Below are 57,671 nucleotides of genomic sequence, written 5' to 3' on the forward strand. Positions count from 1 at the left end.
AAATCAAAAATTTTTTCTGAAGATCTGGCAGGTCAAAGTTCATAAGTCAGGAAAGCTTTACTAGTCCTTACAGGCTTAGTAAAGCAGGTCTTCCACTTCTTCCGACTTCGGACTTTTCGTGTCTCACAATAGCCCCGGTGTCTGAACGGTTCAAAACCGTCTGACACCTAAAAAATAGCGCTCGCTGAGCTTAAACCTCCGTTGCTGCCAAAACAGCAAATCAAAAATATTTTCTGAAGATCTGGCAGGTCAAAATTCATAGTCAGGAAAGCTTTACTAGTCCTTACAGGCTTAGTAAAGCAGGCTTCCACTTCTTCCGACTTCGGACTTCTGACTTCTCAAATCTATATTCTAAACACAACGGACCAGCAACAATATTTACTAAAAATATTAGTATTAGCTATTAAATTTAGTACACGATAGCTATATTTGTAGTGTGGGTAATCGTAAAAATGGCTGAGCGTTCAATCTTACATATGGACCTGGATACTTTTTTTGTATCATGCGAGCGGCTGACCGACAGACGACTGGAGGGGAAGCCTATTTTAATAGGAGGAGTTAGCGATAGGGGAGTAGTGGCTTCCTGCAGCTATGAAGCCAGGAAGTTTGGCATCCATTCGGCTATGCCTATGAAGCTGGCGCGGCAACTTTGTCCTGAAGCCATTGTGATCAAGGGCAATGCTTCCACTTACTCTAAAAAATCAGAAGAAGTAACCGAAATCATAAGGGAGTGGGTGCCCCTGTTTGAAAAGACCTCCATTGACGAATTCTACATCGATCTTTCGGGGATGGACCGTTTTTTTAATGGCTTTAAGCTGGCTTCGGAGTTGCGCGAAAAGATCATAGATGGTACCGGGTTGCCAATTTCCTTTGGGCTGTCAGAAAATAAGACAGTTTCCAAAGTAGCCACGGGAGAGGCCAAGCCAAACAATAAACTGAAAGTCGACCATGGCTTTGAAAAGATCTTTTTAAGTCCTCTGGCGGTGAATAAGATACCTATGGTAGGGGAAAAGACCTATCAGTCGTTGCGTGATCTTGGGATTCGGAAAATAATGACCATTCAGCAGATGCCGGTAGAGTTGATGGAGAAGGTTTTTGGTAAAAACGGGGTAACTATCTGGGAAAAGGCCAATGGTATCGACCGTTCCCCGGTGGTACCCTATTCAGAGCGAAAATCCATATCCACAGAGCGGACTTTTGACCGCGACACCATAGACGTCATCAAACTGAAAGGTATTCTGCTGGCCATGACAGAGAACCTGGCTTTTCAGCTTCGCAGGGGGCAGAAGCTTACATCATGTGTTACTGTAAAGGTGCGGTATTCTGACTTCAACACCCATACATTACAATCCCGCATTCCTTACACCTCTGCAGACCATATGCTCATTCCTACGGTATTGAACCTTTTTAACAGGCTGTATAACAAGCGTCTTTTGGTACGCCTGATTGGTGTCAGGTTCAGTCACCTGGTGAATGGCGGCTATCAGATCAATCTTTTTGAAGACGCAACGGAAATGATCAACCTGTATCAGGCAATGGACAAAGTGAGGGATAAATATGGCGACAGAACGGTCATGCGGGCAGCCGGCATAGAGGCAAAAACGATAAGCAGGTTTAATCCTTTTAAGGGAGAACCTCCGCCACTTTTACCAAACAGGAGAATGTGAAGGCGGAGCGCGTAGAGCAGAGCACCATGCGCCACGAGCTTAGTTAGTGTCTCTAAGAAAACGTCAATGTCTGCGTTACGCTTGTCCCAAAATGCTCACCCCGACAACTGTAACAACTGTACGGGACTCCGCTTTTTGGGACTTCATTTCTTAAAGCCACTTAGAGTTTTCTAACAAGCGCTAGTTAGCTGAGGTGGTTTTACAGTTTTCGATATGGGGCTATGAGGCTCGAGGAACCTGGTGTAAAGGGAGGGATGTGATATCAGGGTATTGCTACTAGCGCATGTGCGAAGTGTGAATTGGAATACCATATATTTAGGATGAGTCACAATATTTATAAAAATTTAGACGCTCAGCGCTCAGCGCCTGGCACTACGCTCAATAATGTATTTAAACACGCACACATATTACAGCTTTAAGTATGGCGCCATTAGTCCGGAGGAACTGCTGGTGGAGGGACAGAAGTGTGATGTGAAGGTGCTGCCCTTGACGGACATCAACTCTACAGCCGGATGTCTGAATTTCGTGAGGCTTTCGGAAAAGTATAATATACGGCCAGTATTGGGCATTGACTTCAGGAATGGAGTAAAACAGCAGTACGTGGGCCTGGCCAGAAACAATGAAGGGTTTAAAGAACTTAACGATCACCTGTCTGCACACCTTCATAGTAAAGCTGATTTTGCAGATCAGGCTCCGGATTTTGACCATGCATATGTGATCTATCCTTTTGCCAGCTACGGGGGTAAAGCACTAAAAACCAATGAATTTTTGGGTGTAACTCCCGCAGACCTGCTGAAGCTGCGTTTTTCATATTCAAAGTACGATCCTGAAAAATTGGTAATCCTTCAAACTGTTACTTTCAGAGGAAAAAGAGATTTCAATGCCCATCGCTTACTCAGAGCTATAGATAATAATACGTTGCTTAGTAAGCTGCCTAAATCTGAAGAAGGGGAGCAACACCATAGCATGATGTTGGTGGGAGAGCTTAAAGAACGTTATAAAGAATTTCCCAGGGTGATAGAAAATACGTGTATGCTGCTAGATGAATGCAGTATATCATTTGAATTTGGGGAAACGGCTCACCTCAACCTGAGTACATACACAGGCTCCGAAGAATGTGATTATCAGCTTGTAAAAAGGCTCTGTCAACGGGGTTTGAAGTATCGCTATGATAATCCCGGGCCGCAGATTTTCGAGAGGATAGAGAAGGAGTTGGAAATGATCCGTAAAAAGGGTTTTCTGGCTTATTTTCTTATTAATTGCAAAATCATCAACTACGCCCGCAAGAAGGGGTATTTTTATGTCGGCAGGGGTAGCGGAGCCAATAGTATTGTAGCCTACCTGCTGCGGATCACCGATGTAGATCCCGTAGAGCTGGATCTCTACTTTGAACGGTTTATTAACCTGTACCGGAAAAATCCTCCCGATTTCGATATAGATTTTTCGTGGCGCGACCGGGAAGATATTACCCGTTTTATTTTTGAATATTTTAATAAAAGAGTGCCCGGAGGAGTGGCATTACTCGCTACTTACAGCACTTTTCAATACCGGGCTACTGTGCGGGAGCTGGGTAAAGTATTTGGTTTGCCGCCTCATGAGATCAACCGGCTGGCTGATGGCGGTGAGGCTACTGACGACATATCACGTTTAGTGCTAAAATATGGGTCTTTGATCGCTGATCTTCCCAGTCACCTCAGCATTCATGCAGGAGGCATTTTGATTGCTGAAAAGTCGATCCACTATTATACTGCTACCAGCCTGCCACCAAAAGGTTTCCCCGTTACGCACTTCGATATGCTCATTGCAGAGGATATCGGTCTGTATAAGTTTGACATACTGGCACAACGTGGATTAGGTAAGATCAAAGATGCTTTACAAATAATAAAGGACAACCGCCCTGATGCTGATGAGATCGACATTCATGATATCAAACGGTTCAAAGAAGATGAAAGAGTAAAGGAAATACTGAGAGAGGGACAGGCTATAGGTTGTTTTTATGTGGAGTCACCGGCTATGCGGATGCTATTAAAAAAGCTGAGGGTGGATCATTACCTGGCGTTGGTTGCTGCCAGTTCGATTATCCGGCCTGGGGTGGCAAAATCAGGGATGATGCGTGAATATATCCTGAGATTTCGTGATCCTGAGCGGGTAAAAGACGCTCATCCTGTACTGTTGGAGATCATGCCCGATACCTTTGGGGTGATGGTGTACCAGGAAGATGTAATTAAAGTGGCATATCATTTTGCTGGCCTCGACCTGGGAGAAGCGGATGTGTTGCGCAGGGGTATGTCGGGTAAGTTTCGTTCCAGGGAGGAGTTTCAGCAGGTGCGGGAAAAATATTTCGCCAGTTGCAGGGAGTTGGGGCGGCCGGTTGAGTTGGCCGTAGATGTGTGGAGGCAGATAGAAAGCTTTGCCGGTTACGCTTTTGCTAAAGGGCATTCTGCTTCTTATGCTGTGGAAAGTTATCAAAGTTTGTATCTGAAAGCTCATTACCCAATAGAGTTTATGGTAAGCGTGCTGAATAACGGAGGAGGATTTTATCGGAGTGAGCTTTACATCCACGAAGCGCGAATGCATGGAGCGAAAGTGGTACCTCCCTGTGTTAACAAAAGCGAAGCGTATTCCGTCATTGAAGGCGCTAGAATTTATCTTGGGTTCGAACTGATCAAAGACCTGGAGTCGCGGGTGATTGATAATATTTTACAGGTTAGGAAAAAGCGCCCCTTTCTTAACCTGGGTGATTTTCTGAAACGGGTATTCATTTCGTTGGAACAATTGAGTTTGCTAATACGTGCCGGAGGGTTTCGGTTTACGGGAAAATCAAAAAAAGAACTGCTGTGGCAGGCTCATATGATGCTAGGGCAAACCAAAAGGTCGAATCCCGTTTCTTCTTTGTTTGATGCCCCGGTCAAAGAAATCACCCTTCCTAAATTGTATACTTACCAGTTTGAAGATGCTTTTGAAGAAATGGAATTGTTTGGATTTCCGCTTTGTGACCCTTTTCTACTCTTGAAAGAAAAAGTGATACCAGCCATAGAGACATTCCGACCGGCTACTGTTGAAAGGGTTGCTGATCTGAAAAATCACCTCAATGAGGAAGTCGTTATTTACGGTTATTTGGTGGCTATCAAGAATACCAGTACTTCAAAAGGAGACCGAATGTATTTCGGTACTTTTCTGGATCGTGCCGGGCACTTTATTGATACGGTCCATTTCCCTCCGGTAGCTGCCAAGTATCATTTCAGAGGGAAGGGGATCTATAAAATTACAGGTAAAGTGGTAGTGGAATTTGGTTTTTATACCATTGAGGTGACAGCTATGGAAAAGCTACCTTACATCGATGACCCGCGATATACCAATGATGTTGAAAGTCTCGAAATTATCAAAAGTTAACTTGTTTTGAAATACGAGAGCATTTTTGGGGCAAGGCGTAATGCAGACATTGGTATTTTTTACAGACACTATGTAGTGTCTATAAGAAAATTCTTGTCGTTATCGCGCCTGCCCCGGGCTTGCATACCTTTAATCAGTTTTGTTATATCGAACTCACGTTAATGTACGGGCTTATAGCCTGAGGCTAATGTTGGCTACTGCCTATGCCGATTGCCTGCTAAACCCTATCTTGATCCGTGAATCTTCATCCGGGACTTATAGACCTGGCAATATATCTACCTGCTCCTCAGTGGGCTCATTATGTGTTTGACCTGTTTTAAATGCCACTATATGCTTTAAAAAGAATCCCAGAAAACCCAGGAATATAGTGATAAATGCAAGTACAAATAACCGGTTAATTATTAAAATGGCTATCCTTCCTGATGTTCTTTTTGTAGTTTTTGCAATGATGCCAGCTTTTATAAATTGGCTAATGCTAAAAAACAAAACCGTAGCAATGATACCAGCCAAACCCAATGGAGTAGACACATTAGATGCTATCTCAAAAATCATTTCCATATTACCTCCTAACACTTTTCCTATCAATTATCGCCAATGAGCAGCGATTCTCAGGCAATGGATTAATCCGAAAAAACTGCTGTCAGACTAGGGTATGATAAGCATGTTAATGTTGTTCTTTTATTATTAAACAACGAATAGCCGAATAAGGATGCAAGCGCACTGATATTGCGCTCTGGAAATGTGTATTTTTTCCACAGAAAACGTCACTTTCTATTCTTAAGGTTACCTTTTTACATTCTACGGGATTAATAGAATTTACATGGTTAAACATGTAATATTTTGTAGATGAAATTCCTCATTATTGATAAATGCTTTAAAGTCAATGTTTTACAATTAGTTTGTTTAAGGAGAATGAACGAATAAACTAAAAGAGAGTTTGTTTTTTCACACCTATCTCTTACATCAGAGACTCAAAACCTCATTTTAATTAAAGATTTTTGCTTCTGGCATCGAAGTTGTGGCTGTCGCCAAAGGTATTTCCGGTATATTTTCAATGCTTTTAACACGAAAATTTCTCGGGTACCGCATATAATTCCTGCATCTGTTTGATCAGTATCTTTTTAGGAGTCATCCTGATGCCTGCTTTAATCAATGGCTGGAGAAGTGGGTTGTGTGATAACTGACCAAACCGCCATGAATTGTTGACTACCAGGTCTACTTTTTTCCTCCTGTGGTTTTCAAAGCATGCAAAAGCTTTTGCCGGATCAGCTACCTTGGATAAGATATTGCTGATATAGTAGGCATCTTCCACCCCTTGAGCTGCACCTTGCCCCATATTAGGGGTCATGGCATGAGCAGCGTCTCCCAGGAGGCATACATTTCCTGTATGCCATCGGTCCAGTCTTTTAAGATCATACAGATCGTGACGTATTATTTTGTCGGGCGGAGTGCGATTAATAATGGACGATACCGGCTCTGCAAAATCGCTGAAGGTGTCCAGGAGCTTTTCTTTTAATGTTGCGCTGTCGTTATTGCCATGGGGAGCCATGCTTTTTACGGCAAACCAATATACCTCACTGTCTCCAATCACTGAAAAGCCAAAGCGTTTTCTTCTTCCCCAGCTTTCTATACATGAACTTCTAAAGTGGTCGTCAAGCCGGATTTTGGCCACCCCTCGCCAACAGGTTTGCCCGGAGTAGCGGAGCTTTGCATCAGGGAATAGGTGATTTCGTACTATTGAATGTAAACCATCGGCACCAAGCAGTATATCCCCTGTAACTTCCGTGTTTCCGAATGTTACTTTTACCTGATTTCCTGTTTGCTCATGGTTTACATATGCCTTGTTGAGAGATATTTTCTTAGCGGAGAGGTTATGGTAAAGCACCTCTTGCAGTCTGGCGCGGTGAATAGAGGTGATGCTGTAACCACCATCAATAGCCAAATTCACTGCTGGGTTCAGGGGCTTGAGATCTCTACCCGCAATTTGCACCCGGTCCAGTTGTACTCCAGCCTGTTTAACCTCTCTGGCTATGTCCAGCCATTCAAATACTTTCATCGCATTTGGGGCTACCCAGATACCGGCACCTACTGGCTCCATCCGGGGTGCCTTTTCATAAATATGAAAAGGGATGCCCATTTTTTGTAAGGAAAGCGCAGTGGTGAGTCCTGTTATTCCTGCTCCTGCAATGATTACTTTCATGCGCATATCTTTTAGTATAGGTGTAAGATAGGAGTATTGAGACTAAAGTATCTCATTTTACGTTGGTATTACCATTCTTGACCAGCTACTTAGTGTTTCTAAGAAAACATCAATGTTTGCGTTATGCTTGTCCCAAAAATGCTCACATACCCCAGTACGCTCCGCTTTTGGGACTTCACAAGCCCTTGCTCTGCCGAAGCGGCTATGCAAAGGCGAGCTTGACCTTGACGTTTTCTTAAAGCCACTTAGAGTTTTCTTACAGACACTACTTATGACTCTTCTTTCATTTCAGATACTGAAAAATAAAAAAACATTTTGCTTTAAGGTGCCCTTAAAATGAATATTTTAAATATACGTTCAATGCCGGTACTGTTTGATCAAAGGCTCTTCCATAGCCTGGTATCGCATAGGTATCAATGGGTGAAAACTTCTCTTTATTGTTGAGGATGCGCAAACTGATATTTCCACCCAGATACCAATGGCTCTGCTTAAACCTTTTTTCAGTTCCAAATACCACCTCAAACCAGTCTGCCTGTAAGTCTTTTCTGGTATATTTCTCAATGCGACTGGGCCAGATTTTACTGGATATTTGATAACTTCCAGTTTCCTCGAACTGGCTTCGCGCATAGCGCACGCCTATATAAAAAGAATTAGTGGCATCAAATGGTAGCAGGTAATTAACGCCTGCCCGTGCGTACATTCCTTCCGAGGTGTAGGAGCCATTTTCAAAAGCCCCTCCGGGTTCCAGTCGTGCCCAGCCGAGTTGAACGTGAGGTGCAAACCTGTTTTTTAGCTGGAAGGATATGCCCGCCTCTCCTTTGAGTTCGAAATCGGTCGGAATAGTCAATAACTTGCCGTAGTCAATATAAATAGAAAGCCCGGTGTTTGTACTTGCAACAGCATTCTGACTTTGTGCAAAGGCCCTGAGTGCGAAAAATGTGAATATGGTACTAAAAATAAGCAGTAACCTTAGCTTCATTGCTTGAGAAATTTGTAGAATCCTTTTGTGAAATTTTGATAGAATTGAAACTGTACTCAGTAATGTCAAAGTTGTTCGCCAAAATAGTGACAGTACGCTCTTTGACCGCAGTTTCACGAGAATAGGTGGCTTCCAGTGTATAGGTTTCCCCGTTGATGGTGATATAATACCTGCTAATATCAGCGTTGCTATTCAAAGGGAATTTATAGCTGGTGAGGCTATCCTCATAAGTGACTTCACTTTCACCGGCATCTCCGGTAAGCCGGTCTAGCTGTACCTTACCCGATTTTATCACTTTAATATTGTTATTGACAGTTGTTTGTTCTTTGGTAAGAGCAGCTTTTTGATCTTTCAAAGAAGATAAATTTCCGGAATAATCAGTCTCATCGCCATTTGCGATAAGCCCGGTAATGACAGAGACACTGTCATCGATATCCTTTATTGCTGCTTTGATCTCTTTTTGGCGAACGGTTAGCCGGTCCATGCTGTCCTGGTTAATGAACACAACCTTAAAGAAGGGTTCAGCTCCAGACAAATTAAGCTCATTATCATCACAGCTTATGGCAATCAACACAAGACAACCAAAAAAGAACAGTAGTAATGTTCGGGTAGTGTATTTCATAGTGTACAACAAAAATAAAAAACAGTTAGCAGTTCTCGCTTCCCATTTCCTGTTTTTTAATATAAACAGAAAAACAAACCGAGAACTAAGAACTGAGAACCGAGAACTAAGAACTGAGAACTGAGAACTGAGAACTGAGAACTGTGAACTGAGAATAGTGAAGTAGGCAGAAGCAACAGGCAAGTATAAGCTGAAAGCCGGAAGACCGAAGTTAGAAGCAACCGCATGACTACGAGCAGCGAGCAAACAAGCTTTAAGCCTCAAGCTGTAAGCAAGATATATCAAACATCAGTTTTTTACCCACCTCTGTTTCTCCTCCCAGGAGGAGAGTAGTTTGCGTATAAGAAACCATTCACGTTTGCCGACCTATTTAGCTGCAAGCTTTAAGCTTCAAGCTGTAAGCAAAATATCAACCGTCACAACCAGTAAAAGCAACAGGCAAGAAACTGAGAACTAAAAACTGTGAAACTAAAAACTGTGAAACTAAGAACTGTGAACTGAGAACTGAGAACTGAGAACTGAGAACTGAGAACTGAGAACCGAGAACTGTGAACTGAGAACTGAGAATAGTGAAGTAGGCAGAAGCAGCAGGCAAGTATAAGCTGAAAGCCGGAAGACCGAAGTTAGAAGCAACCGCATGACTACGAGCAGCGAGCAAACAAGCTTTAAGCCTCAAGCTGTAAGCAAGATATATCAAACATCAGTTTTTTACCCACCTCTGTTTCTCCTCCCAGGAGGAGAGTAGTTTGCGTATAAGAAACCATTCACGTTTGCCGACCTATTTAGCTGCAAGCTTTAAGCTTCAAGCTGTAAGCAAAATATCAACCGTCACAACCAGTAAAAGCAACAGGCAAGAAACTGAGAACTGAGAACTGTGAACTGAGAACTGAGAACTGTGAACTGAGAACTGAGAACTGTGAACTGAGAACTGAGAACTGAGAACTGTGAACTGTGAACTGTGAACTGCCCATCAATACGGATCCACGTCAAATATTATTTTGGAAGATCGTAGTTCTTTTTCCTGAAGCACCTCCAGCATCGATTCATATAGCAGGCTTTTTACTTTTCCGAGGTTGATCTGAGACCTCTCCAGCTTAACGACCAGTTCCATCAGATACTCATTTCTTATTTTCGAAATGATAGGTTCTTCCGGCCCCAATACACGATTTGTGCCAATTTTTTCCCTGACCAGGTTGCCCATCTTCATAGCGGTTATCTTCGCAGTTTTCGGGTCTTTGTTTTTTATTGTGACACCAATGATCCGGGTAAAGGGAGGGTATAGGTGCGCTTTTCTTTCATTGATCTCAGTTTCATAAAAGTCCTGATAACCATTTGAAATAATCTGATGTAGAATGCGCTGGCTGGTATTACGTGTCTGGATCACCACCTTTCCTTTTTTACCACGCCTGCCCGCCCTGCCGCTGACCTGTGTAGACAGTTGGAATGTTCTTTCGAAGGAGCGGAAGTCCGGAAAGTGAAGCATTCTGTCAATGTCAAATATTCCTACCAGGCTTACATTGTCGAAATCAAGGCCTTTACTCACCATCTGTGTTCCCACTAGTATGTCGATATGCCCCTGTTCAAAATCTTTAATGATGGTATCGTAGCTGTTTTTTCTGCGTGTAGTATCCAGGTCCATCCTTTGCACTTTCGCCTGGGGAAATAGCAGTGCAATTTCTTCTTCCAGCTTTTCAGTTCCGAAGCCAATGGTTTTCAGATGAGTGGAACCACATGCCTCGCAAGTGGTGGGCATAGGCTCTTTGTACCCACAATAGTGGCATCTGAGCTCCGCTCTGTACTGGTGGTAGGTGAGGCTCACCGCACAATTAGTACATTTTGGTATCCATCCGCATTCATGACAGGTGATATATGGCGAATAACCTCTTCTGTTTTGGAATATGATCACCTGCTCTTTGTTATCAAGCGCTTCATTAATAGCCTCTATCAGCAGGGAGGAAAATTCGCCTTTCGATAATTTTTTATTTCGCTCCCGGATCATATCCGCAACCGCAAATTCAGGAAGTACTGCCATGCCGTAGCGACTCGTAAGCTTCACTAACCCGTATTTTCCCTGCCGCGCCTGGTATTGCGACTCCATGGAAGGGGTGGCGGACCCCAGCAGCACTTTAGCGTGATGATGAGCTGCTATTACAATCGCAACATCGCGCGCACTATATCGGGGCGCGGGATCATATTGTTTGTAGGACGATTCGTGTTCTTCATCTACAATGATCAACCCCAGGTTGTCAAAAGGCAGGAAAATTGATGACCGCACACCCACCACAAATTGATATTTGCCGTTTAGTACTCCTTTCCACACCTCTACCCGTTCATTATCGGAAAACCTGGAGTGATAAACACCCATTTGATCTCCAAACACCTTTCTTAGTCGGGTTACTATCTGTGTAGTTAATGCAATTTCCGGAAGGAGGTATAGCACCTGACTGCCTCCTTCGAGCGCGTCCTGGATCAGGCTGATGTATATTTCAGTTTTGCCACTGCCTGTGATGCCATGCAGTAACGTGGTGTCTTTCGTTTTAAAACTTTCCAGGATGTTGGCTTTGGCTTTTTCCTGCTCAGCGGTGAGCGTAATATCGGTGAGTTGCTGATCGTATGATCCAAATCTTGAAATGATTATTTCAAACTCTTCGAACACACCATTTTTAACTAAGGTTTTTAAAGAGGATTCAGAGAGACCGCCATTACCGAACGTGTTTTTAGCCAGGCCCTGCCTGTTTAATTCGGGCTGATTGAATACAGGCACATGCTGGAGATAATGGAGAAGTATGGCCTCTTGTTTGGGTTTTGATGCCAGTAGATCGAAAAGGGCCTCTAACTGATGGTCGATTAGAAGATGAGGGGCAATCCTTACCCTGGTTTCCTTTTTCGGCTTATACTTTTCTTTGACCTCCTCAAAAATGATAACCGCTTCTTTATATACCAGCGACTTTATGATCGTATAGATCGTTTTTTGATGGAGGAGTTTGCTGATCTCGCTATAGGAAAGGCTATCATTTTTTAGCAGTGTTTCCAGTAAAAGGGTCTCCTTATCGCTGAATTCGAGGCTCGATCCATAATAGTCGAAGTGCGGATGTAGCTGTATCCTTGATTCGCTGCTAAGCTTAAGGCCGGAGGGCAGTGCAATATTGAGCACCTCACCCAGTGTACACATGTAGTAGTCAGCCATCCATTGAAAGAGGGTGATCTGCAGCTTGTGGATTACCGGCTCTTCATCCAGAAGCTCAAGGATGGTTTTAGCTTCATATTTTTCCGGTGGTATTTCATGTATTCTTCCGATTACCCCTGTCAGAATTTTTCTTGAACCAAACTGTACGATCACACGGCACCCTACCTGTACAATTTCATTGAGTTCATAGGGCACCCGGTAGGTAAACATTTTTGGGATAGGCACAGGCAACATCACATCCACAAAATAAGTTTTGCGAGCGGTTGCGGACGTGGTATTTAATTCGAGCTGGCTCATGCAGTACTTTAACTTCGACTTCTCTCTGGTTCTATTCCTGCTAATGTAAGTGTTAATTGGGAATTCTGCTTGGTTGCTGTTGTGTACGTCTCGATCCGTTGGCTGCTGTTTGAGGAGAGTAATTATTGAAAGAATAATTTTCTTTTAGGTATTTTTTAATCTGTAAATGAAATTATTTTATTTTTAAAGTTATATTTGAAACTCATTTTTAACTTTATATTATTAACTTAATAAACCATCTATTGCAATGAAAAAGTACATTTTTGTGCTGGTAATGATCGCAATTACCGGAAACCTTTTAGCGCAGTCTGAAAGGAAAGGTTATATCGGTATTTCTTTAGGTCCGTCTATGCCTATGGGCGACTATGGAGATAATGGCTTTTCAAACCGTGATGCCGGATATGCAAAAACAGGCTTAAATTTTAATCTCATCAATTTCGGATACAAATTCGGAGAGTGATTTGGTATTGTGGCCAGTTGGTATGGCGCTGCACATGGTGTAGACATTGAGGGAATTGATGGCACCTGGGCTTACGGAGGGCTTATGGGAGGGCCGATGCTGTCATGGCCTATCAGTGATAAGGTTGATGTTGATGCAAAGCTTATGGTCGGATACGTAGTTGCCATGCTTGATATAGATGGTGAAGACGACACTGGCGATATCGGTGCAGCATTTGACATTGGCGCTACTTTGCGATATAATTTTGCTGCGAGATGGGCGCTGTTGGTAAACCTGGATTATTTTAATGGCAATTCTAAAGTTTTTGATAGGAAAAGAAGTATCTCTACGATCAACCCTACTTTCGGTATTGGTTTCAGGTTGTAACAAATATCATATTTTGAGGCTGTCTCGGAAGTCTCCTTCTGACGTCATCCTGAACTTAATTCAGTATCCTGTGGTTAGTTTCTGCTCATTTCCAGTAGATCCCAAATCAAGTTTGGAATAACTGACTTTTTAGACAGCCTCAGTCCCACTTTTACGTTAACTCCCCAAGAGTTTAAAATCTGGTCGTTGTAGACCTTATGTAGCCCCTTAAAATTTCATTTTCGCCTTATATTCCCTCATTTTTGGATCAATAATCATCAAAAAACTAACTACCAATGAAAAAAGAAAAAATGAAACTACGAGAGCTTCATGTGCAAAGCTTCATTACAAAAATGGACTATCGAAACGTTAATACCATACATGGAGGAGGGGACCCTGTGCCAACTATCGCGACTATTCCGGTAAGAGATTGCAAGCCGGTGCCAACAACTGACATTGTGTATACGGGTAATCGTTATTGCTAAGTAGTGTCTCTAAGAAAACGCCAATGTCTGCGTTATGCTCGTCCCAAAAATGCTCATCCCGACAACTGTAACAACTGTACGGGACTACCGCTTTTTGGCACTTCATTTCTTAAAGCCACTTAGAGTTTTCTTACAAACACTAAGTAGTTTTCGATTATAACCGCAGAAGTACCTGAGGTTTGTAGGAGAGGCACAGAGGGGTACCCCCCGGGTCTCCATTTCTCCTCCGTTTTTTTGCGGTTATCATTTAATATTGAGGTACCTCATTTTATTGTTCAATAGCCATTGATCTGGGCCATTCCGTTTTTAAGGTCATACTGCACCTGACGAGCCTGGGAATTCACTTCTTCTACCTGCTCCAGTTTTAAAAAGAAGTCATTGAAATCCTCTTCGGAGCGCATATCTAACTTTTTGCGGAGACGGTGACGAGCCATCTTCACGCTTTGCGGAGAGATGCCTAAAATATTGGCCATTTCTTTAATGGACATGTTGAGCCGGACCAATGCGCACAAGCGCAATTCGTTGTTAGTGAGTTGCGGGTAGCTCTTTTTAAGTATTTTGAAGAAGTCTCTGTGTACCTGTTCAAAGTAAAGTTTAAATTGTTCCCAGTCATTATCTACATTTATGCTGTAGTTGAGCTTCGTTTTCAGCTTTTGAAGGTCTTTTGAAATGCCATTGGTGTCTATTTTTCCGCATATAGTATTTACATCTTCTTTTATTTCCTGCATGAGGTTGTTTTTCTGAACTACACTGAGCGTATAGGTGGTCAGGCGCTTCTTTTTGAAGCTTAACTCTTCCTGGAGATGAATTTTCTTGAGCCGAAGATTTTCGAGTTCCCTTTCCTGCAGTTTTTTTGCCATATTGCTAAGCTTGATCTTTATTTTTTGCTTTCGTATAAATGCAAATGATGTAGTCAAAACCAATAGCAGGCAACCTGTGGCCAGGTAGGTAGTGACCTTCTGCTTTTTCAACTCCGCGCTCTTCAGTAGCAGATCCTTCTCCTTTATCACTAATTCTTTTTCCAGCATGTCGAGGTCAAACTGTGATCTCATGGAGGCTAACTCTGCGATCTTTTTCTCGTTGAGCAGGCTATCTTTTACGGAAGCATATCCTTTGTAATAGGTCAGCGCCTCATTTTTTTGATGGAGGGAATCATAGCATTTGTGGAGGTAAAGCAGAAAGTCCCGTTCGCGCGATTTAATATTTGTTTCTTTCGCCAGCAGAAGCCCCTCTTGTGCATATCCGATGGCCCTGTTAAATTCCATATCTTCAAGGCAGGCCTGAGTAAGTGCAACATAAGTGGTGATCAGGCGATTTTTGTTGCCTGCCGTTGTAAACAGCTCTGCCGCTTCGCGCAGATTTGCCAGGGCTTGAGATCTCTCCCCATTGGCAAGAAGAATGCGGCTCATATTCATTAATACTCCCGCTTTTCCTTCAGGGTTTTGACGCTCTGTTTCATATAGCAGCGCCTTATTGTACCATTCCAGCGAGGTCGCCAGGTCGTTCTTTTGGAAATGATGCCACGCCAGATTTTTCATGGCTTCGGCTTCCAGATCCGGTAAGCCTGCAGTTTGAGCTGTCTGCAGCATCTCCGTAAACAGTGTTTCGGCTTGCTTATATTCACCATGTTCTGTGTAAGCAACGGCAAGCACATTTAAACCCTTAGCTTTTTCCTTTTGAGATATATTTTTTGTGATATCGTAAGCATCATGCAGGTAGCGAAGGGCCTGTTCATAATCACCCTCATGTTTATAGATGAGTGCAACGTTGGTTAGAGAAGAAGCCATGGCTGCCGTATCCTTCATTTTTTCCTTATGCCGGTACGACTCCAGAAAATACGATAAGGCTTTGTCATAGTTATTCTGAATACCATAAACCACACCTATGTCATTACACAGGTAGGCTAAGCCTTTGTCGTAATTGAGCTTTTTTGCCTCTTCGAGGCCAAGAAGTCCATATTCCAGCGCCTTTTTGGCATTCTTGCGGCTATATTGCACACAAAGGTCATCCAGTAATAATACACGAACGGTATCTTCAGCGCTGAGCAGTTCTGCTTCCAGTTGGTCTATACTCTTCTTCTGAGCCAACAAGGGGTATAGAGCACACAAAAAAATAAGGTATGACATGAGGGCTTTCATGACTGTTGAGGTTTTGGTTAATAAAAAGATATATAACCGAAACTATCTTCTTTCTACTATAAAAGTAGATACTTAGGGCCTACAATAGGTCTACATGTGTTAAAAAACCGGGAAAATCCGGGGTGTTTTGAGGGGCGAGAAATTATCACGGTGTATTGATATTAATTTTTCAAGAAGCAATCTGTTCTATGTGACAACTGTTCAAATCAATTACAACTTTTTTGGTTGCATAAAGAAAATGCCATATAATTGACTATCGACAAGTAGTTATTGCTATGAGAGAAAAATTTAAAGAAACTACAGGAATACCACGGTTTATTGTGGTTGTTTTCATAGTACAGTTTGTGCTGTTTCTCACCTATTGGTTCAATAACAGGGAGAACAACTCACTGATATATATTTCAGGCGGCATACTATTGTTGGGAATTTTCCTTGCCTTCACACGACTAAAAATCGAGATCAATGGAAATGCCATCGAATACAAGTTTTTGCCCTTCAGTAAAAACAGGATATTGTGGAAGGATGTGAGTAAGGTGGAGATAGTGAATATATCAGCAGTAACCGATTTTCTCGGTTGGGGTATCCGTTGGTCTCCCAGGTTTGGATGGGGTTACATAACCAACGCTGACCACGGTATTTTTATAACTAAAAACAACGGGAAGAAAGTCACTATATCTATCAAGGACAATACAGGGTTGGCTCATTTTCTGGAAGAAAATAATCTTGTAGGGGCTTCTTGATATGATACAAAACTAACGGTGGCCCGGGTATCCTTGAGCGGCTAAACGTTGAGGCCGCCTGGCGATTGTAGGTTGCGCCATTATTACCTTTGATCAATCGTAATCCAGGTATTTAAAAACTGAGCATCAGTTCTCATCAATACTTTCAGAAAGGTACTTTCTACATCCGGGAGCTTGAATTGTGAGATTCCATTGCGAATCTCGCTCTCTCCCAGTTCGAAGTATTGGTCTTCACCTCCTTCTTTGAACCGGTTAGTGGTAGATATGAAAAAATGGGCCGTTCCTTTCTCTGCGTAGGGCTTCCACTTCAATGTCAATGTACCATTGGTAACATCTGCCTGCAGTGCCTTCGCCTTAATATCGCCTACAAATGAAGTGCCGTCTATTTCACGTGCAGTATGTTCAGGAATTTGAATTTCCATATGTGACAAAATGGAAGGCATAATATCTACCATGCCCGGCATTTGATAAAAACTATCGTTTAGATCATCATTATTAGTCACAATCCATATTGTACGCTCTCTTTCTGATTGTCCTCCGTGCCCCTTACCTGTCTCTGCATCACGGCCGTGGTCGGTTGTAATGACGATCATCCAATCCTCTTTAAAATGCTCTTTCCGGTATTTGATGGCGTCCCAAACTCTTTTCACCTGGATGTCGGCCTTTTTTACAGCCTCATACATTATATGACTGTCACCGTATTTATGCCCAATATCATCGGTATATTCAAGATAAACCCATGAAAGGTCGGGGCTATTTTCCATTATATATCTTCCTGCTTCCTTAGAAACATGTTCATCAATATCGAAAATGAATTTCCGGTCATCTGTGTGGGGAAACTGCTTTTGGTCGTGTTCAAAACCGTCAAAAGCATAATCAAGTTTAATATCTCCCGCTTCTGAACGACCTTCGCCTACAAGCTTTGTTCGGTTATCAAGCCAGGTAGAGAAAATGGCCGTTTTGAGAGCAGGACTTTGACTTTTTGCCACACGGTAAATACTCCAGTAGTGGTAGTTGGGCGCTTTAATGTCGTTTCCCCATACATTATGTTTATTCGCCCATGTACTTGTAAGTAAACTGTTATAGCCTACTGCAGATATGGTGGGGGTTTCCGAGTAGCCACCGGCTATTCCTCCGGTATATGCTCTGGCATATCCTCCCTCTTTAGCTATTTCGTCTAAAGTTGGTGTTTGCACCGACTCCACCACATCGGCCGGTATGCCATCAAGAATAATAAATACGGCCTTTTTCTGTGCTTGCAGAGACCATGAGCAGATGAGTAGTGCAATAATGGTTAGTAACTTGTCTTTTTTCATATTCATTTGAATCCTTACCTAAGTTTACATAATTAGTGCTTTAAGAAAACGCCAATGTCTGCGTTACGCCTTGACCTTGTCGTTTTCTTAAAGCCACTTGGAGTTTTCTTACAAACGCTAATTATGGTGTCTATAAGAAAACTCTGGCCGTCATCGGGAGGAATCGAATCGATCCCCTCTTAATGCACGCCAATTTCAATGCCTGCGATGATAAATCATAAACTCACCCCGTGAAAAAACAGGGCTCAAACAGTGTGATTTATAACATGTACGTGTGGCATTGAAATTCTTAACGCCATTTTCTCAAAGCCGTTCTGAAGCTATGTCATTGTCTACAAAATCTAATTATTCAATTTATAATGCCGTCATTCCGGCAGTAACGCAGTGAAGATCCAGGATCTCCTCGCTACTGGCTGTGACTGAACTTCAGCCTCTGCCAACGGATCAGGGGGATCCTGAATATTTTCTCCGTTGCTCTAAGAAAACTCCAGGATGACGTGGTGTTTATGATTTCTGTTGCTCCTCTGCTTCCTCTGTGGTTAATAATGATAATACGTCATCATTAATCACGAAATCAACTCAGCCAGTCCCTGGCACCGTTCAGTGTATAAAACGGCTTGACTGACATAAAGGAGCATTCTGCATCAACCAGAATGGGAAATATTACCTGATTGGGCCTTTGCATAATGAGTGCAATTTTGGTTCCCGAAAATATACGTTTATTTTGTTTGTAAAATTGAGCTATCTTCCTGGCTGTTTCTGGACCGGAGACATAATTGGCTTTCGAGTAGTCCAGAAGGAATTTCCTCGTTTTCTGCGGTATAAGTCCATTTTCAATAATCTCATTCCAGCTATATACAATGTCATCGAACTCAACATTCCCGGAATAGTATTTGTAAAAGATACCTGTTTCGGTGTCGTATTGGCAATTCAATATCTCAGATGTATATAAGGTCTGATTCATCCTGATTTTAAAAATTTTGATGCAGTATTAATTCAGCAAAATAAGAAAAATATTTGAGACTATTGCTATTGCAAAATGACTAATTGACCATAAAGATCATCCTTTTTTGCTGAATCTCTTCTCCCGGTTGTGTGCTGAATTCTGCGATTACCAGGTATTTCCATGAGAAAGTCAGATCGCCAAGGGCTATCCATAAAGTACTGCTATTCGGCATTTGGTATGTCAAGTCTGAAATTAAGGTCCCGGTGAAGCTGAGTATTTTAATCGACAGGTAACCAGCCCTTGGGGTAGTCACTTCCAGTTGCGGGGTTGGACTTGATATCAGGTAAAGTGAAAATTCCTCCCGAAGTTCAGGCATTGATACCACAGGACTATAACTAAATACCTGATCAAAATCAACCTGCTTTAATCTGAAATAACGGACCTCTGTTGGGCTGTCAGTGTATACAAACCTGTAGTCGGTTGACGTGACACTCGTTCCAACTTTCGAGGCGACTTTCCCGATTTTAACAAAATGATCCTTATCCGGTGTTTTCATTTCTATATCAAAGTGAGAATTATTATCTTCGGAAGCCGTAGTCCATTTCAGCGCCACTTTTTTTCCTTCTCTTTCTGCATGGAATGATACCAGGCGTACCGGCATGATGGTAGCATTTCCATCGACTGTAAGGCTTTGAGTAGATGCGGCTTCGCTGGTGTGGTCTATCTCAGCGGTATGACTGCCTTTATCGGAAGGCTCAAATTTCACCCAGATCATAGCTTCAAAGTAGCCGTCAAATATCTCTGTGATCTGAATGCTTGTGCCGAAACCGGATGAACTGGATGTTGATATTGAAAACGCTGAAGAGCCGGTAATGGCAATGTCGACCGGTGGACTGTCGACCGGAAACCCACTGCCATACACCATGTAGGAATCAGTCTCTGATGAACCTACATCCGCAGTGAATATATCCATATAACTATCTATCGTAATGGTGCCCTGGGCTCGCAGCGTGCCATGCCCACAAATTAGAAAGGCAAAAGCCATCAGCCATATCCAAATCTTTGCTGAAAGGTGCTTCTCCTTCTTACCATATCCGATCATTTTCCGTTTTATCAAATCGCCAATGTCGCTTATTTTTAAAGCAACTACCTTACTATTACTTTAAAAGAATATACTTCATTTGTCGTTGTTATGCGGCATACATATATGTCTCCGTGTTTATTATCTACATCAAATGAAAACACCTGATTGGCACGAGTGGGACCTTGATACAACTGCTTTATTATTCTGCCAGACAACGCTATTATGTCCACTGTTACTTCATCGGCTTCTTTAAATGCCACGGTCAAAGGCGAAGCCTCAGTCATAGGGTTTGGATAAATCATTACACCAGCAATAGTGGTTTCATCTTCAAAGCCATGTGCCACCATACTTTTTGCATTCGTTCCCTGACCTTTTCCGTTGCCTTTACCTTTTCCGTTGCCATTACCGTTACCGTTGCTATTTCCATTTCCGTTACCATTTCCGGGGCTACCACCGTCTGTATAAACTACTATATCGTCTGAGCTGTGACACCCATTAATGTCGCTTACCACTAATGTATATGTAGTGGTATCTATTGGACATACTTCAATAGTTTGGCTGCTTTCACCGGTGCTCCATGTATATGTAAACGGTGCGACTCCGCCTGTTGATCCACCGGTTAAGGTGGTGCAACTGTTTACCCCCTTTCCCGGGTAAACTACTGCATCACTCCCGGTATCTGCCACCGGAGCTTCATTTACAGTAATAGTTCGCGAAATGGTATTGCTGCACCCGTTTGTATCGGTATACGAGTAGAATAATGTATGCACACCCAACCCAGCTTGCTCAGGATAGAAATATCCATTTTCAACACCTGCCCCGCTGTACATTCCACCTGTGGGGCTACCCCCGGTCAACTCGAGGGCTACGGCATTTTCGCAAATATCAGACGGTAATACTAATGAAAGCTGAGGTAGCGGTATTTCTTCAAGGAAAATATCGATAGGAGCGCTCACGCAATTAATAGCATCCATTACTATCGCTGAATAACTACCAGGCCCCAGGCTTCCAAATTCCGGGAGGGCCTGAAATGTACTGCCTCCATCAAGAGAATAGCTAAGCGGTGCTATGCCTCCGTTAGCAGAAAGCCTGACCTGTCCATTGTCAGATCCTTCGCAGGGTCTTGCCACTATGTCATAGCCGACCGAATATTCTGTGCACTCGGCAACAGTTATGCTAATATTTACCTGTGAGGAGAGCGGGGTGGAATGATCATCTGTAGCAGCAAACTGCACCTGATAAGTACCTGTTTCATTCTCAGTCGGGCTCCAGGTAAAGCTTCCGGTTGCCATGCTTCCATATACGGTCTGGTTAAAAACCGCTCCTTTATCAAAGGGAGAACCATAAGCCGTCATAATGACATTCTGCCCCTCGCTATCGGAAGCCTCAACCTCGAACGTCAAAGTCTCTCCGGCTCTGACAGCTTTCGAATGCAAATGGTGAAAAGCGGGAGCGCTATTATCACCAGACGATACCACATCAATGATAAACTCTCGTTCTATATATGCTCCGGTGTAGTATCCATCTATTTGCTCCCTTAACCTTACGTTGACCAACCACTTGCCCACCAGAGGATCTGCCCATGTAATAGTGCCATTGGAAGTTAATTGGAATCCGGTCTCAATCATTTGGTCATAGACATCAGCAGATAAGCCGTAGGGAATTTCAAGTGTATAATCCTGCTTATGACCATCGGGGTCTTCCATATTAATATTATAGGTTATTGGCTCCCCTTCCACGAAGTTGAACACTGGGATATCGTAAAACTGTGGTGAAGAGCTGGGAATGTCGGGATTGTAGCTGACAGCGGCAAAAAGTCCATTGGGATTATTGCTGAAATTGGAACCTACGGAACGGCAACAGCTTTTCCAGTAAACGGCATATACCCCTGGTTGTAGCCATGTGACAGGCTGCATTTGTATGTGTTCTACAGTTTTTCCATCGGGAAGCAATGTTTTGGACACAGTCAGAGGTGAATCGTGAATAATGGGAGATCCATCATATCGCGGAAAGATCGTACCGACTGCGTCTTTATGCCAATACCCTTTGATCCATATTTCGTACATTCCATCGCTAACATACTTGTAAGTGATCTGGCCACCCTTAAAATGAGACGCTTCGGCCTGGTGTGAAAGAGAAAGGAGAGTTAGAACAGCAAAAAAGACAATGCCATTAATAAATAACCTGGTTAAACTTCCTGATATAATCTCCCCGGCCCATTGGGCTAACGAAGATGTAGTGAAAATCTGCTTCATGCCAACTAAATTTATATTTCCAAACCTGAAAGATAAGTGGCTGACCATGAACTAAAAAGCACGAATTGTAGCTAATCGTACATGTGTAACACGATTCTTAAGAAAGTGGCAACGAACCTGATGAGAGCTTATAAATTCTTCTATTCTATCCAAATAGAAGGATGCCTGTTAAATCAGGGCCTTGAAAACTAATCTGAAAAGCGTTGCTGATAGTGAACTGTGAATTCACTGGTATTTGATACTACAAAAATTCAGGGGCTAAAAACAAAAAGAAGGTACCTGATGAGATCTTATATGATTGATGGATAGTCATGCAAGTAAGGGATACCTATGAGGCTACTGAATAAAATCTTGCCGCTAAGCGTTGCTGTGAAATGTGTGCCGCTCTCTAAAGTGCGCAATAAACTTTTCGAATGATGAACGGTAGCCCTTTCCTGAAACCCATTCAACAATCTTTTTGTGTTCTGCAATGGGCATATCCGGCAAATCCTCACCTATTTCGAAGATCATCACCTTTGAAACACTGCGTAAAACAATCAGGTGGCCGGACATTTTTTGATATTCCTTTAATATTGATTGGGAATATTTCTCAATCGCTCTGGCATGCTTTCTGGTATCACCTTTAACAATATTTCTTTATTAATGGAATATCGCTGATCATCTCGTTTGAACCGGCCTTTAAATTCCAGAACAAAAATTGTGAGGTAAAGGATTACAAAAGCCCTAACGTTGTACATGGTATCTGCATTTACCGCGCGTCCATTAATTCGTACCGGAATTACTGTGGACGGGTGTAGTTGTCTATTAACTTATTAACTGCCAACTATTTTTAACCCGAGTTATGCAATAGACTTCGTGATGAGCGACAAAAGTGGCTGTGAGATGAGTGCTCACGCAGAATTTTGCAACGGAGGTATAGCACCGCTATGGTGAGTAGCAAAATTTGAGTAATGCCTGTCCCGGCGAATGACGGGATGCTTAGATTACTGTCAGTTTTGACGCGGAATAGATTTCTATTGCATAACTCGGGTTTAATCAGTAATGTGAACCTGATAATTTTAATGCCGCCTGAGGTCAAACCTGCTGATGCTCCGAAAAGCATAGGGAGTAATAAGATGAAGGTGGTGTAGTCGGCAGTTGGAGAATGAAGCCACAAGTGACAAGCCTTAAGCCGCCAGCAAACGCAATCGTTCCAAAGCCAATCAGCAGCGGGCAAGGAGAGTCAATGAGCACTAAGTCGTGCTGCAGCAATGCATTTCGTACTTCCGAATTTGCTATCTCAATACTCAAATACTAATAAATACTAATATCTTAATACTATAAAATTCAGCTACTGTAGTTGCTCTAACGCCTTCTCTACCGAGGTGACGGGTAGTTTACATGTTTTGTTGTAACAAACATAGATCGCGGTAGCGCCTCCGATAGTTGTTTTGCCTTTGATCAAAGGCAAGTCACTTGCATCGATGGCGCCCATCATTATTTTGTTGGGGTGATATCTGTCGGTCAGGTGGCGCCTCATGAGTTCGGCCTCTTTTCCCACTATCACGATTTCTGCTGTTGGCGTGGCCATGTCGGCGTACAATATGGCCCAGTTGGAAAGATAAGCTGTTTCCTGTTCCATTAATGCTGTCATCTTGCCAATCATCATGCTACTTTTATTCAGGTATTCCTCATGGTCATAGATCTTGCCTAGCCGGTAAAGATTAAGGGCCATTTGTGAATTAGATGCAGGGATAACATTGTCAAAAACCTCTTTTTTACGGGCTATCAGCTTTTCAGAACGGTCATCGGTGAAGAAAAAGAGCTTTTCACTGTTGTCATAAAAATGCTCGATGGTGTAGTCCATTAACCCTTTTGCTTTTTTTAGCCACTGTTCGTCAAAAGTAGCTTCGTAAAGGGCGGTATATGCATCTATCACAAATGCATAATCTTCCAGGTAACCATCGATACTTGCTTTTCCTGACTTAAAACTTCTATTTAACCGGAAGTCATGAATCATGTGCTGATCGAGAAAATGAGCATTTCGGAGTGCCAGGTCCAGAAATTTAGGTTCACCGAAGGCCACATATGCATCTACAAGTCCTTTTTGCATCAGCCCATTCCAACCCGCAAGCACTTTATCATCAAGACCCGGACGTACACGTTTACTTCGTTCTTCCAGCAAAAGCTCATCAGCCTTCCATACTTTCTCTTTCAATTCAGCCACTCCCAGATCATGCCTTTTGGCAAACTCCTCATCCGAAACATGCATATGCAGGATATTTTTGCCCTCCTCCCAATTGCCTTCTTTTTCTATATTATAGTAGCTCATGATCAAATTCGCCTCAGCTCCCAATACGTGCTCTACCTCATCTTTTGTCCACACGTAAAATTTCCCCTCTTCCCCCTCGCTATCGGCATCCAGGGCCGAGTAAAACCCTCCTTCTTTGCTGGTCATCTCTCTTTCCAGCCAGTCTATGGTTTGGTACACCACTTCTTTATACAGTTCGAGCTTGGTAGCAGTGTAGGCTTCTGCATACAGACTTACCAACTGACCATTGTCATAAAGCATCTTCTCGAAATGTGGCACCAGCCAGTCGGCATCAACAGAGTAGCGGGCAAATCCCCCACCAATTTGATCGTAGATGCCACCACGGGCTATTTCGCTGAGTGTTACTTCCAATTGCCTAAGCGCTTCCTGATCGTTGGTGGCATTGTAATACCTTAGGAGAAAAAGCCAGTTGCCGGGCATAGGAAATTTTGGGGCGCCTTTAAAACCTCCCTTGTTGCCGTCAAACTTCATGGACAGTTTTTCGTACATTTTTTCGAGCGTGGTAGTGGTGTATTCCGTGCCATTGTCTTTTAACCGAAATTTGATCACCTCACTTGTAGCTATAGCATTCGTTAACTGGTCGGCAGACTCCTCTACTTCACTACGCTTTTCGTTATAGACCCGGGCAACCTGTTTTAGTAGCTGCGCCCATGATTCCGGAGGAAAATACGTGCCTCCATAAAATGGTTTTTGGTCAGAAGTAAGGAATACATTCAACGGCCAGCCACCTGATTGACCCATAGCCTGTACGGCATCCATATAGATCTGATCCACATCAGGGCGTTCTTCACGATCAATTTTTATGGAAATAAAATGTTCATTCATGATAGCGGCAATGCTGTCATTTTCAAAGGATTCGCGCTCCATAACATGGCACCAGTGACATGACGAGTAGCCAATACTGACCAGTATAGGCTTATCTTCTTTTTTTGCTTTTTCGAGCGCTTCTTCGCCCCATGGATACCAGTTTACAGGGTTGTAAGCATGCTGAAGCAGATAGGGGCTTGTGGCATTGATCAGCCGGTTGGCTTCTCCTTTTTTTGGTTCTGTGGTATGGCTCATGACAGTTTCTTTTTCGTTGGTTGAATTACAAGTGGCCAACAAGCCCAGTAGTAGAAGATAGCCTATGCCTCTGTATAATTTCATTTAGAGATCAGTTGGTCCTGCAACTGAGCCAGCTCTTCATGTATGTCTACTTTCTTTTCTAACCGTTTGAGGTGCTTGATGGTTTCCTTAATAAACTTTTGATGCGCTTCTGATGCGGGGTTGAAAGGCCTGTGCTGAATGGCTTTCATGATTTTATCCCACTCTTCAATAAAGCGGTGTGTTTCCTGGTTGAAATAGGCCTCTGAGAACTTATGCCATATGTAATCCTCGGCATCTCTGGTAGGGTGGATCATATCTGTGCGATAAAACCTGTAATCCCGAAGGTCATCCATCATGATCTCATAGCTTGGAAAGTACCGGATGTTTTTTTGTTCTTTCTCCAAAGTATCGCAGGTTACCCGCAAAATAGACTTGCTTACGCTGTTTTGCTCAAGGGTATCTTTAGTATGCCTTACAGGGGAAACAGTCATAATGATCTTGATGTTTGGCTGCAACGACAGCAACAGCTCATAAGTTTTTTCGAAAGCCTCAATGATCTGCTTCTGTGTAAGCAATTCTTTGGTAAACCTTCCTGCCGGCACCTTATGGCAATTGGCAACGATATCTTTATTGTCCTTTCTTCGGTAAACGAACGCTGTCCCTAACGTAATGATCATCCACTCACATTTTTTTAAATGTTCATGGGTATGTTCGATAGCATTTTGGATGTCCTTTTTTATTTTTTCAGTTTTTTCTGCGGAAAAGCTCGAATGAAAATCAAAATTTGAGATTAACCCCTGGGTCTCAACATAGCTGGAGTCCTTCGGATAATTCCGGTTGACAGCGTACTCCAACAGCTTAAATATGGAAACAGGATTGTATACCGTACCAAAAGGATTGGCCACTACGTCAAATTTATGAGTGGCAAAACGCTGACCCATGCAGTCTGAAAAGCATGATCCTATTGACAGGATAGGTGAGGAAACGGTGATTTTTTCCTCAGATGGTGGTGCTGTGATCTCCGTTCTGAACATAGAGTAAAGTTAAATGAAGATCGGAAATACTGCCAGTAATCCTCAACTATTTATCATTCTCATCAACGGTCATTCCGGAGGTGTATTTCCAATAAGAAAAATAGTCACCATCCCTGATATCTTTCATATAAGCTTCGGAGGGCAAAGTATTGTAAACATCATCAAAAGAGAAATATCCAAGAAGTTTGGTTAGCCCGGTTACCGTTTCTTCGGAAGAAATAAACAGACCAATGGCATAAGGTTTTTTACCTGTAACTTCTCCATTACTATTAAAATAAACCTTCCATGATAACGACACGATAGACGCAGACCGCCCTGTGTATATGACCCTGGAAATGGTTTCATACCCCGAGTCATCCTCCCAGTTGCCGCTATGTGAAATAGCTTCTTCACTGGCGTTATCCTGCCATTCTGCCAACGACATGCGGGTAGTTAAGGAATCGTTGGTATAAATATTTGAGAGTTCTCCACTTTCAACCCTATTCATTATAAAAGTGGACATTTCTTGTTCATCCTGGTAGAATTTGGCATTTTCAGGAAGGTTTAAATGAATATCTTCTGCGAGGGTTACTACAAATGCATCTTTCAGTTTGCGGGTTTTTATGCGTCCTGTTGCCTCAGGTATGGTGGTATTTAGTTTCTCTTCGCTATCATGGATGTACAGTCTATCGTTCAGGGCCTGGCTCATCAATCTGATCTCACCACCGTTGGAGTTGAAGTTTGAGAACGGCTCTTCCGTAAGCAGTTGGTGCTGATTGTCGAATAACAGGAATTTTTCATACATGCCGTTTTGGCTTTTGACCGGATGCAGGTAAGAGGCATGCCCTTGCTGGCGCCATTCGTATATAATATCGGAGATATAATCTCCATCCGTATGAAGGACCTGGCCCATCCAAACCAGCGGGCTGGCATTCTTCACCCAAAGTGCATTTTGCCGGTCGAGATATTGCGCCAGGTCGTCAAATGACACCGAAAAATAGTATTTGATCAGCCCTGTCTTGTAGTCTTCCGCGTTGAAGTGGATGTAGTTGATCTTTCCCTGCTTCCCGCTTTTTCTTGATATATCCAGTTTCAGCTTGTTGAGGTCTCCGGGTAGCATTGGGAAGGTGTCGGCCTCACCATATCCATAGTCTGATATTTCAACCATGAGCCTCTTTTTGTAATCTGAAATAGTGAGGGGTATTATTTTATTTGAAGTATAATCTATCGAATATGCGGTAATGTTGCCTGAGAAGATTCCCTTAGCGACATACACTGGCAGGGAGTGAGTCCTGGAATAAAACGGGCGGTTTTCCGGCTTTGTCAGGTCAACGGTTTGCATATAACGCACCGTTTGAGCTTGTGAACTGATTGCAAAAACACAGAAGAAGAATACTCTAAACATGGGTGAATGTATTTTTGTTCAATACCCAATATATAAAATGTTATGGAAGGAACAGTACCCGGTCAACTGATTTTTAATCCTTTCCCAGTAAAAAACGGAAAGTTTCCTTGCCTTCCACGGATCTTTTGAGGTTCTCTATCAGCATAATAGCTCTGTCAAGGCGAAGTTGTGGGTTTTTGACCCCTGAAACATAGTAAATAATATACCTTTGCATACCTGGTGTCAGTTTATCAAAGCGTCTTTTACCCTCAAGATCCTGCTTAAGCAGCTCTTCGAGTTCCTCGGGTACAGGCATGCCGTATTTACTTTCATCTTTCTCGAGCGCCACCGTTACCTGGTCATATAACTTCACACCGAGCTGTTTCATGCGCTTCGCATTAATACTTATGTAGGCTTTTCCTTCCCCCAGCGCCATAAGGCCACACTGAAAGGTAAGAGAGTTGTTGACGGTGCATAGTAATCTTATTTTCATAGTACCCAACTCATCTACAACCTCTTTGGGTACCTCGAGGTACTTCGTGTTGAGGTAATCAAGTTGTTCTATGGTAGTTTTGAATTTGATCATGTTGGTATAGTTACGCTGTTAAATTAAAGCGATTTTTTACTTTTGATAAAATATCTGTGGTGGAAAAAGGATAGAATTAGCCATCGATACTAACCATTGCTTAATGGGGAATTGCTTAAAAAAACACATTAAACCCCATATTCCTTTCCATTGCCTCTTATATTCCCTAGCTTTGTAGCTATAACATGGAGGGAAAAAAGAACTACTCAAAACCTATCATCGTTATCAAGTATGGCGGTAATGCCATGGTCTCGGAGGATCTCCAATACAAGGTCCTGAAAAATATCTGCACACTTAAATCTCAGGGTTATGCTGTTGTAATAGTGCATGGGGGAGGTCCCTTTATCCAGGAAATTCTTGATCAGGTTGATATCGAAAGTGAATTTATACACGGGCACCGTAAAACCACTCCCGAAGCCTTACGCTATGTGGAAATGGCTCTCAAGGGACGGGTCAATGGTCAGGTGGTGAACATCATTAATAAACTCGGTCACACAGCCGTGGGCCTCTCAGGGCGCGATGGAAAAATTGTTACCGCCAGGCGCTTATATCATGAGCAGCAAGTGAATGGGGTGGTCACCCGCACGGACTTGGGGCAGGTGGGCATTGTTGACAAGATTGACCCTGATCTGATCTATTTGCTGTTAGACAAGGGCTACGTGCCGGTTATTACCTGTATAGCGAATGATGAAGCAGGAAACAGCTATAATATCAATGCCGACTTGTTTGCCGGCAGCCTGGCCGGGCACCTGCAGGCGCATATATTTGGCGTGCTTACCGATGTGGATGGCCTTCTAAGAGATATTAATAACCCTGACAGTCTTCTGCAGGAAATAGCTGTGGATGACATAGAACAATTTGTGGAAGAGGGGGTTATTAAAGGTGGAATGATACCAAAAACAGATGCCTGCCGCCTGGCAGTAGAAAATGGAGCTGCCCGTTCAGTGATCATCAACGGGAAAAGACCAGAGCAGATACTGTCTCTCACGGATGAAAAACAATCCTTAGGAACTACAATAAAATAATCACGAAATATTTATTTATGGAAGCGTTAACAAACGCAACACTCAACAAAATTGATAAGGAATATTATTTACAAACTTTTAGACGCTACCCCGTAGCCCTCGAAAGGGGGCAGGGCGCCAGGGTATGGGATGTAGAAGGTAATGAATACATCGATGCCCTTGCGGGAATTGCTGTATGTAACCTTGGACACTGCCATCCGAAAGTGACTGAAGCTATTTGTGAGCAGGCCCGGAAGCTGGTGCATATCTCCAATTTTTTCGTGAGCGAGCCTCAGGCCATGCTTTCCAAGCTTCTTTTCGAGCTGTCCGGCCTGGATAGAGTATTTTTATCCAACAGCGGAGCTGAATCAGTGGAGGGTGCTATCAAACTCGCTCGTAAGTATGCCAACAGCAAAAAAAGAGGGGGAAATATCATCGCCATGCATGGCTCGTTTCATGGCAGAACACTGGCTACCATAGCCATGGGAAAGAAGGCCATGCAAAATGGCTTTGAACCCATACCTCAGGGATTTCAGCAGGTACCTTTTAATGACATTAAAGCTGTCGAAAATACTGTTGACGACTCCACTGCAGCCATCATATTGGAGCCGGTACAGGGGGAAGGAGGAATAAATGTGGCTGACAGAGAATACCTGCACCAACTAAGGAAGCTTTGTAACGAAAAGGACATTGTACTCATATTTGATGAAATACAGTGTGGGGTTGGTCGAACTGGAAAAATGTTTGCCAAGGAACACTTTGGTGTCGAGCCCGATATCATGACGCTGGCAAAAGGCTTGGGTGGCGGTATGCCCATAGGCGCTATACTCTGCAACGAAAAAGTAGGGTCAGCAATCGATTTTGGTGACCACGGTACTACTTTCGGAGGCAATCCACTGGCCTGTGCCGCATCGCTGGCCACTTTAAATATCATCAGAGAGCCCGAATTTTTAAAAGAAGTAACAGATAAAGGTGAATTCTTAAAAAAAGAAATACATTCAAGAGACCTGGATGGCCTGAAGGAAGTGCGCGGACTCGGGCTGATGCTGGGCGCAGAGTTTGAATATGAAACTAAACCCGTGGTGCTAAAGATGCTCGAATACAAAGTTATTGCTAATGCTACTGCTGAACGTGTGTTGCGGCTTGTTCCACCCCTGATCATCGCTGAGGAAGAAATAAGGCAAGTAGTAGAGGTAATGGATAGGTCAGTAAAAGAAGTAAATACAAAATGAGCAAGAAGAAAATAGGAATTATAGGCGCCACAGGGTATACGGGTTCTGAATTGGCGAGAATATTGTTGCACCACCCTGAGGTAGAGATTGCCGCTATTACTTCGGAAAGCCGGAAAGGAGAAAGATTTTCAGAAGTACATCCATTCTTCAGGGGGTTGATCGATCAGGAGTTGATCTCCATTAATGAAATTGAAAACATGGATCTGGACCTGGTGTTTCTGGCTTTGCCCCACGGTGTATCCATGGATTTTGTGAAGGAGCACGCGGCCGACCCGTATCCCATCATCGACCTATCCGGAGATTTTAGGCTGGACACCCCCGAGATTTACGAAGCGTGGTATAACAAAGAGCACGTATATAAAGAGGGCTTTGAGAATGCCGCTTATGGTATTCCTGAATTATTTCGAAAAGATATTCGCAGAAAGAAGCTCATTGCCAACCCGGGTTGTTACCCCACAAGCGCCATTTTAGGGCTCGCCCCTTTAGCGAAAGAAGGCTTGATAGAACCAAATGTGGTTGTAGACTCAAAATCGGGAACCACGGGAGCTGGCGTAAAGGCAAAAGCGGCTACACATTTTCCCAATGTGAATGATAACTTCAGAGCCTATGGCGTGAAATCGCACCGGCATACCATTGAGATTGAAGATACACTCAATAAGATCGGTGATGCACCACTGACAGTGCAGTTTACACCGCATTTGCTACCGGTTGATCGGGGTATAGTTTCAACGATCTATTCCAGGCCAAGACCAGGAGTTGATGTCAGCCAGATTGGAGATATCTATGAGGCATATTACAAAGATGAACCCTTTGTGCGCCTTACCGACCAACCACCTGCCATCAAGGATGTGAGAGGTACTAACTACTGTGATATTTATAGTACCTATGACGAGCGGACCAATAATTTTATCACTATTAGTGCAATTGACAACTTGGTAAAGGGCGCTGCCGGGCAGGCCGTACAAAATATGAACCTGATATTTGGATGGGACGAGATCCTGGGTCTGCAGCAGGTGCCGATGAATCCATAAATTAAATTTTCAAAATATAAGAAGATGATTAAGAATTTAACCAATGTAAGAGGTATTACATGTTGGGGAGCGCATACGGGCGTGAAGTCTATGCGCAGAGATCTTGCACTGATCTATTCAGAAGTGCCGGCCAGCGCTGCTGCCACATTTACGAAAAATCAAGTAGTAGCTGAACCAATCAAGCTATCGAGGAAAAATATTGCCAATGGTAAGGCACAGGCTATAGTGATCAATGCAGGAAATGCCAATGCCTGCACCGGGGAGCAAGGCAGGCAGGGAGCTGAAGCGATGGTGAAGACCACTGCTGAAGAACTGGGGATTGACGAAGGCCTGGTGCTGGTAGCATCAACCGGATTGATCGGTGAGCCTTTCCCGACTGATGATGTTGTGGATGGTATTAAAGAAAATATCGGAAAGCTGTCGAATAAATCCAATGCAGGGTCTTTTGCTGCCAATGCCATACTTACTACCGACACTTTTGCCAAGGAAGGTTTTCTGGAGTTTGATGTGGATGGTATTGAAGTGAATATGGCCGGTATTGCTAAGGGCTCGGGCATGATCCACCCCAATATGGGTACCATGTTGGCCTTTATTGTCTGCGATGTGGCTATTTCTCCTAAGCTGTTAGATAAAACAGTAAAAGCTGCTGTAGATAAGTCTTTTAACATGATCACGGTAGATGGTGATACTTCTACTAATGATATGGTAGCGGTGCTATGCAACGGGATGGCTAAAAATCCGGAGCTGACTTCAACGAAAGATCCCGGATACAACACCTTTAAGGCAAAGCTGGAGGAGATTATGATCCATCTGGCACAAACCATTGTGTCCGATGGTGAAGGGTGCTCTAAGTTCGTGAGGTATGAGGTGGTAAATGCCCCTGATGAAGTAATGGGCCGGAAGCTGATCAGGGAAATATCAAGTTCTACACTGGTAAAAACTGCTATGTTCGGCAGGGACCCCAACTGGGGAAGAATCATGTGTGCTGCCGGAAACGCAGGAGTGCCTTTTGATTTTGAAAAAACAGACCTCTATTTGGGTAGCGATAAGGAGTTGGTAAAAATGCTTGAAAAAGGTAAGCCACAGGATTTTGACAGGAATAACATGAAGCGAATCCTTCGGCAGTCGCAGTTACATATAAAAATGGACCTGAACAGCGGTAAGCATAGAGCCGAAGGCTGGGGGTCTGATCTTACCACTGATTATGTGATGTTTAATTCTGTATATACTACCTGAAGAAGTAAATAAGGGTAAGTTGTCATTCCAAACTTGATTTGGAATCCCCTGAAGTGTGCAGAAACTGACCAGGGGATCCTGAATCAAGTTCAGGATGATGACAGAAGAAAGGGCTTTTGAGCCTCATTAGTTCTTTCTCACGGGTGAAATTTTAGTCCATCCAGGGCCTTGTTCACTGCCTTATTATCTCCATACATCACCAGGCCCACCAGTGGTTGTTCATCATCGGTACACTTTGCTATTTCTATGTGATTCTCCTCTTCATTTTTGGTGGCAAATAACGGTTCTGTATAAATACCTATGCGCAGGTTTCTTTCCCTCGCCCTTGCATAAGCCCTTTTTAGCTGCGATTCATCATCCGCTTGGTATACTAAAACGGGATGCTTGACAAAAGGAAGATATTGCGAGCCGGAGGCATTGACAAAAGGCTTCCCGTGTACCTCTGGGAATTCAATAGCTACAGCGCTGGCAAGGAATGATGCCACATTTAATTTTTGCCAGTCTAACAGATCATTCCTGACGATGAGTGCAATTTTATTGCTATACGTCATATGCGTTTCCTTTTAATATCAGTTCCATCTGAATATTACTGCGCTCATAAGGACTCGCCCTGCTAACCACCTTTTGAAAGCCCAGTTTATGATAAAGATTGATAGCCGGCTTCAAAATGGTGTTGCTCTCCAGGTAGAGCTTTTCTGCTCCAAGTAACCTCGCTTTGTTCACAACAGCTTGTCCCAGCAGCCATCCGATATTTTTTCCCTGTGCCCTGGGAGAAACAGCCATTTTTGCCAGCTCATATTCATAATCCGGATCATCCATTTTTAGCATGGCACAAACACCTACCGGCTCTTTATCATACAAGGCAACAAAAATATAACCCCCATTATTCAGGATCTCCTGAGGGTGATCCAGTGCTTTGAGGTCAGCCGCCTCCATTTTAAAGTATTGCGATATCCATTCTTCGTTCAGATCTTTGAACACTTGCCGGTATTCTTCACTATAGTCAATAATTTCAACTTTTTGGCTCTCCCGCTCCTTTTGTTTCTCCTGAACTCTGCGTAGTAAGGATTTTTGGTCAAGCAGAAATTCCCATTCTTCGATGGCTTGCCACAGGTCATGCCTGGTTTGCGCTATCAATTCCTCAATGGCATTATTTACATCAGTGTATTGATCCCGGATCTTTTTATTAATGGCAACTCCTTTTTCGGATAAGTATACCACGTTTCTGCGCCCATCGTTTTTATCTTTACTTTCCACTATCACCCCTTTTTTGGACATTTCCCGAATGATCTTGCTTACTGACGGATGAGAGTGGCCGATCTCTTTGGCCAGGGCGGTAATGGTCTTCTTTTCTCCCTGTGACAATATATAGAAAACAGGAAACCATTTTGGGTGCAGATCGGTGCCATATAGTCTGTATAGTTGCGTGGCATCTTCCGCGATTTTTTCTGTTAACATACGCAGGCGGCTGCCTATAGCCATTTTACCCGCTTGATCAAAGAAGTTCATAATACATTTACGTAACTGGTTACATAAATATATGGAAAAGATTGATCGTATGTCAAATTGTAGTAAAATATTTTTTTTAATTGCAATTCAATGCCCATTAAGTTAAGACCGTGATCCCATCCCGATTTCATGTATTTCATATCGGGAGAGGGATCTATGCAGAAGTAACTGCTTCAAAGTGTATAGATCTCCCTTGGGGCCCCCGAGGCAAGCTTGAGGTAAGCTCAGGTGAGATGACTGTGTTTCTTAGGAATGCTTTTCTCAACCTAACGTGAGTTCGATATAGTAGAACCGATTAAATCGTATTCGTATCTAAAAATAGACTTAATAAACCTCCTCTCGTACCAATGACAAGTTTTGCAATGCATTGATAACCAACGTCCTGCTAAGTTGTGAATTTTGTGTCAATTTTGGTTTTTGGCTTTTTCATAGTTTAAGTCTTACTTTTTTGTCTCTTAAGAAACAGTTTATGTAGCCGGAATTATTACTCTTATGGCACATAATTCTGTCAAACAACAGAAAAGGCAATTACTGAGGAGATTTCTCGAGGGCCATAGCCGTTAACTTATAGTATTCCCTTTGAGTTTATCACCTCACCCTGAACAGGCTGAAGTATAAGCACAGTAGAACCGCCCTCTCCTCTGAGGAGAGGGAATTGCAGACTGCAGTAAAAGCATAGGCTTTTGGTGGGTGAGGTGTGAAATCGGGATAACGGGAAAGCTATCGAATAAGGCAATGCCGAAGGGTTATTTGAGCTACAGCGTCTGTGTTTCCTATTATTGAAGCATTGTCTTTTACAATGTGAATACTTAACACAAAAAAGTAACAAAAAAAGTCATGTGAGTAAATGGCTAAATTTCAATGCCTGCGGCGACAAATCACAAACTCGCCCCGTTTGAAACAACGGGGCTTAAACAGTGTGATTTACAAAGTGTACGTGGGGCATTGAAATTCTTAACGCCATTTTCTCAAGGCCGTTCAGGCTGTCATTATCCACAAAATCAACTAAAAAGTTGTTGGCTACCTCCCCGAGGCAAGTTAGGCAAGTTCGGGACAGGCAGGATGACCGTCTATTTTTAAGCGTTTTATGTTGAACTCACGTTAACCTAATAGCATTGATTCATAATTCGTAAGTTAATTGTAGTTTAAATATTTGCTGCTATCAATCAATTGGCTGTATTTACCAGCGGGGAAGCAGAAGGTATTAAGAGCGCCTTTACCTTTGTTAAAGCGTCCATTGTAATAGGCATAAAAATTATATCCTAAATCACCCAGAAATGAAGTGACTGTCCTGCCGGGTGTTTCCAGTAATAAAACAGGCCTGGACTGAGCTATCGTATTTTGCGCACCTTTTAAGACCTCGAGCTCATACCCCTGTACATCTATTTTTATAAAATCAGGAGAGAGATTATATTCATCAAGTCTTTTGATACCACAGGTAATTTCCTTGATTGTAAGGTGTTTTTCTTCATAATTCCAGAGTCTTGACTTAAGCCATTCTGCGGCTTCTTTGTGATAAAAGGATGCCAGGCCATCAAACATCCAGTTGCGGTAGAATGGTATGAATAGATTGATTTTATGAGCGGTATTTCCTAAACCCGTATTATGAAGAGTGACCGTATTAGTGTTCTTATAAAGAGCATTGAGCTTTTTGAATATAATGGGATTAGGTTCGAAGCCAATGATTTTGCAGTTATGAGGGTATTTGATCAAAATCGATTGAATAGCTTCACCACGATTTGCACCAATATCTATAAACAGGGCGTCTTTTTTGAATTTAAGAAGACTAAGTGCATTAAAATCCTCTTCATGAGGCATCCGCAAGGTCTGCCGAATGAAGAACCGGGCGTCAAATCTGAACTCCTGCAAGAAGGGTACATGAGTCTGCAGGGAGCGGAATACATTTCTATCTAATATTTTCACAGGGTATTATAGGTTGGTTGAAAAAGATAACTGCTTGATATATAACCATCAAAGGCTAATATGGTTATTATAATTTTTCCATGACGATGGCATTGAGTCCTAAAAAGCGGAGTGTACTGTGAGGTACGAGAGAATTTTTGGGACAAGCGTTAAAGCAGACATTGACGTTTTCTTAAAGCCACTTAGAGTTTTCTTACAAACACTAAATAGAGAGGTCTACCATGTGCTTGGACGCCACGCTGCTACCCGTGCTTTGCGGTGTGATGATGGTGTATTCAGGAATTTCCGGATACCAAAATGCATAAAAAAGCCGTAGGGTATTCCTACGGCTTTCATAATTTTTTGATAATTGCTTATTCAGCTACTACCTTAACATCGATCTCGTGCTGTACTTCTTTGTGAAGATCAAGTGTAGCTTTGTAGTCACCAATGTTTTTGATATTTTGGTTAAAAGATATCTTCTTTTTGTCAATATCAAATCCTTTAGCTTTCAATGCCTCTGATACCTGATTGGTAGTAATAGCGCCAAATATCTTACCGCTTTCACCGGCTTTCGTACCCAGTTCGATAGTAAGGTCACCGATTCTCTTTGCAAGATCTTCTGCGTCCTTCTGGATCTTTTCGGCTTTGTGAGCAGCCTGCTTAATGTTTTCAGCAATCATTTTGCTATTAGAGTTATTCGCAATAATAGCATATCCCTGAGGGATCAGGTAGTTTCTTCCGTAACCTGGTTTTACGTCCACAGTGTCGTTTTTGTAACCAAGTCCCGCTATATCTTGTGTTAATATTACTTGCATGATAATAGTCTTATTATTTTAAAGAATCGGTTACATAAGGCAATAATGCCAGGTGTCTGGCTCTTTTTACAGCCTGAGAAACCTTCTTTTGGAATTTAAGGCTGGTGCCTGTAATTCTTCTTGGCAATATTTTACCTTGCTCGTTTACAAATTTCAACAAGAAATCAGGATCCTTGTAGTCGATATATTTAATGCCGTTTTTCTTGAATCGGCAATACTTATTTTTGTTCTCGTTCCTGTTTACAGGTTCGTTCATTAATGTCATGATGCAGCCTCCTCCTTAGGTTTCTTTTTATCTTTTCTAAATGCGCCTTTTCTTCTTTTCTCGTTGTACTCAAGGGCGTGTTTGTCGAGTGCTGTAGTGAGAAATCTCATTACTGCCTCATCTCTTCTAAACTCAGTTTCCAGTTTGTCTACCAATTGAGGTTCTGCCTTAAATTCGACAAGGTTGTAAAAACCAGTTGACTTGTGCTGGATAGGATAAGCCAGTTTTCTTAAGCCCCACTGCTCTTCGTTGATTACTTCGGCTTTGCCATCAGTAAGCACCTGAACGAATTTTTTGACAGTATCCTTCATCTGTTCTTCAGACAAAACGGGATTTAAAATGAATACCGTCTCGTAATTTTTCATACTTTAAATATTTGGTTGTTAAATTTTTGGTTTGCAAAGGTAAGAAAATAGTATGACATTCAAAATACCTTCTGATAATTGTTAGACATGAATTGAAGTGACTATATTCAATAAAAACAGGTGCATGATTATGGGTTTTATATATATACTTTTATTTGTTTTAGTTTCAGGTAAAATCCTGGTTAGTGTTTGTAAGAAAACGTTCCCGCCAAAGGCCTGGACGAAGTCCCAAAAAGCGGGAGTCATGTACAGTTGTCGGGAAGAACATTTTTGGATCAAGCGTAACGCAGACATTGACATTTTCTTAGAGACACCAGTTATGAAGATGAGCATAATAGTAGGCTTGTGTCTGATGCTGGTGGCGTGCAGTGAGGTGCCTCGGGAAGTATCACAAACGCCTCCTTCGCATCAGCAGTGGCATGAACTTTTGCTAAAGCATGTGAAACAAAATGGCAGGGTAGACTACCGTGGCTTTATAACTGATAAGGAAGGACTTAATGGTTATTTGGATAGCTTGAGCGCTCACGCACCGGCTGCCACATGGTCGAGGGAAGAACGCCTGGCCTACTGGATCAACGCATATAATGCTTTTACCATCAAACTAATTGTCGACAATTATCCGGTGGAGAGCATTCGGGATCTTGGGCCTGCGCTGACGATACCGGGCATACATACGGTTTGGCACATGCAATTTTTTGAATTAGGAGGGAAGCCAACGAGTCTTGATGAGATAGAGCATGGTATTCTCAGGAAGGAGTTTGATGAGCCCCGCATTCATTTTGCGATCAATTGTGCATCAGTATCCTGTCCGCCATTGCGGAGAGGAGCTTTTACATCTGATCATATAAATGAACAGTTGCATGAGCAGGCAGTGGCATTTATTAATGATCCTACAAGAAACAAGATTAGTAAAGATAGGGTTGAGGTGTCGAAGATCTTTAGTTGGTTTGAAGCCGATTTTACTAAAAATGGCTCTCTGCGGGATTTTCTTAATCAATATTCTGAAGTTAAAATAAGTGAAAAAATGGATATTAAGTACCTCGGCTATGATTGGCGTCTCAATGAATGATTTGGTGGGAGAGCTGATTGAAGAAAATTAAATTTTGATAAAACCGCTTTTTACGATTGGTTTCTTAAGGATGTTGCATGTTTGAACAAACAAAGGAGAAGAAGAAGCTTCGCGATCTTGTTTGGTTTTCTTGAATTGTTTAATATCCTTACTTATTTTGATGTTTTTTGTGTTAAATGGTACATCAATTTTATTAATGAAGAATTATGTTTTTGGAGCGGTAAATAAAATCAGTCTGTTATATTCATTTTTTTCACTGCTAAAAAGTTACATAAGCATTATTCCCTTGATAACTTTTTTTATCACTGGTTAACTAAATCCTATCTTAGGCCCGAAATAAATTTTCAACCTAAACCAATTTTATTTATGAGAAATGTTAAAAGTTCTCTGGTGACTGCTATGGCGGTTGCCTTTGGCGCTGTATTGTTTACTTCTTGCTCGCAGGAAGAAGAACTGGCCCCTTCTGATGCTCCGATGATCACTGATGAAGTGATGGCCCAATTTAAAGAGTTGGGATTTGATGTTAGCGATATTGCCCTTACCAATGACAAAGAGGTACTGGATCCTGCTTACGAAGCAAGAAACTACCTTCTTGAGGGTGATATTATTGTTACCCCTGAAAACCTGTCAAAGATGCTGGAAAGTGGTGTTGCTCATACCGGTGCGGTAGGCGAGCAGTATCGTACCTGGAATCTTGTTAGTGCGCCAAGGACAATTAGAGTAATCGGCTATACCGGTGGGTCTAATGCTCTTGACAACACTATGAGAACAGCTCTACAGGGGGCTATTAATAACTTTAATAACCTGAACACTAACCTCAACTTCACTTTGACTTTCGGTACTAACTATGGTTCTTACGACATCGTTGTTTACAGAGTTAGTGGCAGCGGAGGAGGTTCTGCTGGTTTCCCTAGCGGAGGTAATCCTTACAAGTATGTGCAGATCCAGTCTGGCACAAGCAATTACGGTACTAGTGTTACCAGACACGTGATCACACACGAAATTGGTCACTGCGTAGGCTTACGTCACACAGATTACTTCAATCGTTCTCTATCTTGTGGTTCTGGTGGTAATGAAGGTTCCGGTGGAGTGGGTGCTGTTCACGTTCCCGGTACTCCTACAGGTTTTGATTCTAATTCAATCATGCTTTCATGCTTCAGTTCTGGTTCAAGTGGTTACTTCGGTTATTACGACCGAGTTGCACTTGAGTACCTGTACTAATTCAGAACTTTAAGTATTCCAAAAAGGCTGTATCGAAAGGTACGGCCTTTTTTATGGTGTGCCTTCCTTATCATCTCCAGTGTCCCATTCCTATTTGTTGTGGACAGCCTTCCCTTCAGTCCTTGACACAGCAGAGCGGAGATCAGGAATTACGAAAAAGGAAGGCGCTGCGACAGGGTTGACAACAAAAAAGGAGGAGTAACTATCAGTTAATTAGTGTCTCTGAGAAACCGCCAATGTCTGCGTTATGATTGTCCCAAAAATGCTCACGTACCTCAGTACGCTCCGCTTTTTGGGACTTCACAAGCCTTGACCCTGACCCTTTTCTTAAAGTCACTTAGAGTTTTCTTACAAACATTACTTACTTCACTTCAAATTGTTTGCTGCCCATTTTATATCCATCAGTATAAACTTCAAGGGAGTAGAGTCCATCTTCCCATTCACTGCCTTTGTTGTATTCAAAGGTGAGTTGCTGTCTGGTATTGTCAAAGAGAATTTCCTGGCTAGAAGTATAGAATTCTTCTCTTCCATCATACATGAAGGTGCCTGAACCTTTGGCAACATCGAAGATCACCTGTCCCTGGTCGTCAACAATCCTTACTAATATATCCTTGCCTTCAATAGGCGCCACTCCGTTTTCGGCAATATTAAATATCACCCTGATCTTGTCTATCTGACGGCTTTTGAATGGTGCTTCGCGCTCTTTTCCCCGGCTGTTAACAGCTAATACCTGGATGTTTTCAGCTTTTAGTTGAGAAGCTATTGCTACTTTGCCGGCCAGTACTTCTTTAGACTGGTTTAATTGATTTAACGAATCAGAAAGCTGATTTTTTTCCGTTTTTAAAGTAGTATTTTCTGTGAGGAGTTCTGTATTGACATTTTTTAGTCTTTCTATCTCCTCATCTTTGGCCTTCAGCAGGAGTTCATAGCCACCAACTTTATCCTTCAGGTCTGCTACTGCTCTCCTGTTTCTTGTTTTTGTGTCATTCAGCTCTTTTTCAATATCTGCCTTGGCTTTTTCCAGTTCAGTAACATCCCCGCCCAGCCGTTCTATCTCGGCAATTTTTTCGTCCAGCTCCCGGCTAATGTTGGTAAGCTTTTGCATAGTAGTGGCCAGTTCCTGCTCGGTGTTAACCAATAAATTTTCGCGGGCTAAACTTTCCTGGTGGTCAAGATATATCTTAATCCCCTGCACGATAATGATGACAGCAAGAATTACAACAACAATTGTTGTTTTGGTATTTGTTTTCTTTGTCTCTCGCCTGGGAGGTTCAAACTTTGTTTCCTGGTTAGATGTATTCTCAGTCATAGTTGGTCATATTACGCTTGGGGCGTAAAATTATTGTTTATTTAATAGAATTCAATGAAAAGCGCTTCATTTGTAATTTACTAAGTGACCCTTAAACATTTGAATATATGCAACATGATGAAAAATACTGGACTGATCGCTATCAGAACCGGCAAACCCAATGGGATGCAGGGTCTATAACCACTCCCTTAAAAGAATACTTTGACCAACTTACCGATAAGTCACTTTCTATCCTGATCCCAGGTTGTGGCAATGCCTGGGAAGCCGAATATTTACATGATAAGGGTTTTGAAAATGTTTATTTGGCAGATATTTCGCCCATACCCCTTGCGGATTTCTCCGCGCGCTGCCCCACATTCCCTAAGGATCATTTATTGTGTCAGGACTTCTTCTTACTGAACGATAAGTTCGACCTGATCATTGAGCAAACATTCTTTTGTGCTTTGCACCCTTCGCAGCGCCATCTCTATGGCCAAAAATGTGCTGAACTGCTGAAAGATCGGGGAAAATTGGTCGGAGTGCTTTTCAATGACAGGTTAAATGACGACCATCCGCCTTATGGTGGCAGTAAAGAGGAATACCTGGAGTTTTTTATTCCATGGTTTGATATCCATATATTTACCACCTGTTATAACTCCATTAAGCCCAGGGCGGGAAGGGAGCTTTTTATACATTTGACACTTAAGTAGTGTCTCTAAGAAAACTCACAACCTATCGTCATTGCGAACGAAGTGCGGCAATCCCCTCATCTTTGGCATGCATTAAGAGCATTAAGAGAAGTATCGCTTCGATTTCTCCCCTTGGCAAGCGCGATGACCTTGTCGTTTTCTTAAAGCCACTAAGTAGTACCACTTAAAGATATGCGTTTTGAGATTGAGGAAAATCCAGATGAATTTAGGTGATGCTGAGGATGCCACGTAGGAGGCAATACACACTATGGCCATAATTCTCAACAATTTTACATATAAGTGTCACTTATATCTCACAGATTCGTAATGGAATAGTTTCTGCCATTATATTTTGTAGACCGGCTATAAAGGTTATAGTCTGCAAACTAAAATTACTAAAGCTATGAGCAGTGAGAAGAAAGCCATAAAGGATGTATTGGATATCTGTCATGATGGAATAAAGGGCTATGAGCAAGCCGCTAAAGATATACATAACGAAGAGTTCAGGACCATATTTAACAGGTTGGCGCAGCAGCGTAAATTATTTATCGAAGAATTAAAAAATGATATGCGAGATCGTGGTGCCGAACTTGAAGATACAGGAACTATTAAGGGCTACTTTCACAGGAACTGGCTTGATCTGAAAGCTAAATTTTCTGAGAAGGAAGATACAGTCATTATTGATGAAGCCAGAACCGGTGAGAAGGAAGCGCTGGAAGTATATGAGAAGGCTATTAATTCTGATGTTCCCAGGTATATAAAAGACCGGTTAGAACAGCAGAAGCGGTTGATAGCAGGGGCTATAGAACAACTCAATGAATTTGAAAGAGAAGTGACTGCGCACCACGGATCATCAATCTAACATCATTGGATTGGCTGCTTTATACATGTACTTCTGAAGCAGCCGATTTCATTGATGAGGCAGTGTATCGTTCCACTGTGCCGGGTTTATTTACCATATCTTCGATATAATTTTTAATGAGTAAGCGTGTAAGTGCAGCAGTTGCCCCTGATAAAAGGGTGTAGGTAATAATATGCCCCATGGTATACCTGTTGTTGCTTATTTTTTGCGGAGGCTCTTCTTTCCTGATCTTTTTATATCCGAAATCTACCACCTTTTTCATGGCATAGCCTGATAACATTACGGCTCCATAAACAAGTGCTTTCGATAAGATTTTTTTTGTATTGTGCTTTTCCATCTCTGTTTTGGTTAATGCTTGCAAAAAAACTCTAAGTGGCTTTAAGAACACGTTCCTGCTGAAGAGCGGGATGAAGTCCCAAAAAAAGCGAAGTCCCCTGTGGAAAGAGCATTTTTAGGACGAGCGTAACGCGGACACTGTCGTTTTCTTAAAGACACTAATTAGGGTCTCTAGGAAAACTCACAACTTTATCGTCATTGCGAACGAAGTGTGGCAATCCCCTCATCCTTGGCGTGCATTAAGAGGGGATCGCTTCGATTCCTCCCCGTGGCAAGCCCGGGACAGGCGCGATGACGGCAAGAGTTTTCTTACAGACACTAATTAACACTCTACACACTAATGTTAATAACCATTGTTATACAAACGTTATTCCATCTTTTGATTTAAAATAATGAGGGGAGAATGGGGTGTCAGAACTGGGGAATTCACACCTCATATTGACCCTTTTAACTGAAAGTGAGGTCTTAGGAAGCCCCTTGGATCATCATTATCGGCTTGGCATACTTTTTACAATGGTAGAACAATGAACTAAAACCAAAAGACTATGAATTGTTCGGTGAGATTAGACATGGTTGGCAAAAGATTTACTACCACTGTTGAAGGTAAAGAGTGCTATTTACAATTCAGACAGATATCCCCCCAGGTGTTTGACTTTAACTATATACAAGTTCATGAAAACCTTAGGGAAAGAGGTATAGCCAGCACGCTTGTACATAATGCATTGCTATTTGCACAAAAGGAACACATTCAGATAATACCTGGCTGCGATTTTGTTCAACGTTATATGGAAAAACATCCTGAATTCAGATGTGTTGCATGGATGGAGGCTGTCTAACAGCAGTACGTCAACACTTCAGATAATTTATGGAAACAAAAGAGAAGGAAGAAAGGCAAGTAAAGAACGAGATACTCAAAAAAGCAGAGTCATTTGTGGAGGACCTGTTTAGAAACGATCTTCCTGAGAAGTTGCTGTATCATAATATGGCTCATACCGAGGAGGTAGCCGCTGTGTCGGAAGAATTAGGTATAGAAAGCGGGCTTAACAATGATGACCTTGAGGTGCTGATCTTATCAGGATGGTTTCATGACACCGGTTATATCAGGAAGTATAATGGTCATGAGGCAGAGAGTGTGAAGTACGCCAAAGAATTTTTTGCTAAAAATAACTATCCTGAAGAAAAGGTTAGTCAGGTTACCAAATTGATCATGAGTACTGTGGCTGGTCATGAGCCGGACGGGCTGCTGGAAGAGCTGCTGCACGATGCCGATATTGCTCATCTTGGGAGAAAGCGCTTTTTCAGAAAGGGGGAGCTTTTAAGGGTGGAGTTGGAAAATTTCAATAGTAAGAGTTATACCGAACTCGAGTGGGAAAAAAAGCAGTATAACTTTCTTGTAAGCAACTACTTTATTACTGAGGCCGCCAAAGAAAGGTTTGCCAAACGCAGGGTAAAGAATATCAAGAAACAGCGGCAGAACATTCTCAAAGCCAGAAAAGTAACGGTGCGAACTAATACCGGTAAAGATTTTGGGAGAGGAATAGATACGCTATACAGGGCGAATTACCGGAATCATATTAACCTTAGTGCTATTGCTGATGGTAAGGCTAATATGATGATCAGTATCAATACAATTCTTATTTCTGTAATTGTGACTTTATCAGGAGCCAGCCTGTCGGTTTCAAAAGGATTTGCGGTGGAGAATTTACGCTTTACTATCCCGATCATGACACTGCTGGTGGGAGCCTTGCTATCGGTGATCTTTGCAGTACTTTCTGCACGCCCGAAAGTGACCAGCAAAGAAGTAGATATGAATGATGTTAAGGAAAATAAGATCAGCTTGCTCTACTTCGGTAACTTTTTGGGCATTCCTAAAGAGGAGTTTGTTAACTACCTCAGCAACTTAAAAAAGGATCAAAAAAAATTATACGACAGCATGTCACTGGACCTTTACAACCTGGGTATTGTACTTAAGGAAAAGTACCGGCTGCTGACGATTTCATACAATGTTTTTATGCTCGGACTGGTGGTTACGGTTCTGGCGTTCATTTTCATATTCTTTGTTACCAATGCTAACTAGTGTCTGTAAGAAAATTCTAAGTGGCTTTAAGAAAACATTAAGGTCAAGGCCTGTGAAGTGCCAAAAAGCGGAGCGTACCGGGGTACGGGAGCATTTTTGGGACGAACATAACGCAGACATTGGCGTTTTCTTAGAGACCCTAACTAGAAAACTAGAAAATAGAAGGACTACACAAATCTCAGCCCGCCTGTATGGCGCTGTGTTTGTATTGCCGGTTGTGTTCTTGCTAATGTCGTGTACTATTTCAAAGCGTGTGCATAACGAATCAGTAAAGCAAGATATAATAGCGCGCAATGGTGAATCTCTTGTAATGGTCAAAGCTGGTGAGATTTACGAGGCCGGTAGTTTTAAGAGATTTATGCTGGGAGACCATTACCGGGATGTGTGGCTGACCCCGGTTGAGGTGCCTGTGCTGAACATGAAAGAGGAGAAAGGCGGCCTTGAGATCATAAAAAAGGGTGGTGGCATGCAGACCTTTTCACTCAAACTAAAGGGTGGAGATGGCAGGCTGTATTCGCTTCGCTCGCTGCAGAAAGATCCTACCCCTACGCTACCTTATGCCTTGAAATACTCATTTGCCGATGATCTGGTGCAGGATCAAATTTCAGCTTCTTTGCCTTATGGAGCATTCATCTTACCCTCTTTGGGTGATGCTGCAGGCATTTATCATACAAACCCGAAAATGGTCTATATACCTGACAGCCCTGAGTTGGGTAAGTACAGGGGAGATTTTGGCGGAGTGTTGGCAATGTTAGAGGAAGATGCAGATGAAGATTGGTCGGGCTATGAAGATTTTGGAGGAACGAAAAATGCTGTGAGCACTGAAACGGTAAAGGAGGAGCTGATAAGTGATAATGACAATTATGTAGATCAGGAAAATTTCCTCAGGGCACGCTTGTTCGATATTTTGATCGGTGACTGGGACCGACATGACGGGCAATTTCGATGGGCGGAATTTGAAGACGATAAGAAGAAATACTATCGGCCTATCCCGGAAGACAGGGACAATATATTTTTTAAGTTCGATGGTTTTATTCCCTGGTGGGCCAGCCGAAAATGGGCACTAAGGAAGTTTCAGAACTTTGAGCCGGAGGTAAGGGATATGGCGGGCCTTAACTTTAATGCCAGGCATTTGGACAGAAGGTTTCTGACAGCTTTATCAAAAGAAGACTGGATCGAAATCGCAAAGGATCTGCAAAATCGACTCACGGATAGTGTTATAGAGCAGGCGGTGCAGGAGCTACCTGAGCAGGTATATAATATTACCGGAGAGGAACTCATTCATACTTTGAAGGCCCGAAGAAATAACCTCCATCAGTTTGCATTGGAGTATTACCTTATTCTGGCCAAAGAGGTAGATATACTGGGGAGTGATAAAAACGAGTATGTAGAAGTGGTAAGAAGCAACAATAAAGCAAGGGTGACCATGTACGATGCTTCAGACGGTGGAGAGAAAAAAGACAAGATCTATGACCGCGTTTTTTATGCCGATGAAACAGATGAGGTCAGGATATATGGCTTTGGCGATGAAGATTTTTTCTATGTTTCAGGTGAGGCCGATAGATCACCGCTTATCAGAATCATTGGAGGTGAAGATGAAGATGTGTTTGTTGACTCTTCCCGTGTGGATGGCTGGTCGAGGAAGACGATTTATTATGACACGAAAAATAACGACCCCTTGCAGGTGGAAGAAGATAATAAAGTAGAAGACGGGAAAGAAACAAAACTTAAATTGTCGCCCAACCCGGGCATTAACCTTTATAACTATACAGGTTTTGAATATGGAAGCGTTGCCCCTACCCTCTATTTTGGTGTGAATAACGATGACGGTCTCTTTTTCGGTGGGGGAGTGGTTATTACCCATCACGCGTTCAGAAAGGAACCATATGCCGGTAAGCAGCGCATTGTAGCTAATTTTGCCCCTAAAACAGGCGCCTGGAACTTTAAGTATGACGGAGACTTCACTAATGTATTAGGTGATCTCGGAATGAATCTTGACCTGGTGGTTAGGGCTCCCAATTTTTTTACCAATTTTTACGGTTATGGCAATGAGACAATGGCTTTTACTGATGACGATGAATTTTATGAAGCTCGCTTTGAGGAAGCACTTTTTTATCCTGGTTTGCAACTAAAGCCCCGGGAAAGCCACACCACCATAAAGTTTGGCCCTGTTTACCAATATGCCAAAGTACATTCCGGCAATGGAGAAACCAGTTATATTGACATTATTGGCCCCATATTGGATCCCCATATTTTCGAAGCAAGTCATTTCGGAGGTTTCAGGTTTGCGGCAGACATTCGCACTACGAATATTGAGCACAAGCCGGAAAAAGGAATTCGCTGGCTGACAGAACTTAGCTGGCTGGGTGAGTTGAATAATGATAATAGCAAGTTAAGTAAGCTGAGAAGTGAATTTAGCGCTTATTATACCGTAGACATTCCTTTCGAAACTACCTTTGCCGTGCGCGTAGGTGGGTCAACCATTTCCGGGGATTTCAATTTTTATCAGGCCAGTACTATCGGAGGAAATACAGGAATAAACCGTTTGGGAAATGTTAGGGGTTATGGCCGCGATAGATTTGCAGGCAGGAGTAGCATCTATCAAAACAATGAGATCAGAATGCGGCTGCTAAAGGTGCCATTTTATTATATGCCCTTCGAAATCGGAATATCGGCACACCTGGATCAGGGACGGGTATGGATCGATGGTGAGGAGTCAGATAAGTGGCATAGAGGTGTTGGCGGAGGATTATGGATCACACCCTTTGGAAGGTGGGTGTTTACCGCTGTATACACTAAAAGCGATGAAGAAGGTATTTATAATCTTAATTTAGGATTTCTATTTTAGTTGTCTGCGAGCCTGTTTCAAAAGTCAGTTTGTCATTCCAAACTTGATTGATTTGGAATCTCATAAAAATGAGTAGAATCTAATCGGGGATCCTGAATCAGGTTTGCCAATGGCAAGTTTTCATTACATGCTGATAGTCAGATGATAGCATCTTATTACTCAGTTTGTAACTTTTGTCTCTATTTTGACTTTTTCATAGCATATGTCTTACTTTTTTTGTTATCCCGAAAGCTTTAAAGCTTTCGGGATAACAAAAAAAGTCAAGGCTGTTAGCAAATGGCTAAATTTCAATGCCTGCGATGACAAATCACAAACTCGCCCCGTTTGAAACAACGGGGCACAAACAGTGTGATTTACAAGTGTATGTATGACATTGAAATTCTTAACGCCATTTCCTCAAGGCCGTTCAGGTAGCTTATCATTATACACAAAATCAACTAAAAGCTGTTGTTCTCCTCAGGATGACGTTAGAAGGAACTGGGCTCGATTTTCAATTTTATCAGGCTTCATACCGGGCATGACCCAAAAATTCCTCCAGATCAGTATCGCTTTCAGCTCCATAGGTATCGACTACACTACCCTTTTCCCCATCGGAGGTAACGATAGCATATAATATAGACATGTCCGCAGGATCTGAGTCGCCCTCAAAACGATACTCTTCTTTAATAGTTATGTCTTCGGCATTGTATGATTTATCCTTATTCATGGCATGCAGTTTTCCATCCCGATAGATGAAGTCGGTGTCGAAACCTTTCTTTTTCAGATCATCTATTACTTCCGATAATGGTTTAAGGTTATGTGTAGACATGGTGTTCTTAATTTTAAATGGCCAGATATTTATTATCCTCAAGTGCTAATCTTATGCCATATCTGAAGTGTGGCAGAAGCCACGAACTGATGGAAACTCCTCATTTGTAGTTCTACAGAATGTGGAACATCCTACCCGTTACGTTACTCATCAAATTTTGATCATGGGTATATTTTATTTGCAAATAACTGAAAGACAGCGCATTGTCAAAAGTATTTTCCTGAAGCTGCCTTTTGGTATATGTTTTTCACTAATGATTATGTATTAAAAAGCCGGTAAACGGTGAAAACAGTAACTAAAAACTTTTGAAAACTATGAGCAACAACATGAAAATACTAACCGGATTTGCGGTAGGAGCTCTTGCCGGAGCAGTTGCCGGATTGTTATTAGCACCGGAAAGTGGCCCACAAACCAGAAGAAAGTTGGGTCAGGAATCAGAAAAATTAAAGAATTCTCTGGCGCACTCACTAGCAGAAACGCTGGATGCCGCAAAAATAAAATATAATACGCTTCTTGATGAATATGCCAGAAAGAGCGAAAAAGCTGCAGTTAAAGCACGACAGTCAGCTAAGGTAGGCTGAACAATGCCCTGACAGCTCACGACATTAACCATTAAACAATATAAGCCATGAATGATTTGCAATTAAAAGGAAACTGGAACACAATAAAGGGTAAGATGAAGCAAAAGTATGGAGACCTTACTGATGATGATCTTACTTATGTAGAAGGTAAAGAGGATGAACTGCTCGGTAGGCTTCAAAAGAAAACAGGAAAGTCAAAAGAGGAGTTAAAAAGAGAAATAGAGAGGATCTGATAAATATGAACTGCGCAAAGTCCGGGCGTAGGGGGATATCTACGCCCGGACTTTACTATTTGAAGAATGAAAATCTTCGGGTATGGATGGTTACTGCATTGGCAATGAAATGCAGGATTAACACTGAGAAATATGAAAGCTAAAGAAAATGAAATACTGCTGATCTATAACTCTGAAAAGTATGAGGATAGAAAAGCCAAGGGCTATGCGGATACAATGAAGGACCATGCTTTGAATGAAAGGGATATATCGAAAAATAATCTCACAGAAACTCAAATTGCGGAAATAGCCAGAGATATGAATGTGGATATGAGTGTACTGATTGATAAAAATTCAGACACCTATTTACATCATTTGAAAGATAAAGGGTTTGCTGAAGCGGAGCTCACCAAACTGATGGTGAAAAACCCCGACTTGATAAAAACCCCTATTGCCTATATAGGATCTAGGGCCTTTTTTGTAGGATCGGCTTATGATTTTGTCAACGCTGATTTCGATATAGAAGGCGTTAGATCAAAAAAAGGAAATGTATTTGAAAAGAAGAGTGATTAATAATATTAATCTATAAAAATTACGACTATGAAAACGATTAAAAGTAAAATCTTAACAATGTCTATAGTGTGCTTTATGTTTGTTTTTGCCGTTCAGTGTAATAACCGTGATACTGCGTATAATGAAAACAATGATGAATTAAGCGAAGAATATGCAGAAGTAGAGGGTGATTTTAATGAAGAAAGAACGGAACTCAGAGAAGACCTGAATGAGCTCGTAGCTGATATTGACAGAAAACTTGTTGAGATCAATAATGAGATGAAAGAGGAAACAGGAGAGGCTCAGGTAGCGCTGGAGAGAACTCGTGATGACCTCGAAATGGAGAAGGAAAAGCTGCAAAGAAGAATGGAAAATGTGGAGCAAGCCACAGAAAATAACTGGAACGAGGTAAAACGTGATACCAGGCAGGCTTTTAACGATGTAAAAGACAAGTTGGATAAAGCCGGAGATGATATAGAAACGGCTTTTGAAGATGATAATGACCAGGAATATTAAAACAGAGTTTTAAACAAATAACCAACAACCACAATTATTCTGCACCTCTCCTGGCCGTAAGTATGTCAGGGAGGTGCAGTCTTAGTTTACCTGTATCATCAAGTTCTGCCCAGCCACGGAGATATCAATGACAGCACCCCACGATTGCCCGCCCAACCTTGTTTATATCTCCGATGAAGAGCCGGGATATTCACGTCAGAAACGGGGCAAAGGATTTATTTACCTGGATCATTCGGGAAAGAGGCTTCAGAATAGCCGCATCATTGAACGGATCAAGACCCTTGTGATACCTCCTATGTGGAGTAATGTATGGATATGCCCCTCCGAAAATGGACACCTGCAGGTTACCGGATATGATCAGAAGGGACGTAAGCAGTACATATATCATCAGGAGTGGGTGTTGCACAGACAGCGTACGAAATATGGAGATCTGGCTCATTTTGGCCGGGCTTTGCCTTTAATAAGAAGGCGACTGGAGGAGCACATCAAGCTAAGAAAATGGCCCAAGGAGAAGATACTTGCGATGGTAGTAATGATGCTCGATCAGCATTATATAAGAATAGGGAACAAGTATTATGAACAGGAAAATCATACTTATGGCCTTACAACACTCAGGCGCAAACACCTGAAGGAAAAAAACGGCAGGTTGTACCTCGACTATAAAGCCAAAAGTGGAAAATACAGGCACGTCAGGATCCAAAGCAAAAAGCTGGTGCGTCTTATCAGGCAAACCTCTGAACTACCTGGCTATGAAATATTTAGATATTTGGACGAAGACAATAAAAGCAGAAGGCTCGACTCACAGGACGTAAATCAATACCTACAGGAAATATCGGGACAATATTTTACCGCCAAAAACTTTCGAACCTGGGGGGGTACGGTGCTGGCTATTGGTTATTATGAAGATGTATTGCGGGAGATAAAGCAAAACCCCAGACTAAAACTGGAGACCAACCTCGTAAGAAAAGTAGCGGAGGCATTGGGAAATACAGTAGCTACCTGCAGAGAATATTACATTCACCCTAAGGTGCTTGAAGTGCTGATGAATGATCAACTGGCTAATTACAAAAAAATAAAGCTCAAAAATATAAAATATAAAAATGAGCTATCACCAAACGAACAACTTGCACTAAAAATAATAGAGAATGAAAAAGTGGAGACTCTGGCTGACCACATGCATTAATGGTAGGACTATTGCTGGTAAATTAAGTGCTGTGTAATGCGAACACCAGTCGTGGAACCAATTCTACGAATATACTTGACCAACACACCATACCTTTTCAAGAATGTCTTTTCATTTTGGCATAATATTAACGTGATACCTCTAGTACTAAAAATGAACCGCCATGAAAAACCTCCGGAACAAAATTCACCTTTCCAATATTTTGACCTGTATAAATGAAATCGACAATTACTGCGCAGACCTGACCCAGGAACAGATGCAGGATGAAGAGCTCCGAATGCTACTATACCGTAACCTGACTATGTTGGGAATGGAAGCTTCTCACGTACAACTGGAACACCCCTCTATTCGCACCCTTAAAAGTTTTGAAAAAGCTGACTACATCAATGGCCTGGGGCGGGATACATATGCCATCTTTAATTTTATTGTCAACGATCTTAGCTATTTGAAAAACATAGTTGTCGGCCTCGTCAACGGGAAAAAACGCTTAAGAGGTAAGAAAAAAATGGCTATGGCATAGGGTAGGTATGCTTTTTGGATTACTTAGGTAAAGTTTGAATACCAACTAATCCAAAGACATATGAACATATTTAAAAGATCCCAATTCCTAGAGCTGGCTGATGTGCATGCAGTGCATTGTGTTTCCATCTACATTACTACACATCGGGTATCAACCCCTGACAACCTTTACAAAGATAAGATGAGCCTCAAAAACAGGATTAAAGAAGCTGAGGCTCAACTACGTGGATACGGCCTCTCAGAGCAAGAGAGCCATGACTACCTTGCAAAGGCATATGAGCTTGTTGAAGACGAAGTGTTTTGGTCGCATTGTTCTGATGGCCTGGCTCTTTTCCTTTACAATGGTGATATACAATATCATACATTGCCATCAGCTTTTGATGAATTCACCTATGTATCAACACATCTGTACCTTAAGCCACTGGTAGAGTTTCTACACGGTGAAGGACGTCATTTTATCATGGCGCTAAGTCTGGGAAATGTACACTTCTATGAAGCCACCCGGCATACCATCACAGAAGTTAATACAGAAGGGTTAATACCTGAGGCCCTGGAAGAAGCTGTAGGAACGGATTATGAGCAAAAAACACTTCAGTACAGAAGTGGTCAGGGAGAGCGGGGAAACAGTGCGGGTATTTTTCATGGCCATGGGTCAGGAAACGACTCGGAAAGAAAAATGGAAGCCCAAAAATACTTCAGAGCTATTAATGATGGGCTTATGCAAATGCTGCATGATGAGAAAGCGCCACTGGTCATTGCATGCGTTGATTATCTATATCCTATTTATAAGGAGACCAACCACTATAAATATCTGTCAGAAAAGCATATTAGTGGCAACCATGACAAGTTGGATATTATGGAACTCAAAGAACGAGCGTGGGAAATTGTAAAGGATGGCTTTGAGCAGGAGAGGGCTACAGCAAAAGATAAATATGAACTGTTACTGAGTGGAGGAAAGGCGGCTTTCAATCCGGAGGAGGTTATCCCAGGAGCAATTATTGGCAGAGCGGAAACCCTTTTTCTAAAACGGGGAGCCTTGCTTTGGGGCACTTATGATAAAAATGAGAACAAAGTACACATCGACCAGATACAAAAGACCAATAATGCGGAACTCCTTAACAAAGCAGCGGTAGAAACAATAAAAAATGCCGGGGAGGTATACATTTTAGAGGAAGCCGACATGCCTGATAGCACTACTCCTGCCAACGCTGTATTCAGATACCAGATGTAGTGAAAATTCACAGGAATGTGTCATGATGTGTAGCGTTTTGCACATCTGCCTGATGATGAGATGGTGCAATAGCAGTGATAAAGCTCATTGTGATATTGGCATAATCTTTCCATCATTTGCAAGGTAATAGAAGTAATACAATGATCATTTAATCAAAAAAGCAATGGAAGATATACTTAGAAATAAAAAGGTAGCCATACTGGTTACAAACGGATTTGAAGAAGTAGAACTGACAGAGCCAAAGAGGGCATTGGAAAGAGCTGGTGCGGTAGCGCATATTGTTTCTCCTGAAAAGTCAAAAGTAAAAGCATGGGATAAGAAAGAGTGGGGTAAAGAATATAATGTGGACCAACCGCTGAACAACGCAGACCCAACGGATTATGATGCACTGTTACTTCCCGGTGGAGTGATCAACCCAGACCATTTACGAATGAACGCAAAGGCTGTGTCTTTTGTGAATCGTTTCATCGAAGACGGGAAGCCCATTGCAGCCATTTGTCATGGGCCATGGACACTTATAGAAACCGGTGCCCTGAAAGGACGCAGAGTTACTTCTTACGCGTCCATTAAGACAGATCTGATCAATGCAGGTGCAGATTGGGTTGACGAGGAGGTAGTCGTTGACCGCGGGTTAGTTACCAGTAGAAACCCGGGAGACATACCGGCATTCTGCAAAATGATGATAGAAGAATTTTCTGAGGGCGTGCATGAGGAACAAAAGACTTTATAGATAAATGACGGTTGTCTCAAAAAGTAACAAAAGTTGTAAACCATCATCTCTCCAGTTATAGAACTACAGAGGGAGTGATTAGGGGGGCATCAATACTATGAGTTAAGGTCGATTTAAAAGTCCTTCTCCTTTAGGAGAGGGATCTATGCACAAATTACTGCTCCAAAGGTGCATGGATCTCTCCCTCTGGTCCCCGATGGCAAGTTCGGGACATGCGGATGACTGTACTTCTTAGAAGATTTCTTTTCTTATTGTAATAACGGTTTATTTTGGGACAGCCTTTTTTATAATTATTTAATAAAAATACGGGTGCAAAGCGCCATTCACAATAGATTGAAAACACGAAGAAACTGATGAAACCCTTATATACAGCCGAAGTAGTCGCCCAGGGCGGCCGGTCGGGAAACGTAAAATCACAGGATGGAAACCTAAACCTCCAATTGTCTGTACCTGAGAGTATGGGAGGTGACGGAGCAGCCGGAACAAATCCCGAGCAACTTTTTGCAGCCGCTTACGGCCCCTGTTTTCTGGGTGCGTTGGAGTCGGTTGCAAAAAAAGAAAATATAGATCTGAACAACCCAAGAATTATTGTAAAAGCGTCTTTCAACGAAGATGGAGACGAATTTGCAATCTCAGCAGGGCTTAATGTCATTGATGAATCGGTTGAAGATGAGGTGCTGATACAACTTGTAAAAAAAACACACCAGGTTTGTCCGTATTCAAAAGCCATAAAGGGAAATATTGATGTAACTTTAACTGCAAACAAACTGGAAGTAGAGGCATGATAAATGATGGAGCAGAAGAATTAAGAGATGATATTGCTGCTATTGAGGTGGCCATGCTTACATTGAGTGATGAGCAGGGGCACCTCAATAGCTATCCCATGTATACTCTTCAACTCGATAGAGATGGAGTACTTTGGTTTTTTATAAGGCAGAGCACATTTCAATCCTCAAAAACTGAGTATGTGAACCTCAGCTACGCAGACCCGGGTTCTCATACTTACCTCTCCATTTCCGGCAGCGCCATCTGCAGGGAAGACCCGGAGTTAAAAAGAAAATTCTGGTCCCCGCTGTATGAGACATGGTTTCCAATGGGAGTCGACCATACTGATCTCTGTCTGTTAGCAGTTAAAATAGAAAAGGCCGATATTTGGGACCCGGAAACCGCTGCTATGAAAAATTTAATCAATATAAAGAGGTAAGGGTAAAGAGGTGATACATATCACTTTTGAGCCTTTTCTGTTATAGTAGTGGATATTGCTATATATGAGCTATAAGTGTATCTCCATAAAATGAGTACTAATAAGGCAAAGAGTGTATTATTAAAAATACTTAAAGGGATCGGTTGGTTCTTTCTGGGGCTAATTTTATTGCTTATTATCATTATCCTATCCTTGCGGATACCAAAAGTTCAGCAACTAATCACAGATGAGGCTGTTAAATTCTTCAAAAGCAAAGTAAATACAGAGGCCCGTATCGGACGCTTGTATGTAAATTTCCCCAAAACAATCATCATTGAAAACATCTATATCGAAGACTTAAAGGGCGATACGCTTGTTTACAGCCAGCGCATAGCTGTAGATACCGATCTGTGGGGGTTACTTGATAATCGCTTTGAGATCAATGATCTGGAGGTGGAAAAGCTCATTTCCAATATTTATAATACTTCAAACGACAGCACATTTAACTATCAGTTTATCATAGATGGATTTGCCGCTCCGTCTGACAGCACCCAGACCGCTACCTCTCAGGATACCACCGCACAACCTTTTACTTTTGCGATTTACGAAGCGACCATTAAGGATAGCAGAGTCGAATATAAGGATCTGTATAATGGAATGAAGCTCTCAGCGCACATTGGTGGATTTCATACCAGTTTGTCAGACTTTGACCTGGAAGAATTGATCATCAGTATTGACGAGATCACACTGACAGACAGCAAGGGGAAATTTGCCATACTTAAAAGTACCGAGTCAGATACCACTGCTGCGGAACAGGTTGTCAATATCTCTGGCAAGTCATTATTGGTGGATAATGTGGAATTCACCTTTGAGGATAAGCCGGGAGCGCTCAAAGTTTTTACGGATATCGGTCGTGTAGAAGGTGATATAAATGAGATAGATATTAACCGGCAGATCTACCGAATTGATAATATGGCCATACTTAACAGCTTCGTTTCTGTCGATCAGTTTTCCGGGGCTGATACAACAACCACAGCAGATACCGCGTCAACTGCCGCTATAGAGCTTTTGGCCAGCGTTAAAAAGGGGGCGATAAAAAATACATCGTTCAGATTTTATGACCATACGGCTCCTGCTGTTCAGGGATTTGACCCTGCTCATATGTGGTTTCGACAGGTAAATGCAGACTTTGAGGCTATAGAATTTAAAAACGGGTATGCACAGGGAGAAGTCAAACAGCTTTCAGCCAATGAAAAAGGGGGAATGACATTGAAGCAATTTCAAAGTGCTTTTAAATATGGCCCGGACGAATCATATGCCAATAATTTGAAGCTTGTCACAGACCGATCCAATATCAGTGCAGATCTTAGAGCAGGCTATCTCTCCATAGAAGCGCTGCAGAATGACCTTAAGGCTGTTGCAGTTGATGCAAAATTTTCAAGATCCAGAATAGACCTGCAGGATATCTTTTATTTTCAACCGGCTTTGAAGCAAAACATGCCTGCTTTGACCGAAAGATCCAGCCAGATAATTGTTGAAGGAGCCATAGAAGGTGAGCTGGCGGACCTGAATGTCCGGCAGCTTGAGTTGGAAGCCCTGCGCTCTACACATATGCAGATTACAGGCAATATCAAGGGACTACCCGATGCTGATAACCTGGCGTGGGATGTTGATCTCAAAGAGCTGATCACCTCCAGACGGGATATAAGCTCTGTGGTACCTGACACACTCATACCACCGGATATAAATCTACCCCGGCAGATCAGGGTGTCCGGTACATCGAAAGGGAGCATGTCCGATTTCAAGGCCAGGATAAAGATAGGTACATCTTATGGCGGAGCAGAGGCCAACGTGAGGCTAACAAAACAAACCCCGGAGTTGTATGCCTATGAAGGTCATATAGAGGCAGA

General features: G+C 42.3%; 53 protein-coding genes (1 of these 53 running past the window's edge). 28 read left to right on the forward strand and 25 right to left on the reverse strand.

The features are described 5' to 3' along the window. The first annotated feature begins 452 nt into the window (after positions 1-452). The gene (gene dinB, locus C900_RS03250) at positions 453-1,667 is read left to right on the forward strand and encodes a DNA polymerase IV (RefSeq protein ID WP_040495449.1); all 1,215 of its coding nucleotides are present in this window, start codon (positions 453-455) and stop codon (positions 1,665-1,667) included. A gap of 384 nt (positions 1,668-2,051) precedes the next feature. Then, entirely contained in the window at positions 2,052-5,060 is a 3,009-nt protein-coding gene (locus C900_RS03255) for a DNA polymerase III subunit alpha (protein ID WP_009578160.1), read from the forward strand. Between the two features lie 255 nt (positions 5,061-5,315). On the opposite strand, the gene C900_RS03260 is transcribed toward C900_RS03255, so the two are convergent. From C900_RS03260 to priA, 5 genes are all read right to left on the reverse strand, one after another. Then, positions 5,316-5,618 (reverse strand): hypothetical protein, encoded by a 303-nt coding sequence (locus C900_RS03260; protein WP_040495452.1) that lies wholly within the window; start codon positions 5,616-5,618, stop codon positions 5,316-5,318. A 502-nt stretch (positions 5,619-6,120) separates the two neighbouring features. Then, positions 6,121-7,260, reverse strand: coding sequence for an FAD-dependent monooxygenase (locus C900_RS03265; RefSeq protein ID WP_009578162.1), 1,140 nt, complete (start codon positions 7,258-7,260; stop codon positions 6,121-6,123). A 331-nt stretch (positions 7,261-7,591) separates the two neighbouring features. After that, positions 7,592-8,239: a DUF6048 family protein gene (locus C900_RS03270; RefSeq protein ID WP_009578163.1), complete on the reverse strand. Its 648-nt coding sequence runs from the start codon at positions 8,237-8,239 to the stop codon at positions 7,592-7,594. Continuing rightward, positions 8,211-8,861 carry a hypothetical protein gene (locus C900_RS03275; RefSeq protein WP_157493871.1) on the reverse strand — a complete coding sequence of 217 codons (651 nt, stop codon included), beginning with the start codon at positions 8,859-8,861 and terminating at the stop codon, positions 8,211-8,213. Before C900_RS03275 ends, C900_RS03270 begins: the two co-directional genes overlap by 29 nt. 970 nt (positions 8,862-9,831) lie before the next feature. Then, complete coding sequence (priA, locus tag C900_RS03280; RefSeq protein WP_040495456.1) at positions 9,832-12,345, reverse strand: replication restart helicase PriA; 2,514 nt, start codon at positions 12,343-12,345, stop codon at positions 9,832-9,834. 247 nt (positions 12,346-12,592) lie between these two features. On the opposite strand from priA, the gene C900_RS03285 reads away from it, so the two are divergent. The 3 genes from C900_RS03285 to C900_RS03295 all read left to right on the forward strand — a co-directional run bounded on the left by C900_RS03285 (position 12,593) and on the right by C900_RS03295 (position 13,635). After that, entirely contained in the window at positions 12,593-12,805 is a 213-nt protein-coding gene (locus C900_RS03285) for a hypothetical protein (protein WP_009578166.1), read from the forward strand. A gap of 9 nt (positions 12,806-12,814) precedes the next feature. Beyond that, positions 12,815-13,171 (forward strand): hypothetical protein, encoded by a 357-nt coding sequence (locus C900_RS03290; RefSeq protein ID WP_009578167.1) that lies wholly within the window; start codon positions 12,815-12,817, stop codon positions 13,169-13,171. A 275-nt stretch (positions 13,172-13,446) separates the two neighbouring features. Continuing rightward, positions 13,447-13,635, forward strand: a complete 189-nt coding sequence (locus C900_RS03295) for a pinensin family lanthipeptide (protein ID WP_009578168.1) — start codon at positions 13,447-13,449, stop codon at positions 13,633-13,635. A gap of 275 nt (positions 13,636-13,910) precedes the next feature. On the opposite strand, the gene C900_RS03300 is transcribed toward C900_RS03295, so the two are convergent. Next, on the reverse strand, positions 13,911-15,773 hold the full coding sequence (locus tag C900_RS03300; RefSeq protein WP_009578169.1) for a tetratricopeptide repeat protein: 1,863 nt from the start codon (positions 15,771-15,773) through the stop codon (positions 13,911-13,913). Positions 15,774-16,048: 275 nt separating this feature from the next. Here C900_RS03300 and C900_RS03305 point away from each other — a divergent pair, with 275 nt between their 5' ends. Beyond that, positions 16,049-16,513, forward strand: a complete 465-nt coding sequence (locus C900_RS03305; protein WP_009578170.1) for a hypothetical protein — start codon at positions 16,049-16,051, stop codon at positions 16,511-16,513. Between the two features lie 83 nt (positions 16,514-16,596). Here the strand turns inward: C900_RS03305 and C900_RS03310 are convergent, their stop codons facing one another. The 10 genes from C900_RS03310 to C900_RS03355 form a co-directional block, all read right to left on the reverse strand. Next, positions 16,597-17,829: an alkaline phosphatase family protein gene (locus C900_RS03310; protein ID WP_009578171.1), complete on the reverse strand. Its 1,233-nt coding sequence runs from the start codon at positions 17,827-17,829 to the stop codon at positions 16,597-16,599. A 574-nt stretch (positions 17,830-18,403) separates the two neighbouring features. After that, positions 18,404-18,793, reverse strand: coding sequence for a hypothetical protein (locus C900_RS03315; RefSeq protein WP_009578172.1), 390 nt, complete (start codon positions 18,791-18,793; stop codon positions 18,404-18,406). Positions 18,794-18,872: 79 nt separating this feature from the next. After that, positions 18,873-19,892, reverse strand: a complete 1,020-nt coding sequence (locus tag C900_RS28065) for a hypothetical protein (protein ID WP_157493872.1) — start codon at positions 19,890-19,892, stop codon at positions 18,873-18,875. Positions 19,893-19,921: 29 nt separating this feature from the next. Continuing rightward, positions 19,922-22,114 carry a T9SS type A sorting domain-containing protein gene (locus tag C900_RS03325; protein ID WP_040495458.1) on the reverse strand — a complete coding sequence of 731 codons (2,193 nt, stop codon included), beginning with the start codon at positions 22,112-22,114 and terminating at the stop codon, positions 19,922-19,924. A gap of 357 nt (positions 22,115-22,471) precedes the next feature. After that, entirely contained in the window at positions 22,472-22,666 is a 195-nt protein-coding gene (locus C900_RS03330) for a hypothetical protein (RefSeq protein ID WP_009578176.1), read from the reverse strand. A gap of 14 nt (positions 22,667-22,680) precedes the next feature. After that, entirely contained in the window at positions 22,681-22,851 is a 171-nt protein-coding gene (locus C900_RS29685) for a hypothetical protein (protein ID WP_009578177.1), read from the reverse strand. Positions 22,852-23,444: 593 nt separating this feature from the next. Then, a complete protein-coding gene (locus tag C900_RS03340) occupies positions 23,445-25,487 on the reverse strand; it encodes a thioredoxin domain-containing protein (protein ID WP_009578178.1) in 2,043 nt (680 codons plus the stop codon). 80 nt (positions 25,488-25,567) lie between these two features. Next, positions 25,568-26,545, reverse strand: coding sequence for a GSCFA domain-containing protein (locus C900_RS03345; protein WP_009578179.1), 978 nt, complete (start codon positions 26,543-26,545; stop codon positions 25,568-25,570). Between the two features lie 46 nt (positions 26,546-26,591). Then, positions 26,592-27,866, reverse strand: a complete 1,275-nt coding sequence (locus C900_RS03350; protein WP_040495461.1) for a hypothetical protein — start codon at positions 27,864-27,866, stop codon at positions 26,592-26,594. Between the two features lie 136 nt (positions 27,867-28,002). Further along, the gene (locus tag C900_RS03355; RefSeq protein WP_009578181.1) at positions 28,003-28,494 is read right to left on the reverse strand and encodes a YdeI/OmpD-associated family protein; all 492 of its coding nucleotides are present in this window, start codon (positions 28,492-28,494) and stop codon (positions 28,003-28,005) included. A gap of 185 nt (positions 28,495-28,679) precedes the next feature. On the opposite strand from C900_RS03355, the gene argB reads away from it, so the two are divergent. From argB to argJ, 4 genes are read left to right on the forward strand one after another with little or no spacing between them, the layout of a single operon-like run. After that, positions 28,680-29,519 carry an acetylglutamate kinase gene (argB, locus tag C900_RS03360; protein ID WP_040495463.1) on the forward strand — a complete coding sequence of 280 codons (840 nt, stop codon included), beginning with the start codon at positions 28,680-28,682 and terminating at the stop codon, positions 29,517-29,519. 17 nt (positions 29,520-29,536) lie between these two features. Then, positions 29,537-30,730 carry an aspartate aminotransferase family protein gene (locus C900_RS03365; RefSeq protein WP_009578184.1) on the forward strand — a complete coding sequence of 398 codons (1,194 nt, stop codon included), beginning with the start codon at positions 29,537-29,539 and terminating at the stop codon, positions 30,728-30,730. Beyond that, positions 30,727-31,761: an N-acetyl-gamma-glutamyl-phosphate reductase gene (gene argC / locus C900_RS03370; protein WP_009578185.1), complete on the forward strand. Its 1,035-nt coding sequence runs from the start codon at positions 30,727-30,729 to the stop codon at positions 31,759-31,761. The genes C900_RS03365 and argC overlap by 4 nt, the downstream gene beginning before the upstream one ends. 24 nt (positions 31,762-31,785) lie before the next feature. Beyond that, complete coding sequence (gene argJ / locus C900_RS03375) at positions 31,786-32,997, forward strand: bifunctional glutamate N-acetyltransferase/amino-acid acetyltransferase ArgJ (RefSeq protein ID WP_009578186.1); 1,212 nt, start codon at positions 31,786-31,788, stop codon at positions 32,995-32,997. A 137-nt stretch (positions 32,998-33,134) separates the two neighbouring features. On the opposite strand, the gene C900_RS03380 is transcribed toward argJ, so the two are convergent. The 6 genes from C900_RS03380 to rpsF all read right to left on the reverse strand — a co-directional run bounded on the left by C900_RS03380 (position 33,135) and on the right by rpsF (position 37,856). Continuing rightward, a complete protein-coding gene (locus tag C900_RS03380) occupies positions 33,135-33,548 on the reverse strand; it encodes a DUF2000 domain-containing protein (protein WP_009578187.1) in 414 nt (137 codons plus the stop codon). After that, complete coding sequence (locus C900_RS03385; RefSeq protein ID WP_040495465.1) at positions 33,538-34,506, reverse strand: bifunctional helix-turn-helix transcriptional regulator/GNAT family N-acetyltransferase; 969 nt, start codon at positions 34,504-34,506, stop codon at positions 33,538-33,540. Before C900_RS03385 ends, C900_RS03380 begins: the two co-directional genes overlap by 11 nt. A 1,134-nt stretch (positions 34,507-35,640) precedes the next feature. Then, on the reverse strand, positions 35,641-36,429 hold the full coding sequence (locus C900_RS03390) for an FkbM family methyltransferase (protein WP_157493874.1): 789 nt from the start codon (positions 36,427-36,429) through the stop codon (positions 35,641-35,643). A gap of 353 nt (positions 36,430-36,782) precedes the next feature. Continuing rightward, positions 36,783-37,226, reverse strand: a complete 444-nt coding sequence (gene rplI, locus C900_RS03395; RefSeq protein ID WP_009578192.1) for a 50S ribosomal protein L9 — start codon at positions 37,224-37,226, stop codon at positions 36,783-36,785. A 13-nt stretch (positions 37,227-37,239) separates the two neighbouring features. After that, entirely contained in the window at positions 37,240-37,491 is a 252-nt protein-coding gene (gene rpsR, locus C900_RS03400) for a 30S ribosomal protein S18 (RefSeq protein ID WP_040495468.1), read from the reverse strand. After that, positions 37,488-37,856: a 30S ribosomal protein S6 gene (gene rpsF, locus C900_RS03405; protein ID WP_009578194.1), complete on the reverse strand. Its 369-nt coding sequence runs from the start codon at positions 37,854-37,856 to the stop codon at positions 37,488-37,490. The genes rpsR and rpsF overlap by 4 nt, the downstream gene beginning before the upstream one ends. A gap of 319 nt (positions 37,857-38,175) precedes the next feature. On the opposite strand from rpsF, the gene C900_RS03410 reads away from it, so the two are divergent. Beyond that, positions 38,176-38,925 carry a DUF547 domain-containing protein gene (locus C900_RS03410; RefSeq protein WP_009578195.1) on the forward strand — a complete coding sequence of 250 codons (750 nt, stop codon included), beginning with the start codon at positions 38,176-38,178 and terminating at the stop codon, positions 38,923-38,925. A 366-nt stretch (positions 38,926-39,291) separates the two neighbouring features. Continuing rightward, positions 39,292-40,146, forward strand: coding sequence for a M57 family metalloprotease (locus tag C900_RS03415; protein ID WP_040495470.1), 855 nt, complete (start codon positions 39,292-39,294; stop codon positions 40,144-40,146). Between the two features lie 361 nt (positions 40,147-40,507). On the opposite strand, the gene C900_RS03420 is transcribed toward C900_RS03415, so the two are convergent. Then, positions 40,508-41,455, reverse strand: coding sequence for a coiled-coil domain-containing protein (locus C900_RS03420; protein ID WP_009578198.1), 948 nt, complete (start codon positions 41,453-41,455; stop codon positions 40,508-40,510). Positions 41,456-41,562: 107 nt separating this feature from the next. On the opposite strand from C900_RS03420, the gene C900_RS03425 reads away from it, so the two are divergent. Continuing rightward, the gene (locus tag C900_RS03425) at positions 41,563-42,144 is read left to right on the forward strand and encodes a methyltransferase domain-containing protein (RefSeq protein WP_009578199.1); all 582 of its coding nucleotides are present in this window, start codon (positions 41,563-41,565) and stop codon (positions 42,142-42,144) included. A 382-nt stretch (positions 42,145-42,526) separates the two neighbouring features. Further along, complete coding sequence (locus tag C900_RS03430) at positions 42,527-42,985, forward strand: ferritin-like domain-containing protein (RefSeq protein ID WP_009578200.1); 459 nt, start codon at positions 42,527-42,529, stop codon at positions 42,983-42,985. 19 nt (positions 42,986-43,004) lie between these two features. Here the strand turns inward: C900_RS03430 and C900_RS03435 are convergent, their stop codons facing one another. Then, a complete protein-coding gene (locus C900_RS03435; protein WP_009578201.1) occupies positions 43,005-43,322 on the reverse strand; it encodes a DUF4235 domain-containing protein in 318 nt (105 codons plus the stop codon). 544 nt (positions 43,323-43,866) lie between these two features. Between C900_RS03435 and C900_RS03440 the strand changes: the two genes are divergently transcribed. From C900_RS03440 to C900_RS03450, 3 genes are read left to right on the forward strand one after another with little or no spacing between them, the layout of a single operon-like run. After that, complete coding sequence (locus C900_RS03440) at positions 43,867-44,157, forward strand: GNAT family N-acetyltransferase (protein WP_009578202.1); 291 nt, start codon at positions 43,867-43,869, stop codon at positions 44,155-44,157. Between the two features lie 29 nt (positions 44,158-44,186). Continuing rightward, positions 44,187-45,398: a Pycsar system effector family protein gene (locus tag C900_RS03445; RefSeq protein WP_009578203.1), complete on the forward strand. Its 1,212-nt coding sequence runs from the start codon at positions 44,187-44,189 to the stop codon at positions 45,396-45,398. 52 nt (positions 45,399-45,450) lie between these two features. Then, positions 45,451-48,246 (forward strand): BamA/TamA family outer membrane protein, encoded by a 2,796-nt coding sequence (locus tag C900_RS03450; RefSeq protein ID WP_157493875.1) that lies wholly within the window; start codon positions 45,451-45,453, stop codon positions 48,244-48,246. A 499-nt stretch (positions 48,247-48,745) separates the two neighbouring features. Here C900_RS03450 and C900_RS03455 read toward each other — a convergent pair whose 3' ends face one another. Then, positions 48,746-49,054 carry a hypothetical protein gene (locus C900_RS03455; protein ID WP_009578206.1) on the reverse strand — a complete coding sequence of 103 codons (309 nt, stop codon included), beginning with the start codon at positions 49,052-49,054 and terminating at the stop codon, positions 48,746-48,748. Positions 49,055-49,380: 326 nt separating this feature from the next. Between C900_RS03455 and C900_RS03460 the strand changes: the two genes are divergently transcribed. The 11 genes from C900_RS03460 to C900_RS03510 form a co-directional block, all read left to right on the forward strand. Continuing rightward, positions 49,381-49,635 (forward strand): YtxH domain-containing protein, encoded by a 255-nt coding sequence (locus tag C900_RS03460; RefSeq protein ID WP_157493876.1) that lies wholly within the window; start codon positions 49,381-49,383, stop codon positions 49,633-49,635. A gap of 47 nt (positions 49,636-49,682) precedes the next feature. Further along, on the forward strand, positions 49,683-49,868 hold the full coding sequence (locus C900_RS03465; protein ID WP_040495473.1) for a CsbD family protein: 186 nt from the start codon (positions 49,683-49,685) through the stop codon (positions 49,866-49,868). Between the two features lie 132 nt (positions 49,869-50,000). Further along, positions 50,001-50,420, forward strand: a complete 420-nt coding sequence (locus tag C900_RS03470) for an arsenate reductase family protein (protein WP_009578209.1) — start codon at positions 50,001-50,003, stop codon at positions 50,418-50,420. A 27-nt stretch (positions 50,421-50,447) separates the two neighbouring features. Further along, complete coding sequence (locus tag C900_RS03475) at positions 50,448-50,915, forward strand: sll1863 family stress response protein (protein ID WP_157493877.1); 468 nt, start codon at positions 50,448-50,450, stop codon at positions 50,913-50,915. A 127-nt stretch (positions 50,916-51,042) separates the two neighbouring features. Continuing rightward, a complete protein-coding gene (locus C900_RS03480; RefSeq protein ID WP_009578211.1) occupies positions 51,043-52,098 on the forward strand; it encodes a DNA topoisomerase IB in 1,056 nt (351 codons plus the stop codon). A 163-nt stretch (positions 52,099-52,261) separates the two neighbouring features. Further along, on the forward strand, positions 52,262-52,618 hold the full coding sequence (locus C900_RS03485; protein WP_009578212.1) for a hypothetical protein: 357 nt from the start codon (positions 52,262-52,264) through the stop codon (positions 52,616-52,618). A gap of 60 nt (positions 52,619-52,678) precedes the next feature. Next, positions 52,679-53,848, forward strand: coding sequence for a baeRF7 domain-containing protein (locus C900_RS03490; protein ID WP_009578213.1), 1,170 nt, complete (start codon positions 52,679-52,681; stop codon positions 53,846-53,848). A 163-nt stretch (positions 53,849-54,011) separates the two neighbouring features. Further along, positions 54,012-54,578: a type 1 glutamine amidotransferase domain-containing protein gene (locus C900_RS03495; RefSeq protein WP_009578214.1), complete on the forward strand. Its 567-nt coding sequence runs from the start codon at positions 54,012-54,014 to the stop codon at positions 54,576-54,578. A 353-nt stretch (positions 54,579-54,931) separates the two neighbouring features. Beyond that, complete coding sequence (locus tag C900_RS03500; protein WP_009578215.1) at positions 54,932-55,363, forward strand: Ohr family peroxiredoxin; 432 nt, start codon at positions 54,932-54,934, stop codon at positions 55,361-55,363. Continuing rightward, positions 55,360-55,782, forward strand: a complete 423-nt coding sequence (locus C900_RS03505) for a pyridoxamine 5'-phosphate oxidase family protein (RefSeq protein WP_009578216.1) — start codon at positions 55,360-55,362, stop codon at positions 55,780-55,782. The genes C900_RS03500 and C900_RS03505 overlap by 4 nt, the downstream gene beginning before the upstream one ends. Positions 55,783-55,872: 90 nt before the next feature. Further along, on the forward strand, positions 55,873-57,671 hold the 5' end (the start) of the coding sequence (locus C900_RS03510) for a translocation/assembly module TamB domain-containing protein (RefSeq protein WP_009578217.1). 3,163 nt of this gene lie beyond the right edge of the window; 1,799 of the gene's 4,962 nt are visible here — the first part of the coding sequence; its start codon is at positions 55,873-55,875; its stop codon lies beyond the right edge, outside the window.

Source organism: Fulvivirga imtechensis AK7 (genome assembly GCF_000331535.1).
Lineage (GTDB): Bacteria > Bacteroidota > Bacteroidia > Cytophagales > Cyclobacteriaceae > Fulvivirga > Fulvivirga imtechensis.

Coding starts and splice junctions, on each gene's coding strand:
- C900_RS03420 (WP_009578198.1), bottom strand. CDS start 41,455: ATGACTGAGAATACATCTAACCAGGAAACAAAGTTTGAACCTCCCAGG.
- C900_RS03310 (WP_009578171.1), bottom strand. CDS start 17,829: ATGAAAAAAGACAAGTTACTAACCATTATTGCACTACTCATCTGCTCA.
- C900_RS03350 (WP_040495461.1), bottom strand. CDS start 27,866: ATGCAAACCGTTGACCTGACAAAGCCGGAAAACCGCCCGTTTTATTCC.
- C900_RS03435 (WP_009578201.1), bottom strand. CDS start 43,322: ATGGAAAAGCACAATACAAAAAAAATCTTATCGAAAGCACTTGTTTAT.
- dinB (WP_040495449.1), top strand. CDS start 453: ATGGCTGAGCGTTCAATCTTACATATGGACCTGGATACTTTTTTTGTA.
- C900_RS03315 (WP_009578172.1), bottom strand. CDS start 18,793: ATGAATCAGACCTTATATACATCTGAGATATTGAATTGCCAATACGAC.
- priA (WP_040495456.1), bottom strand. CDS start 12,345: ATGAGCCAGCTCGAATTAAATACCACGTCCGCAACCGCTCGCAAAACT.
- C900_RS03445 (WP_009578203.1), top strand. CDS start 44,187: ATGGAAACAAAAGAGAAGGAAGAAAGGCAAGTAAAGAACGAGATACTC.
- C900_RS03465 (WP_040495473.1), top strand. CDS start 49,683: ATGAATGATTTGCAATTAAAAGGAAACTGGAACACAATAAAGGGTAAG.
- C900_RS03340 (WP_009578178.1), bottom strand. CDS start 25,487: ATGAGCCATACCACAGAACCAAAAAAAGGAGAAGCCAACCGGCTGATC.
- rpsR (WP_040495468.1), bottom strand. CDS start 37,491: ATGACATTAATGAACGAACCTGTAAACAGGAACGAGAACAAAAATAAG.
- C900_RS03440 (WP_009578202.1), top strand. CDS start 43,867: ATGAATTGTTCGGTGAGATTAGACATGGTTGGCAAAAGATTTACTACC.
- C900_RS03380 (WP_009578187.1), bottom strand. CDS start 33,548: ATGACGTATAGCAATAAAATTGCACTCATCGTCAGGAATGATCTGTTA.
- C900_RS03305 (WP_009578170.1), top strand. CDS start 16,049: ATGAGAGAAAAATTTAAAGAAACTACAGGAATACCACGGTTTATTGTG.
- C900_RS03385 (WP_040495465.1), bottom strand. CDS start 34,506: ATGAACTTCTTTGATCAAGCGGGTAAAATGGCTATAGGCAGCCGCCTG.
- C900_RS03365 (WP_009578184.1), top strand. CDS start 29,537: ATGGAAGCGTTAACAAACGCAACACTCAACAAAATTGATAAGGAATAT.
- C900_RS03270 (WP_009578163.1), bottom strand. CDS start 8,239: ATGAAGCTAAGGTTACTGCTTATTTTTAGTACCATATTCACATTTTTC.
- C900_RS03275 (WP_157493871.1), bottom strand. CDS start 8,861: ATGAAATACACTACCCGAACATTACTACTGTTCTTTTTTGGTTGTCTT.
- C900_RS03475 (WP_157493877.1), top strand. CDS start 50,448: ATGAAAACGATTAAAAGTAAAATCTTAACAATGTCTATAGTGTGCTTT.
- C900_RS03415 (WP_040495470.1), top strand. CDS start 39,292: ATGAGAAATGTTAAAAGTTCTCTGGTGACTGCTATGGCGGTTGCCTTT.
- C900_RS03425 (WP_009578199.1), top strand. CDS start 41,563: ATGCAACATGATGAAAAATACTGGACTGATCGCTATCAGAACCGGCAA.
- C900_RS03470 (WP_009578209.1), top strand. CDS start 50,001: ATGAAAGCTAAAGAAAATGAAATACTGCTGATCTATAACTCTGAAAAG.
- C900_RS03480 (WP_009578211.1), top strand. CDS start 51,043: ATGACAGCACCCCACGATTGCCCGCCCAACCTTGTTTATATCTCCGAT.
- C900_RS03285 (WP_009578166.1), top strand. CDS start 12,593: ATGAAAAAGTACATTTTTGTGCTGGTAATGATCGCAATTACCGGAAAC.
- C900_RS03295 (WP_009578168.1), top strand. CDS start 13,447: ATGAAAAAAGAAAAAATGAAACTACGAGAGCTTCATGTGCAAAGCTTC.
- argJ (WP_009578186.1), top strand. CDS start 31,786: ATGATTAAGAATTTAACCAATGTAAGAGGTATTACATGTTGGGGAGCG.
- C900_RS03260 (WP_040495452.1), bottom strand. CDS start 5,618: ATGGAAATGATTTTTGAGATAGCATCTAATGTGTCTACTCCATTGGGT.
- C900_RS29685 (WP_009578177.1), bottom strand. CDS start 22,851: ATGTACAACGTTAGGGCTTTTGTAATCCTTTACCTCACAATTTTTGTT.
- rplI (WP_009578192.1), bottom strand. CDS start 37,226: ATGCAAGTAATATTAACACAAGATATAGCGGGACTTGGTTACAAAAAC.
- C900_RS03355 (WP_009578181.1), bottom strand. CDS start 28,494: ATGATCAAATTCAAAACTACCATAGAACAACTTGATTACCTCAACACG.
- C900_RS03410 (WP_009578195.1), top strand. CDS start 38,176: ATGAAGATGAGCATAATAGTAGGCTTGTGTCTGATGCTGGTGGCGTGC.
- C900_RS03495 (WP_009578214.1), top strand. CDS start 54,012: ATGGAAGATATACTTAGAAATAAAAAGGTAGCCATACTGGTTACAAAC.
- C900_RS03430 (WP_009578200.1), top strand. CDS start 42,527: ATGAGCAGTGAGAAGAAAGCCATAAAGGATGTATTGGATATCTGTCAT.
- C900_RS03345 (WP_009578179.1), bottom strand. CDS start 26,545: ATGTTCAGAACGGAGATCACAGCACCACCATCTGAGGAAAAAATCACC.
- argC (WP_009578185.1), top strand. CDS start 30,727: ATGAGCAAGAAGAAAATAGGAATTATAGGCGCCACAGGGTATACGGGT.
- C900_RS03485 (WP_009578212.1), top strand. CDS start 52,262: ATGAAAAACCTCCGGAACAAAATTCACCTTTCCAATATTTTGACCTGT.
- C900_RS03460 (WP_157493876.1), top strand. CDS start 49,381: ATGAAAATACTAACCGGATTTGCGGTAGGAGCTCTTGCCGGAGCAGTT.
- C900_RS03490 (WP_009578213.1), top strand. CDS start 52,679: ATGAACATATTTAAAAGATCCCAATTCCTAGAGCTGGCTGATGTGCAT.
- C900_RS03300 (WP_009578169.1), bottom strand. CDS start 15,773: ATGAAAGCCCTCATGTCATACCTTATTTTTTTGTGTGCTCTATACCCC.
- rpsF (WP_009578194.1), bottom strand. CDS start 37,856: ATGAAAAATTACGAGACGGTATTCATTTTAAATCCCGTTTTGTCTGAA.
- C900_RS03330 (WP_009578176.1), bottom strand. CDS start 22,666: ATGTCCGGCCACCTGATTGTTTTACGCAGTGTTTCAAAGGTGATGATC.
- argB (WP_040495463.1), top strand. CDS start 28,680: ATGGAGGGAAAAAAGAACTACTCAAAACCTATCATCGTTATCAAGTAT.
- C900_RS03455 (WP_009578206.1), bottom strand. CDS start 49,054: ATGTCTACACATAACCTTAAACCATTATCGGAAGTAATAGATGATCTG.
- C900_RS03255 (WP_009578160.1), top strand. CDS start 2,052: ATGTATTTAAACACGCACACATATTACAGCTTTAAGTATGGCGCCATT.
- C900_RS03325 (WP_040495458.1), bottom strand. CDS start 22,114: ATGAAGCAGATTTTCACTACATCTTCGTTAGCCCAATGGGCCGGGGAG.
- C900_RS03500 (WP_009578215.1), top strand. CDS start 54,932: ATGAAACCCTTATATACAGCCGAAGTAGTCGCCCAGGGCGGCCGGTCG.
- C900_RS03265 (WP_009578162.1), bottom strand. CDS start 7,260: ATGAAAGTAATCATTGCAGGAGCAGGAATAACAGGACTCACCACTGCG.
- C900_RS03505 (WP_009578216.1), top strand. CDS start 55,360: ATGATAAATGATGGAGCAGAAGAATTAAGAGATGATATTGCTGCTATT.